57 protein-coding genes (1 of these 57 only partly in view) are annotated in these 54,531 nt (G+C 65.2%); 28 read left to right on the forward strand and 29 right to left on the reverse strand.

All coding sequences use genetic code 11. The features are described 5' to 3' along the window. Positions 1-111: 111 nt before the first annotated feature. Together BLV60_RS29655 and BLV60_RS29660 are read left to right on the forward strand one after the other, a co-directional pair. Positions 112-324 (forward strand): hypothetical protein, encoded by a 213-nt coding sequence (locus tag BLV60_RS29655; RefSeq protein ID WP_093058893.1) that lies wholly within the window; start codon positions 112-114, stop codon positions 322-324. A 70-nt stretch (positions 325-394) separates the two neighbouring features. Then, the gene (locus BLV60_RS29660) at positions 395-766 is read left to right on the forward strand and encodes a DUF6531 domain-containing protein (RefSeq protein ID WP_143042654.1); all 372 of its coding nucleotides are present in this window, start codon (positions 395-397) and stop codon (positions 764-766) included. A 48-nt stretch (positions 767-814) separates the two neighbouring features. Here BLV60_RS29660 and BLV60_RS29665 read toward each other — a convergent pair whose 3' ends face one another. After that, a complete protein-coding gene (locus BLV60_RS29665; protein WP_093058895.1) occupies positions 815-1,807 on the reverse strand; it encodes an acyltransferase family protein in 993 nt (330 codons plus the stop codon). A 184-nt stretch (positions 1,808-1,991) separates the two neighbouring features. On the opposite strand from BLV60_RS29665, the gene BLV60_RS29670 reads away from it, so the two are divergent. Further along, entirely contained in the window at positions 1,992-3,866 is a 1,875-nt protein-coding gene (locus tag BLV60_RS29670; protein WP_093058896.1) for a CocE/NonD family hydrolase, read from the forward strand. A gap of 2 nt (positions 3,867-3,868) precedes the next feature. Here BLV60_RS29670 and BLV60_RS29675 read toward each other — a convergent pair whose 3' ends face one another. Further along, positions 3,869-4,756, reverse strand: a complete 888-nt coding sequence (locus tag BLV60_RS29675; protein ID WP_093058897.1) for a LysR family transcriptional regulator — start codon at positions 4,754-4,756, stop codon at positions 3,869-3,871. A gap of 98 nt (positions 4,757-4,854) precedes the next feature. Between BLV60_RS29675 and BLV60_RS29680 the strand changes: the two genes are divergently transcribed. Then, positions 4,855-5,604, forward strand: coding sequence for an SDR family NAD(P)-dependent oxidoreductase (locus BLV60_RS29680; protein ID WP_093058962.1), 750 nt, complete (start codon positions 4,855-4,857; stop codon positions 5,602-5,604). A gap of 7 nt (positions 5,605-5,611) precedes the next feature. Here the strand turns inward: BLV60_RS29680 and BLV60_RS29685 are convergent, their stop codons facing one another. The 12 genes from BLV60_RS29685 to BLV60_RS29740 form a co-directional block, all read right to left on the reverse strand. Continuing rightward, on the reverse strand, positions 5,612-8,362 hold the full coding sequence (locus BLV60_RS29685) for an ATP-binding protein (RefSeq protein WP_093058898.1): 2,751 nt from the start codon (positions 8,360-8,362) through the stop codon (positions 5,612-5,614). Further along, positions 8,355-8,981 carry a LuxR C-terminal-related transcriptional regulator gene (locus tag BLV60_RS29690; RefSeq protein WP_093058899.1) on the reverse strand — a complete coding sequence of 209 codons (627 nt, stop codon included), beginning with the start codon at positions 8,979-8,981 and terminating at the stop codon, positions 8,355-8,357. The genes BLV60_RS29685 and BLV60_RS29690 overlap by 8 nt, the downstream gene beginning before the upstream one ends. 32 nt (positions 8,982-9,013) lie before the next feature. Beyond that, complete coding sequence (locus tag BLV60_RS29695) at positions 9,014-9,649, reverse strand: response regulator transcription factor (protein ID WP_093058900.1); 636 nt, start codon at positions 9,647-9,649, stop codon at positions 9,014-9,016. 96 nt (positions 9,650-9,745) lie between these two features. Beyond that, complete coding sequence (locus tag BLV60_RS29700) at positions 9,746-10,240, reverse strand: Ohr family peroxiredoxin (protein ID WP_093058901.1); 495 nt, start codon at positions 10,238-10,240, stop codon at positions 9,746-9,748. A gap of 50 nt (positions 10,241-10,290) precedes the next feature. Beyond that, positions 10,291-10,662 carry a c-type cytochrome gene (locus BLV60_RS29705; protein WP_256329630.1) on the reverse strand — a complete coding sequence of 124 codons (372 nt, stop codon included), beginning with the start codon at positions 10,660-10,662 and terminating at the stop codon, positions 10,291-10,293. A 10-nt stretch (positions 10,663-10,672) separates the two neighbouring features. Next, complete coding sequence (locus tag BLV60_RS29710; RefSeq protein ID WP_093058902.1) at positions 10,673-11,248, reverse strand: YceI family protein; 576 nt, start codon at positions 11,246-11,248, stop codon at positions 10,673-10,675. A 178-nt stretch (positions 11,249-11,426) separates the two neighbouring features. Beyond that, the gene (locus BLV60_RS29715; protein ID WP_093058903.1) at positions 11,427-12,182 is read right to left on the reverse strand and encodes an SDR family oxidoreductase; all 756 of its coding nucleotides are present in this window, start codon (positions 12,180-12,182) and stop codon (positions 11,427-11,429) included. A gap of 23 nt (positions 12,183-12,205) precedes the next feature. Then, complete coding sequence (locus BLV60_RS29720; protein WP_093058904.1) at positions 12,206-12,685, reverse strand: carboxymuconolactone decarboxylase family protein; 480 nt, start codon at positions 12,683-12,685, stop codon at positions 12,206-12,208. A 199-nt stretch (positions 12,686-12,884) separates the two neighbouring features. Further along, entirely contained in the window at positions 12,885-13,898 is a 1,014-nt protein-coding gene (locus tag BLV60_RS29725; RefSeq protein WP_093058905.1) for a bestrophin family protein, read from the reverse strand. A gap of 102 nt (positions 13,899-14,000) precedes the next feature. Further along, positions 14,001-14,600, reverse strand: a complete 600-nt coding sequence (locus BLV60_RS29730) for a peroxiredoxin-like family protein (RefSeq protein WP_093058906.1) — start codon at positions 14,598-14,600, stop codon at positions 14,001-14,003. After that, on the reverse strand, positions 14,597-14,803 hold the full coding sequence (locus BLV60_RS29735) for a hypothetical protein (protein WP_093058907.1): 207 nt from the start codon (positions 14,801-14,803) through the stop codon (positions 14,597-14,599). Before BLV60_RS29735 ends, BLV60_RS29730 begins: the two co-directional genes overlap by 4 nt. Positions 14,804-14,976: 173 nt before the next feature. Next, complete coding sequence (locus tag BLV60_RS29740; RefSeq protein ID WP_093058908.1) at positions 14,977-15,795, reverse strand: alpha/beta fold hydrolase; 819 nt, start codon at positions 15,793-15,795, stop codon at positions 14,977-14,979. Between the two features lie 105 nt (positions 15,796-15,900). On the opposite strand from BLV60_RS29740, the gene BLV60_RS34730 reads away from it, so the two are divergent. Further along, on the forward strand, positions 15,901-16,023 hold the full coding sequence (locus tag BLV60_RS34730) for a hypothetical protein (protein ID WP_256329631.1): 123 nt from the start codon (positions 15,901-15,903) through the stop codon (positions 16,021-16,023). Between the two features lie 364 nt (positions 16,024-16,387). On the opposite strand, the gene BLV60_RS29745 is transcribed toward BLV60_RS34730, so the two are convergent. The 8 genes from BLV60_RS29745 to BLV60_RS29780 form a co-directional block, all read right to left on the reverse strand. Beyond that, the gene (locus BLV60_RS29745) at positions 16,388-16,651 is read right to left on the reverse strand and encodes a ubiquitin carboxyl-terminal hydrolase 14 (RefSeq protein ID WP_093058909.1); all 264 of its coding nucleotides are present in this window, start codon (positions 16,649-16,651) and stop codon (positions 16,388-16,390) included. Positions 16,652-16,980: 329 nt separating this feature from the next. Next, positions 16,981-17,505 (reverse strand): Ohr family peroxiredoxin, encoded by a 525-nt coding sequence (locus BLV60_RS29750; RefSeq protein WP_093058910.1) that lies wholly within the window; start codon positions 17,503-17,505, stop codon positions 16,981-16,983. Next, positions 17,502-17,942 carry a carboxymuconolactone decarboxylase family protein gene (locus BLV60_RS29755; protein ID WP_093058911.1) on the reverse strand — a complete coding sequence of 147 codons (441 nt, stop codon included), beginning with the start codon at positions 17,940-17,942 and terminating at the stop codon, positions 17,502-17,504. Before BLV60_RS29755 ends, BLV60_RS29750 begins: the two co-directional genes overlap by 4 nt. Positions 17,943-17,948: 6 nt before the next feature. After that, complete coding sequence (locus BLV60_RS29760) at positions 17,949-19,142, reverse strand: bifunctional alpha/beta hydrolase/OsmC family protein (protein ID WP_093058912.1); 1,194 nt, start codon at positions 19,140-19,142, stop codon at positions 17,949-17,951. Positions 19,143-19,153: 11 nt separating this feature from the next. Further along, positions 19,154-19,540, reverse strand: coding sequence for an OsmC family protein (locus BLV60_RS29765; protein WP_093058913.1), 387 nt, complete (start codon positions 19,538-19,540; stop codon positions 19,154-19,156). 27 nt (positions 19,541-19,567) lie between these two features. Beyond that, positions 19,568-20,170: an NAD(P)H:quinone oxidoreductase gene (gene wrbA / locus BLV60_RS29770; protein WP_093058964.1), complete on the reverse strand. Its 603-nt coding sequence runs from the start codon at positions 20,168-20,170 to the stop codon at positions 19,568-19,570. A 130-nt stretch (positions 20,171-20,300) separates the two neighbouring features. Beyond that, positions 20,301-20,669, reverse strand: a complete 369-nt coding sequence (locus BLV60_RS29775) for a hypothetical protein (RefSeq protein WP_256329632.1) — start codon at positions 20,667-20,669, stop codon at positions 20,301-20,303. A 49-nt stretch (positions 20,670-20,718) separates the two neighbouring features. Next, on the reverse strand, positions 20,719-21,498 hold the full coding sequence (locus BLV60_RS29780) for a sensor histidine kinase (protein ID WP_176929002.1): 780 nt from the start codon (positions 21,496-21,498) through the stop codon (positions 20,719-20,721). A 558-nt stretch (positions 21,499-22,056) separates the two neighbouring features. Here BLV60_RS29780 and BLV60_RS29785 point away from each other — a divergent pair. The 6 genes from BLV60_RS29785 to BLV60_RS29810 all read left to right on the forward strand — a co-directional run bounded on the left by BLV60_RS29785 (position 22,057) and on the right by BLV60_RS29810 (position 28,967). Beyond that, positions 22,057-23,997, forward strand: coding sequence for an ATP-binding protein (locus tag BLV60_RS29785; RefSeq protein ID WP_093058966.1), 1,941 nt, complete (start codon positions 22,057-22,059; stop codon positions 23,995-23,997). Between the two features lie 168 nt (positions 23,998-24,165). Next, entirely contained in the window at positions 24,166-25,059 is an 894-nt protein-coding gene (locus BLV60_RS29790; protein WP_093058915.1) for an RNA polymerase sigma-70 factor, read from the forward strand. 157 nt (positions 25,060-25,216) lie between these two features. Then, positions 25,217-26,221 (forward strand): LysR family transcriptional regulator, encoded by a 1,005-nt coding sequence (locus BLV60_RS29795; protein ID WP_093058967.1) that lies wholly within the window; start codon positions 25,217-25,219, stop codon positions 26,219-26,221. Between the two features lie 177 nt (positions 26,222-26,398). Continuing rightward, positions 26,399-27,358: an alpha/beta fold hydrolase gene (locus BLV60_RS29800; RefSeq protein ID WP_093058916.1), complete on the forward strand. Its 960-nt coding sequence runs from the start codon at positions 26,399-26,401 to the stop codon at positions 27,356-27,358. 24 nt (positions 27,359-27,382) lie between these two features. Beyond that, positions 27,383-28,246: a hypothetical protein gene (locus tag BLV60_RS29805; RefSeq protein ID WP_093058917.1), complete on the forward strand. Its 864-nt coding sequence runs from the start codon at positions 27,383-27,385 to the stop codon at positions 28,244-28,246. Positions 28,247-28,253: 7 nt separating this feature from the next. Beyond that, positions 28,254-28,967 (forward strand): dienelactone hydrolase family protein, encoded by a 714-nt coding sequence (locus tag BLV60_RS29810; RefSeq protein WP_093058918.1) that lies wholly within the window; start codon positions 28,254-28,256, stop codon positions 28,965-28,967. Between the two features lie 111 nt (positions 28,968-29,078). Here the strand turns inward: BLV60_RS29810 and BLV60_RS29815 are convergent, their stop codons facing one another. Further along, complete coding sequence (locus tag BLV60_RS29815; protein WP_093058919.1) at positions 29,079-29,537, reverse strand: carboxymuconolactone decarboxylase family protein; 459 nt, start codon at positions 29,535-29,537, stop codon at positions 29,079-29,081. Between the two features lie 233 nt (positions 29,538-29,770). Here BLV60_RS29815 and BLV60_RS29820 point away from each other — a divergent pair, with 233 nt between their 5' ends. From BLV60_RS29820 to BLV60_RS29880, 13 genes are all read left to right on the forward strand, one after another. Further along, entirely contained in the window at positions 29,771-30,394 is a 624-nt protein-coding gene (locus BLV60_RS29820) for a glutathione S-transferase family protein (RefSeq protein WP_093058968.1), read from the forward strand. 164 nt (positions 30,395-30,558) lie between these two features. Next, positions 30,559-31,608, forward strand: a complete 1,050-nt coding sequence (locus BLV60_RS29825; RefSeq protein WP_093058920.1) for a glutathione S-transferase family protein — start codon at positions 30,559-30,561, stop codon at positions 31,606-31,608. A 143-nt stretch (positions 31,609-31,751) separates the two neighbouring features. After that, entirely contained in the window at positions 31,752-33,146 is a 1,395-nt protein-coding gene (locus BLV60_RS29830) for an amidase (RefSeq protein WP_093058921.1), read from the forward strand. Between the two features lie 28 nt (positions 33,147-33,174). Next, positions 33,175-34,071, forward strand: coding sequence for a tryptophan 2,3-dioxygenase (locus BLV60_RS29835; protein WP_093058922.1), 897 nt, complete (start codon positions 33,175-33,177; stop codon positions 34,069-34,071). 161 nt (positions 34,072-34,232) lie between these two features. Next, positions 34,233-34,916, forward strand: coding sequence for a nitroreductase (locus tag BLV60_RS29840; RefSeq protein WP_093058969.1), 684 nt, complete (start codon positions 34,233-34,235; stop codon positions 34,914-34,916). Positions 34,917-34,981: 65 nt separating this feature from the next. Continuing rightward, positions 34,982-35,932, forward strand: a complete 951-nt coding sequence (locus BLV60_RS29845; protein ID WP_093058923.1) for a ring-cleaving dioxygenase — start codon at positions 34,982-34,984, stop codon at positions 35,930-35,932. Positions 35,933-36,024: 92 nt separating this feature from the next. Then, positions 36,025-36,654: an NAD(P)H:quinone oxidoreductase gene (gene wrbA / locus BLV60_RS29850; RefSeq protein WP_093058924.1), complete on the forward strand. Its 630-nt coding sequence runs from the start codon at positions 36,025-36,027 to the stop codon at positions 36,652-36,654. 135 nt (positions 36,655-36,789) lie between these two features. Continuing rightward, the gene (locus BLV60_RS29855; RefSeq protein ID WP_093058925.1) at positions 36,790-37,713 is read left to right on the forward strand and encodes a LysR substrate-binding domain-containing protein; all 924 of its coding nucleotides are present in this window, start codon (positions 36,790-36,792) and stop codon (positions 37,711-37,713) included. Positions 37,714-37,833: 120 nt separating this feature from the next. Continuing rightward, positions 37,834-38,964, forward strand: coding sequence for an iron-containing alcohol dehydrogenase (locus tag BLV60_RS29860; RefSeq protein ID WP_093058926.1), 1,131 nt, complete (start codon positions 37,834-37,836; stop codon positions 38,962-38,964). A 116-nt stretch (positions 38,965-39,080) separates the two neighbouring features. After that, positions 39,081-40,316, forward strand: a complete 1,236-nt coding sequence (locus BLV60_RS29865; RefSeq protein ID WP_093058927.1) for a hypothetical protein — start codon at positions 39,081-39,083, stop codon at positions 40,314-40,316. 30 nt (positions 40,317-40,346) lie between these two features. Further along, a complete protein-coding gene (locus BLV60_RS29870; protein WP_093058928.1) occupies positions 40,347-41,153 on the forward strand; it encodes a hypothetical protein in 807 nt (268 codons plus the stop codon). A gap of 35 nt (positions 41,154-41,188) precedes the next feature. Beyond that, the gene (locus BLV60_RS29875; RefSeq protein ID WP_256329633.1) at positions 41,189-41,827 is read left to right on the forward strand and encodes an acyloxyacyl hydrolase; all 639 of its coding nucleotides are present in this window, start codon (positions 41,189-41,191) and stop codon (positions 41,825-41,827) included. Between the two features lie 157 nt (positions 41,828-41,984). Continuing rightward, entirely contained in the window at positions 41,985-42,392 is a 408-nt protein-coding gene (locus tag BLV60_RS29880) for a cupin domain-containing protein (protein WP_093058929.1), read from the forward strand. 14 nt (positions 42,393-42,406) lie between these two features. Here BLV60_RS29880 and BLV60_RS29885 read toward each other — a convergent pair whose 3' ends face one another. Continuing rightward, positions 42,407-43,216 (reverse strand): AraC family transcriptional regulator, encoded by an 810-nt coding sequence (locus BLV60_RS29885; protein WP_371127417.1) that lies wholly within the window; start codon positions 43,214-43,216, stop codon positions 42,407-42,409. 96 nt (positions 43,217-43,312) lie between these two features. Between BLV60_RS29885 and BLV60_RS29890 the strand changes: the two genes are divergently transcribed. Continuing rightward, a complete protein-coding gene (locus tag BLV60_RS29890) occupies positions 43,313-44,506 on the forward strand; it encodes an MFS transporter (RefSeq protein WP_093058930.1) in 1,194 nt (397 codons plus the stop codon). 16 nt (positions 44,507-44,522) lie between these two features. Here BLV60_RS29890 and BLV60_RS29895 read toward each other — a convergent pair whose 3' ends face one another. After that, positions 44,523-46,286, reverse strand: a complete 1,764-nt coding sequence (locus BLV60_RS29895; protein ID WP_093058931.1) for a GMC family oxidoreductase — start codon at positions 46,284-46,286, stop codon at positions 44,523-44,525. A gap of 11 nt (positions 46,287-46,297) precedes the next feature. Further along, positions 46,298-47,044, reverse strand: coding sequence for a gluconate 2-dehydrogenase subunit 3 family protein (locus tag BLV60_RS29900; RefSeq protein WP_093058932.1), 747 nt, complete (start codon positions 47,042-47,044; stop codon positions 46,298-46,300). Positions 47,045-47,374: 330 nt separating this feature from the next. On the opposite strand from BLV60_RS29900, the gene BLV60_RS29905 reads away from it, so the two are divergent. Beyond that, a complete protein-coding gene (locus BLV60_RS29905) occupies positions 47,375-47,710 on the forward strand; it encodes a hypothetical protein (RefSeq protein WP_093058933.1) in 336 nt (111 codons plus the stop codon). Here BLV60_RS29905 and BLV60_RS29910 read toward each other — a convergent pair. Then, on the reverse strand, positions 47,619-50,477 hold the full coding sequence (locus BLV60_RS29910) for an ATP-binding protein (protein ID WP_093058934.1): 2,859 nt from the start codon (positions 50,475-50,477) through the stop codon (positions 47,619-47,621). The two genes, BLV60_RS29905 and BLV60_RS29910, sit on opposite strands and share 92 nt — an antisense overlap. Positions 50,478-50,719: 242 nt before the next feature. Between BLV60_RS29910 and BLV60_RS29915 the strand changes: the two genes are divergently transcribed. Together BLV60_RS29915 and BLV60_RS29920 are read left to right on the forward strand one after the other, a co-directional pair. Next, positions 50,720-52,207, forward strand: a complete 1,488-nt coding sequence (locus BLV60_RS29915) for a catalase (protein ID WP_093058935.1) — start codon at positions 50,720-50,722, stop codon at positions 52,205-52,207. 203 nt (positions 52,208-52,410) lie between these two features. Beyond that, positions 52,411-53,328 (forward strand): MBL fold metallo-hydrolase, encoded by a 918-nt coding sequence (locus BLV60_RS29920; RefSeq protein WP_093058936.1) that lies wholly within the window; start codon positions 52,411-52,413, stop codon positions 53,326-53,328. A gap of 44 nt (positions 53,329-53,372) precedes the next feature. On the opposite strand, the gene BLV60_RS29925 is transcribed toward BLV60_RS29920, so the two are convergent. Continuing rightward, positions 53,373-54,260 carry a hypothetical protein gene (locus tag BLV60_RS29925; protein WP_143042655.1) on the reverse strand — a complete coding sequence of 296 codons (888 nt, stop codon included), beginning with the start codon at positions 54,258-54,260 and terminating at the stop codon, positions 53,373-53,375. Positions 54,261-54,335: 75 nt separating this feature from the next. Beyond that, positions 54,336-54,531, reverse strand: the 3' portion of a protein-coding gene (locus BLV60_RS29930) for a hypothetical protein (RefSeq protein ID WP_093058938.1). Its footprint extends 203 nt past the window's final position; only the last 196 of its 399 coding nucleotides appear in the window; the start codon falls outside the window, past its right edge; it ends in the stop codon at positions 54,336-54,338.

Below are 54,531 nucleotides of genomic sequence, written 5' to 3' on the forward strand. Positions count from 1 at the left end.
CGGCTCGAATCCGATCTTCGTAGGAATACACGAACTACCTCCTGGTAGTCCAAGTTTTCGTCCGCACCCCCCTAGGGTCAGAGATCGGCGGAATCCAACAGCCCAAGGGCCATGCCCGATGCCAATGCGCGCACCACCATGTGCGCCGAATGGAATGCGGAGATTCAAGCCGACCCGCAGTCCTTCTATGCCATCGGGGTGGAATACACCGGGTTTAGCGGCGCCTATCCCTACATCTGTTCTCACAACATCATTCGTCCCGATGGCAGCAAGGTTGCATCGAACGTCTGGCTTCAGCAGACAACGAACGTCTGTCCTGCATAGAGCACCCCTATCCCTCCTTGCGGGACGTGGTGCAACTGCAATGCAGGGTTCGTGGAGCAGGCAAGCACCTGTGTCAGGCTCGGCTTGCAGCCGAACTATTTGCCCAGCCGAGGACGGCCTCTACAAAGGCCAGCCCATCGCGCCGGCCACGGGCGAGAAGTTCAGCTTCCAAGCCGACTGGACCGACACGCGGCCGGCGCCTCTTTCTTTCTCTCGCACCTACCGCAGCGGATGGACCTCCGATCCAGGGCGGCCTCAGGCGGGCTTGGGACTTGTCTGGTCCCACCGTTACTACGCCCGCCTCGACGCTACGCCGACCGGCAGTCCCACTGATGTCGCGGTCATCAACCCCGACGGCAGCGTCCGCAAGTATTCCAAGGCTGCCGGCACCGGCCTCTGGACGGCCATCAACAGCAGCGCCTTCGAGCAGCTCTTCCGTTGATATGACGCAGACCGACGAATCGCCTGTTCGTGGCTGGAACAAGGGCTTCTACGAAAGTCGAAACGACTCACTCCGGTTGGCTCGCCACTTCCGAAGAGGCACATCAACTGCGTGAAAGCTGATCGCGGCCAAGGTAAGGGACAACGACAAAGTCACGCTCAGCTTGAGCCACGGGGACAGCGACTTGGCAAATAGCGAGACGATGGGAAAGTGCCAAAGGTAGATCCCGTACGACAGTCTGCCGATGTAGACCAATGGTGGCCAGGAAAGCAATCTGCTCCTCGCGTTCGCAGCCGCATGGCAGATCAGCACGAAGGCGGCGAGCTCCGCCAAGGTGATGCGAAGTGTCACCGCTTCGACCTGATCCGAGATCGGTAGCGACGGCAGTGCGGCATCAAACGCGAGTGCGCCAAGGGCAACCAACAACGCCCATCTTGAGACCCTGAACTGAGTCAGTGCTGCGATCGCACCAAGCACGATGCCGCTCGTGCGCGTATCGAAGCTGAAATAGGCCTGCTTCCATCCCCACGCCCACGCAACGCCATAGCGCCACGCGGTGATTGCGACAAATGCAGCCAGAAGCCATGTGACCGGGCGGCGCGTCCGCAGGAGCAGCGGCAGCAGAAACGGCCAAAGCAGGTAGAACTTCTCCTCGACCCCGAGCGACCACGTATGCCCAACGGTGTTCGTCGGATTCCAGAAGGCCAGCGCGTAGTCGGAGATGTAAAGCGCGGCGAGTGTGGCGGCGAGCCACTGGGTATCCGAAGGCCAAAGAAAGGGAGCAAGCGCCAGGTAGGCCGCAAGCAGGAGCAGCAGGGTCGGATAGAGCCTGATCGCACGGCGCACATAGAAGCGAGCAACATTGATGGCGCCGCTTCGGTACTCCGCCGCCAGCAAGGAGGTGATGAGGAACCCGGACAGCACGAAGAACACATCCAGCCCCACAAACCCGCCCCGGGCCCCCGGTATCCCGCAATGGAACAGGACGACGGCGAGCACCGAAATGGCACGGACACCGTCGAGCGCTGGGTTGTATTGCATGGATGGGTGGAGGCGCGCGCGGCAGCGGATCGAAGGCGCGGAATTATCACGCTCACGCGCCGGCCCTTCTCGTACTCGGGATCTCCGCGACGGTCCAGGCTCCACTGGCGGAAAGCGATACGCTTCGGGCGCGCCTGGATAGATAAGCGCCACCCGAGAAAACGACATCCCGACAAGACAGGACATGAAGAGAGTCATCACAGCCGCACTGGTGCTCGCGGCCGCCATGGTCGCGCCGCTGACGCACGGTCAGGAACCCCAGCTGGATCCCGACACCGGCTTGCCCGCATCACGCCTCTTCTCCTTCCCCGATCTGGGGGGCGTTTCGCCGTTCTGGTCCGACCGCCGCACCGGTTACATCACGACCTCGGACGGCACACAACTGCGCTACAGCGTTCTCCTGCCGAAGGGAAGCGGCAGGTTTCCGGTGATCCTGACCCTCAATGGCTACGACGCCGGCTCCATCGGCGGCGCGCCCTACCTCAGGCACAAGACATCCATGTCCGTCGAGCTCGACAAGAGGCTCGTGGAGGCAGGCTACGCAGTGATGGGCGTCAACGCGGCGGGCACGGGCTGCTCGAACGGCAGACTCGAATACATCCGCCCGCAGCTGGGCCTGCACGGCGCGCAAGCCGTCGAGTTCGCCGCGGCGCAGCCATGGTCCGACGGCCGCGTGGGCATGGTCGGTTCGTCGTACAGCGGCTCGTCCCAGGTCGCGACGGCGCAGAACCGGCCGCCGCATCTCCGCGCCATCGTCCCCGGCATGGTGCTGACGGACTACCGCGACGCCATCGCGCCGGGCGGCGTGCCGGCGCCGGGATTCCTGACTCCCATTCGGGTGCTCTTCCGTGCCTTCTGGAGCGAACTCGTCGCCGAGGTCGCCAAGGAAGAAGGCGACGCGGACTGTCTGAAGCAGGTCGAGAAAAACCTCGAGGCCGAAGAAACGAATTCGGGCATGCATCTCTCCGTGGCGCACCCCCTGCGCGACGAGTACATGAAAACCCTCGACCTGGCACGCCATGCGGATCGCATAGACGTGCCTGTCCTTTCACTGGAAGCCTTCCAGGACCAGGCCATCACGCCGCGCAGCAGCCACTACCAGAGGAAGCTGAACCCTGAAAGGCTGTGGCTCTTCCAGACGAACGGCCCGCACGACATGTACCTTGCCGAAGCATTCCAGGAGACGGCCATCCGCTTTCTGGACCGCTTCGTCAAAGGACAGAACAACGGCTTCGAGCGCGACACGCCCCGCACCACAGTGTGGATGGAGGCATCCCGCACCGGTGACAGCGTGCTGGAGCGACGCTCTTCACCCAAGCCGCGCTGGCTCGTACGCAAGGGGCCAATCAGGCCGGCCGACCTGTCGGTCAAGGAATTCCACCTGGGCGCCGGCAATGTTCTCGCCGAAACGCTAACGCCAGGCGCCGCCGACGCGTTCGACTATCCCGGCACCGGCGTCGTCGTCAACGACGTCGCCGGCACCACCTTCTGGGGCCCGCTGCCGGGCAACTGGAAGAAGGCCAGTGTGGCCTATACCTCGCCGGCCCTCGAGCAGGACATGATGGTCTACGGCCCCGGCAGCGCCGACCTCTGGATCATGGCCAACGCCGGGGACGCCGACATCCAGGTGACGGTCACCGAACTGCGACCCGACGGCCAGGAAACCTACGTCCAGCGCGGCTGGCTGCGGCTGACCAACCGCGCCCTCGACCCCACACGCTCTACACCGCTGTTGCCGATCCATCTTGAGGATCCGGGGCAGCTGATGCCACTGCTGCCCGGTCGCCCGGTCTTCGCGCGCGTCGAGATCAACAAGATGGGCCACTATTTCCGCAAGGGTTCCAGGCTGCGCATCTGGATCGATACGCCGGCCCAGACGGGCGGCCTCGTGTTCGACACCTTCACGCAGCAGCAGCGGGTGTACGTACTGCACAACGCACGATACGACTCTGTCGTGCGCCTGGGCATCCTTGCGGATGTCGAAGGCCCGCCGACCTACCCGGAGTGCGGCCAGACGCTGCTGCAGCCCTGCCGCCGCGATCCGCTGGCGGGCCCCTGAGCTCAGGACAGCCGCGAGATTTCCGACGCGACGAACTCGATGAAAAGACGCACGCGCGCCGGCGCCTGCCGGCCGAACGCGTGCAAGGCAGAGACAGCCACGGGCGGCAGCGGCCGGCGCGGCAGCAGGGGGACCAGCCGGCCCGCTTCGATGTCTTCCTGCACGAACAGGCGCAGAACCTGCGCGACGCCCAGATCGCCCAGCGCCGCGATGCGCAGCGCCACGCTGTTGTCGGCATCGAACACGCTGTCGGTATGCAGCACCGTACCGTCGGCGAATCGGATGGGAAACGCCTTGCCGCCCAGCATGTAGCGCACATGCGCGTGCTCGCGCAACGCCTCGACCGAGTCCGGCATGCCCCGGCGGGCGATGTAGCCGGGCGAAGCGACGAGCACGAACGGCATCTCGGCAAGACGGCGCACAGTCAGCTCGGAATCCGCGATCCGGCCGGCGCGAATGGCGATGTCGTAGCCCTCGCGGATCAGGTCGACCTGCCGATCGGCCAGGCTCAACTCCAACTTGACGCCCGGATGCCGGGGCAAGAATCTCGCGACCACCGGCCCGAGAAACATGCGCCCGAGATCTCCGGGGGCGGTGACGCGCAGCAATCCCCTGGCGCCGCTGACAGGCTTCACCACATCGCTCGCCTCGTCGAGCGCGCGCAGCAAGGGGGCAATCCGCTCGTAGTAGGCGCTGCCCTCCTGGGTAAGCGACAGCACGCGCGTCGAGCGCTGAAAGAGCCGCACGCCGAAATATTGCTCCAGGCGCGCCACGCCCTTGGAAACCGCCGACGGTGAGGTGCCGAGCACTCGTGCGGCCGCGCTGAACGAGCCGGCCTCCACCGTACTTGCAAAGGCGACCAGGCCGGGTGCGTGATCGAGGGGATTCATTTCGGACTCCTGGGCACAAGTGTTTCCATTTCTTCCCACTACTCCCGTGGCGAGGCAGAACCTAGATGGAAGTCTTCTGCATCAACCAAGGAAACTTCATGCAAAGACTCTCCGGCAAGGTCGCCCTCGTCACCGGCGGCAACAGCGGCATCGGCCTCGCGACGGCCCAGGCCTTCGCGGCCGAAGGCGCTCGTGTCGCCATCGTGGGAAGGCGCCAGGACGCCGTCGATGCCGCGCTGGCACATCTCGGACCGGATGCGATGGGCTTCGTCGGCGACGTCGCCGATCTCTCGATGCACGAACGGCTGATAGAGGCCGTCAAGAACCGCTTCGGTGCCATCGACATCTACATGGCGAACGCGGGCACGGCCATCCTCGAGCCCTCCTCGGCCGTCACAGTGGACAACTTCGACCTGCAGTTCGCGATCAACGCGCGCGCGGTGTTCTTCGGCGTGACCCGCGCATTGCCCGTCATGCGCGACAAGGGGTCGATCATTCTCACGAGCTCGATCGCCGGCACCAAGGTCATGGAGAACCATGCGGTGTATGCAGGCAGCAAGGCGGCCGTCGAAGCCTTCGCGCGCAGTTGGGCACTGGAACTCAAGGCGCGCGGCATCCGGGTGAATGTGCTGAGCCCTGGTCCGGTCGATACACCCATCCTGGCAAAGCTCGGCATCACCGACGACGTGCGTCCGGAGTTCGACAAGCAGATGGCCGCCGCGATCCCGTTGGGCCGCATGGGCCGGCCCGACGAACTCGCGAAAGCGGCACTCTTCCTGGCCAGTGACGACAGCATGTACGTCACCGGCGTCAACCTGAAGGTCGACGGCGGCATGTCGCTGACCTGAGACCGGCTCAGGTTGGAACGTTGCCGCGCTCATCTCCCATGAGGGCCAGATCGCGCGCGGCACGCATTTCCCAGGCGTTGGCGCCTTGCGCGCGCGCAAGCTCCAGGGCCTGCCGGCAAAACGACCCCGCCCTGTCGGCATTTCCCTGCAGTGCTTCACGCCGGGCCATGGCCCGATACACCTCGGCCGCGCTCCACTGCCCTCCTCCGAGCATCGCACGCGCCAGCAGATCGTCGTCCATCCATGCCGGACAGAAGGTCACGAGCATCTCCCGGCGTGGCATGTCCATGCCGAGGGCCTTGCTGGCCACCTGCTCGATGTGGGCCTTGCGCTCCTCGGCGGCATCAAATTCCTCGAGCCTGAGTGCGTCGTCGTAGCACGATGCCCATTCGTGCCAATAGTCGAGCCCCTTCGACCGGGTCTCGCGCAGCATCGCATCGACCCATGCGCGCGCCGTCGTCCGCTCACCGGCCCAGATCGCCACGGGACAGATCCAGAACAGCGCGACGCACAGCGACATCGCGTGACCCAGTGCCTCGGCCTCCTCCACACAGCGCCGCGCGGTGCTCATCGCCGACTGCATGTCGCCCTGGATCCACAGTGTCCTGGCCAGGATGGCCATGGCCGTGATGCGCGCATCTGGCTGGAAGGTATTGCCCTGGTTGTGCCGGATGGCAGCATCGACGTCCATCGCGGCTTCGGCGTGCGTCTGCGCCTCTGCCAGGGCACCGCAGAAGAAGCTTGCGAGCGCGAGCATGCGATGCGAAAGGTTCCGCGTCACCTCGCTCTCAGACTGGAGCGCATAGGCCCTCAGTGCCTCGGCATGCTGCAGCGCCGAGGGATAGTCCCCGCGCGTGACATTGAGCGCGCACAAGCCCCAGCGTGCCTGGAACTCGAGGGTTCTCACCTTGAACTCCAGCGCGGCATCCAGGGCGCGCTCGCAGGCCTGCGTCATGTCCGCCACGCTGCCGCCGGTGTGCCACAGCGCGTTGTAGAGCGCCAGTTGAAGCCAACCGGCAGCCAGGTGGTCAGGTCGCGGCAGCGTCTGCACATAGGTCAATACCGCCCGGACCCGGTCGCGGTACTCGCCGACCTCCGACAGGCGGAACCACAGCGGCGCCGAGCCGATGGTCAACGCCCCTGCGATGTCCGGATCCTCGTCCTGGGCCACGCAGGCGTCCAAGGCCGCGCGGACGTCGTCCAGCAGCGTGCCATAGCACTGCACCCACTCCCGGGCATCGAGCGAGGCCAGGTCGGCCGTGGCGCTGCCCATCAGTTCCAGCATCACCCGCGCGTGCCGCCTTGACACCAGTTTCTGCTCTCCCGCGCGCAGCATGAGTGCCTGGGCATAGCTTCGGGTGGTGTCGAGCAGCCGATAGGGGCGGTGCACTCCTTTCTCCTCGTCGTAGACCACGAGGGACTTGCTGGCCAGCGAGATCAATGCATCCGAAGCCACGTCGGGATCCAGATCGCTCGCCACGACGCTGAGCGCGGTCTCGGCATCGAAGTGCGCGCGGAAGATCGACAGCCTGCGAAACAGCATCAGCTCGGGCGCGCCGAGGAGGCCCACGCTCCAGTCGAGCGTCGCCGCGAGCGTGCGCTGCCGTGGCAGCACGGCCCGCCGGATCGTCGAATGAAGACGCATGTGGTCGTCGAGCCTGAGCGCGAGATCGCTGGCTGACTGCGCGCCAAGGCGTGCCGCCACCAGTTCGATGGCGAGTGGGATGCCGTCGACCTGCTGACAGATGCGTGCGAGCGGGGCTGCGCTCGCATCGTCGAATGCATCGGTGCCCGCCGCACGGGCGCGCTCGACGAGCAGTTGCACCGCCGGTGAGTCCAAGGCGCTGGCCAGCGAGACGGAGGCATTCTCGTGAACCGCCAGAGGCAGGAGCCTGGACACATGCTCACCCTCGATGCGCAAGACCTCTCGGCTGGTCGCGAAGATGTGCAGGTCCGGCAGCGCCGCGAGGAGCCTGTGCAGCAACGGCGCCAGCGTCTCGATGACGTGTTCGCAGTTGTCGACCAGCAGCAGGGTTTGCGTGCCTTCCAGGCGCTGGATGATGGCCTGCGCGACGTCCGGCACGTCGCCGCGCACTCCCAGGGCGCGCGCGACCGTACTCAGCACGTGCTCCTGCGAAGTCAATGGCGCCAGATCGATGAAGCAGACGCTGCCACCGTGAACCTCCCTGTATCGCTCCGCCACACGCACCGCGACGCTGGTCTTTCCCACGCCACCCGCCCCAACCAGCGTGACCAGTCGGCTCTCGGACAGCATGGAAAGAAGCCGCGCCATCTCGACGTCGCGCCCTATCAGCTTAGAGAAGCGCACGGGCAATGCCGCCAATACGGCTGCATCTTCCGCGATGGGGGCAGAAGCCTCCGCGAGTGCGACGACCTCGGACGGGCCGAATTCACGACGGACCCTGCCCAGGAAGATATAGCCGCGAAGCGGGATATTGGAAATCCACTCGACACAGCCATTCCCGTCGTCGGGCTCGCCTAGCGCCTTGCGCAGGATCGACATGTGCACGCGGACACTGGCTTCCTCGACCACGACGTCAGGCCACACCGCCGCAAGCAGTTCGTCCTTTCCGACGACTTCCCCCGCTCGCTTCAGCAGCTCGAGCAGGAGGCCGAAGGCCCTGGAGCCCAAGCGGATCGGCAGTCCATGGCGTTCAAGCCGCCTTTGCGCCTCCCACAGCGAGAACGATCCGAAGCGCCAGACGCGCGAGCCGGCTTCGGCCGACGCGTCAGGCACGAAGCAATCCACGTTGCGTGGCCTGGATCGCCACCTGCGCACGCGAGCGGACGTGCAGCTTCTCGCATATCCGGGCGACGTGCGCCTTCACGGTGTTGGCCGAGATGTCGAGCTTGCGCGCAATCCCCTTGTTGCAATCGCCCTTGACGAGGAAGCGCAGCACGTCCTCTTCCCGGGCGGTCAGCCAGGTGCGAGGGGGGCAGCTGTCGAACAGTACCGCCGCCCGGTTGCAGAGATAGTGCGAGCCGCCTCGCGCCACATGGCGGACGGCGTCCACCAGTTCGAGCGGATCGGCACTCTGGAGCAGATAGCCACGCACGCCGCTGTGCATGGCTTGCGCGATCTCGCCCTCCTTGTCCTGGCGTGTCATTACCACGATGCGAGGTCGAGGAATATCCCGCAGCGAAGCATCTGCACCGTTGCCAATCTCCGACGAGGCCGCCAGCAATCCCATTGCACTGCCGTAGTCCGTCACGACCACGTCGGCGCAGCCCCGGTGAATGTCCGAAGCGGCTTGAACGTCGAAGTCCGGCTCCCGGTCGAGGAGCGCGACCAGACCTGCCATGACAAGCGGGTCCGCGTGCCAGACCCGGACGGAGATGATGGGGTTTTGTGTCATGGCGGAGAAACTCGGAGACTTTGGAAAGGTGTTCAGGCTGACAACGGCACATCGGCGAGAGGGTGCCGGGCATCCAGCAACCCGCGGCGGATCGCTTCGGTGATCGCGCCCGTGCGCGTCTGCTCGCCGAGCTTGGCCAGGATCGTCTTCACGTGCGTCTTGACCGTGCCCTCGCTGATACCGAGCAGCCGCCCGATGTTCTTGTTGCCCAGGCCGCACGCCATGTGCTGCAGCACTTCGAACTCGCGGGCAGTCGGGACGGACTGGACCAGCGTGTCCAGCACGCGGTCTGCCGCCGACCGCGACAGGTAGCGGCGCCCGCCGGCCACACAACGCACCGCATCCGCGAGTTCGTTGGCCGAGCAGTCTTGCAGAAGGTAGCCACGCACGCCAGCGTCGACGGCGCGGCGGATCTGCCACCCACGGTCCTGCTCGCTGACGATGAGAAGCGATGCCGCCTTGGCTGCGCCGCGGCGCGGTGCCGTCGCCGTGGCCCGAAGCATTCCGGTCGAATAGTCCGTGACCACCACGTCGACCTCGTCGAGGCTTTCGGGTTGGACGGTGAAATCGGTGCTGGAGCGCAGCAGCGCGGCGATGCCCGTGGCGACGTACGGGTCGTGATGTGCGATCGACACCTTGATCCTGAGAGCATGGGCCGGTGCGGTCATGGGCTCGGTCCTTCTTGAAACCATGGATGGAGTCTGGGCAAAGGGCGTTCCGTACGCCAGTTAAAGCCTGTCAAACCTTGTTAAGGGCCGACACGGCTATGCGGCGAGCGCCACGATGCTGGTCATTCCGTTACGAGCCAGCTTCGCGTAGGGGCAGAACCGCTCGGTACGGCGCACCAGCTCTTCGGCAAGGCTCTTCTCGACACCCGGCAGGTGGATGGCGACGTCGGCCGTGAGCATGAAAAGACCGTCCATGGGATCGCGCCCGAATGCCACCGACACCTCGACCCGGGCGTCCACGAGAGGGATGCCCTTGCGAGTCGCCAGCAAGTTGAGCGCTCCATGGAAGCACGCTGCATAGGCTGCGGCAAACAGCTGCTCTGGATTGGTCCCGCCACCTCCGCCGCCGAGTTCGACGGGAAGCCGCAGCGCGATGTCGAGGCATCCATCGTTGGAGCGAGCAACGCCCGAGGCGCGTCCGTGTGCTGCCTCGCCCCCGCTCACGGTGACCTTGGTCGAATAAAGGGATTGGAACTCCGGCCCCCGGTACCTGTTCAGGAGGGAGACCGGCGGAGGTTGCAGCTTGGTCATGGTCGAGGTTGCACGAAAGGACGCGGTGCGCGGAGCGCCGCGCCTGCGGACTATTTCAGCGAAGCCAGGTAGGCGATGAGGTCGGCGCGCTGCCCGGCATCCGCCAAGCCGGCATAGGGCATGACGTTGCCCGGTACGGTGCCCTGGGGGTTCGCGATGTAGGCATCGAGCGTTTTCGCATCCCACGGATAGCCCGCACCCTTCATGGCGCGACTGAAACGAAAGCCCGGCGCGCTGCCGGCCTGACGCCCGATCACGCCCTGCAGGCTGGGACCGACGCCATGGCTTCCGTCGATCGAGTGGCAAGCCGCGCACTGGGCGTAGACCTGCTTTCCCGCAGCCACGTCCTGCGCGTTCGCGTCGAAGGCGACCAGCAGAATCCACAGGAAGCCGAAGAGCGGAATGATTCGACGCATGTTCATTGCCCGCCCCTCAAGGCGTCTCCAGTTCGAAAGCGGCGCCGATGACCAGTCCGACCTCTTCGCCGATCTGAGGCAGTGCAGCCATCACGCCGAAATCGCCGCGGCGAAGCCTGCCGCGGATATCGAAGCCGATCGTGTAGACCTGTTTTGTCGGATTGACGCCTGCGCCGACGAAGCTCGCATCCAGCACGATCTCGCGTGTCACGCCGTGCAATGACAGGTTGCCGGCCACCTGGAAGCTCCGGGCCGCCAGGGAGACCGGCGACGTCGACGTGAAGGTCATGGCCGGAAAGCGCTCGGCGTCGAGCCAGTCGCGACTGCGCAGTTCTTCGTCGAGCACGCGGCTCGAGGTCAGGACATTGGCGACGGGTACCGACACCGTCAGCGCTCCCGCGCCGGGTTGCGGCGAAGCGAGGTCGAGCACGCCCGAGGGATTCAGGAACTCGCCGTAGTAGGTGGAGATGCCGAAGTGCGACACGCTGAAAAGCACGCGCGTGTGCACCGGGTCCAGCTGGTAGTGGCCGCGGCGTACCGCATCCAGTTCCTGCGGCGGGGTCGTTGTGGGGGAAGTGACGGTATCGGTCATGTCTCTGGATAGAGCCGGGTGACGGTTTGCTGGCCGGAGCTCACGACCTCCGCCGCGAACGCCGAGGGGCAAGACTGCGCACACGTCAGGGGACGCCTGTCGTGTGTGCCTGCCTTGACGGCCTGTCGCGGCGGAGGCGCTCGCATCAAGGGAAGCCCGGCAGCGCTTCAACGAAGCGTCAGCGCGGAGCCTTGGGCAGTGCGAACCAGGCCTCGAAGTTCAGCGCACCGATGCGCGGATTCGGCCCTGGCACCAGGGTATCGTCCTTCAGCTCGGCGCCGAAGTAGCGCGCATGCACGTCGGGCACCACGGTGCGCTTGTCGTTGGTGGCCTTGAGGTAGCGCGCCACCAGATCCGACAGGCGAACGCGCTCGGGACCCGCGATCTCGACCACGCCGTTGCGCGGCTGGCCCAGGGTGTAGTCAGCGACTGCCGCCGCCACGTCGTCCGACGCGATGGGCTGAACGAAGGCCGGCGACAGGTGCACGGAGTCGCCGTCGGCGCCCGACTGCGCGATCGAGCCCAGGAACTCGAAGAACTGCGTCGAATGGACGATGGTGTACGGAATGCTGGAATCGCGGATGAGCGCCTCCTGCGCGATCTTGGCGCGGAAGTAGCCGCTCTCGCTCAGGCGGTCGGTACCGACCACCGACAGCGCCACATGGTGCTTGACGCCGGCCTTCGCCTCGGCCGCCAGCAGGTTGCGCCCCGAGGTCTGGAAGAACTCGAGCACGGCCTTGTCTTCGAACGACGGCGAGTTCGCCACGTCCAGCACCACCTGCGTGCCCGCCATGGCGGCATCCAGGCCTTCACCGGTGATGGTGTTCACGCCCGACGCGGGTGAAGCCGCGACGACTTCATGTCCGACCTCGCGCAGCTTGTTGACGACCTTCGAGCCGATGAGGCCAGAGCCGCCGATCACGACGATTTTCATGGGTTACTCCTTGTGCGATGGGTTCAGGAAAGCTTGGCCTTGTCCAGGCCGAAGACCTTGTCGGAAGAGCCGGGCACCGTCTTGAGGGCGATGTTCAGGCGGCTCCACGCGTTGGTGGACATCACCAGGAACGTGAGGTCGGAGATTTCCTCTTCCGACAGCTGCGTGCGCACGCGCTCGTAGATCTCGTCAGGCACGCCTTGCTCGGACAGCTTCGTCAGCGCCTCGGTCCAGGCCAGCGCGGCGCGCTCGCGCGGGATGAACAGCGTCGAATCGCGCCAAGCGGCCAGGTGCAGCAGGCGCAGTTCGCGCTCACCCTGGATCTTGGCCTGCTTGACATGCATGTCCAGGCAGAAGGTGCAGCCGTTGAGCTGCGAGGTACGGATCGCGACCAGGTTGCGGATCGGCTCCTCGATTGAGCCTTCCTTGATGGCGTTGAGGAACTCGACGAACTTCTTGAAAATCTCGGGGGACTTTTCGGCGTACTTGATGCGTTGAGTCATGGTTGGGTCCTTGAAGAATCGGCAGATGCCTGGGCTCAGGGCGACTGAGCCACCGTTCACGAGGGTTCGCAAAAGGGAGACTTGATGCTAGGTTTCGTCGCGTCCGGCCGGTAGCCATGCAAGGGGCCTCACCGTGTTGACCGATGCGCACCAATGCGCACCGATGCGCGCGACCAGGCCTCGCGCGAGGCGCGAGGCCTCAAAGAATGATTTCGTGGACCGGTACCGGCAGCACGGGCAGATCGGTCTCGCCGATGAACTCCTTCATCTCGCGCTCGATAGTCCTGGCGATGAGCGTGATGGGTACGTCATTGGCACTTCCCTCGAACGGGTTCTCGGTGCTTTCGCCCACCTGTTCGAGCGAGGTATACATCCACGAGATCGTGGCGCTGAAAGGAATCACGAGCCACACCATGCAACCCTGCATCAGGCCGCTGATGCCGTCGTTGAGCTTGTCGAACTCTTTCAGGAGCCCGAACGGCAGGAGAACACAGAACGCCCAGACGAAGAGCGTATTGATGATCGCGTACTGCCGCGGGTAGGGATAGTTCTTCAGGCGCTCCGCGCGCCCCTGCTGGTCGATGAACTCCTTCTGCAGCTTGTTCAGTTCGATGTACGTGGTCAGAGACAGGTCGCCCTGATCGTGAAGCCGCCTCAATGCCCGGCTTTGTAGCCAGAGCACCTGCGTCGCCTTGAGGCTGAGCTTGGCGTCGCGGATCTGCACTTGCTCGGAGTTCGAGAGATGTCTGCGCAGCTCGTCATCGATGGGTGTCTCGCGCTCTGGGATCCGGTAGACATCGCGGTACTCCACATTCGACGCCTTCTCCATCGTCTCCCAAGGCCTCGCGCCTCGCAGCTCGTAGCGCAGGCAGGTCAGCCATGCAATGTGGCGATCGATGAGCTCGCGCGCCTCGATGGGGTTGCGCACGAAGCCACCGACGCTCGCGGCCCAGAACCGGCTGCTGTTGAGGATCGAAGTCCAGAGCTGCTGGGCCTCGACCGTGCGGTTGTAGGTCTGCACGTTCTTGAAGCCGACGATGAAAGAGGTCGCGGTGCCCAGCAAGCCCACCACGGTCAGGGGGATGGTGAGCCACCGCAGGCCGAGCACCTGGTAGAGCAGCACGGGCACGGTGCCGACGACCAGCAGCAGATAGATCTGCCGCCGTGTCCAGGCGATGAACTCGGAAACTTTGTAGGTCTTGCCTAGGTGCATGGTGGACTTTCGGAGATGCGAAAGAGCGAGCGGCCGCCCGTTCGGCGGATGCGCGCTCGCTCTGGATGGATTTCTGAGGGTGGGCGGCAGCCCGTGCGGTCGTCAGGGCCGCTGTCGCAGGACCTCGATCGCGGCGACGACCTCGCGCGGACGCGTGCGTTCACGCACGTCTTCGTCGATCGAGGCAAAACAGATCTCGCCAGTGCTGTCGATCACATAGGTGGCGGGAACCGGCAGCACCCACTGCCCGTTGCCGTTCAGCACGGGGATGTCGGTGCCGACGCTGCCGTAGTAGTCCACCACATCGGGATGCAGCGTGTAGGCGAGCCCGAAGCCGTTGGCAGCCTCGAGGGCGCAGTCGCTCAGCACGGTGAATCCGAGTCCGTTGTCCTGGGCCGTGCGCATCGAGTGTTCGGGCAACTGCGGCGAGATGGCCAGCAAGCTCGCGTCGAGCCGGGCCAACGCGTCAGTGTACTTTCGCCATTCGCGAAGCTGGAGGTTGCAGTAGGTACACCATCCGCCACGGTAGAAGACGACGACCAGCGGGCCGCGCCGCCAGACATCCGAGAGACGCACGGGCTTGCCCGAGGCATCCGGCAGCGTCACGTCGGGTGCCCGGGTTCCGGTGCGCAGAGCCCGGGCCGCGATGCCGGTAGCATCGAACACGGCATCGGCTTCGCTGAGCGCGTCCTCGCGGCTCATTGCGGGTGCTCCAGTGCCGAACCGGGGCCCGCGGCCCGATGCGCGGCAATGGCGACATCACCGGAAGTGTCCTGCAATGCCTCGTAGGCAGCGAGGACGGAGCCGGCGACGACCGCCGTAGTCAGTACCGCGATGCCCACGGCGTCTTGCAGGCGGCGCGACAGGCCGCCAATGTCAGGGAGAGAGCGTCGCAATGGGTTCATGAAAAATCTCCAGGGCGGTAGAGCGTCGTCACCGGCGCTCATGCGCCTTTCAACGAGGCCGACCAAGCGTAGTGCTCGCCAAGGAGTGCCGGTAGGCCGGCACAGGGGACCACGGTGTTGCACGACGGGCAACAATGACTTGTGCGATGCCCTGCCCGTGCGTCGCGGCGGTATCAGGGCTGCTGTGCATCCGATCCGGCGGCTTCGACGATCAGGCGGGTCACCGGGCCCGGCCTGGAGATCATGACCACGTGCGACGCCCCCTTGACCACGACGGTCTTCATCGACTTCGCGCGCTCGGCCATGAAGGACAGCGCAGCCGGAGGAATGTTCTTGTCCCTGTCGCCGTAGATGAACCAGGACGGCACGTTCTTCCATGCGGCGGCGGGTGCCGGTTCGGCCAGTGCCGACTGCGTGATCGGACGCTGCGATACGGCCATGAGATGCGTCGTGTTCGGCGCCACATCGGCGGCGAACTGGCTGCCGAACTTGTCCTGCAGGATGTAGAGATCCTTGTTGCCGTCGGGCAGCGCGATCGGCGGTGCCAGCGCGGGCCCCAGCGTGCTGCCTGGGAACTTGCCAGACAGGTCCGCCGCGGACTCTCCGACCTCAGGCGCGAACGCGGCTACGAAAACCAGCGCCTTGACGTTGGGTTTTCCCTGCGCAGCGGCGGAGATCACTGAGCCGCCGTAGGAATGACCGACTAGCACGACAGGGCCTTTCACGGAGTCGACGACTGCGCCGACATAGTCCGCGTCGAGTTTCACGCCCCGCAGCGGATTCGCAGCGGCGATCACATGGAAGCTGCGCGCCCGCAGATCGCGCGCCACGTCGTTCCAGCTCGCGGACTCGGCGAAGGCGCCGTGCACAAGCACGATGGTGGGCCGTTCCGACGGTACGGCCGCACTCGCCGTGCTGGCTGGTGCCGTCAAATGGATTGCCGCAATGCAGGCGATCGCGAAAGCGCGAGCGAGGGTGAAGAGTCGAGTCATGGTGTTTCCTTCGAAGATGAGTTGCTCGGTGAGTGAACGGGTCGCCCTGGGAAAATCTGTTGAGTGGCGGGGTAGTACTCAGCACGCCTGGAGTCCGCGGTGCAGATGTCCGGCACCAGCACGGGACTTGCTACCGCTCCCGTGGCGAACTTCAACTCCGCGCTGGCTGCTTCGCCACTGGCCACCGCCGCGGCGCTCGCCATCGTCAGCAGGCAAACGGCCATGTAGCCCCAACGCCAGGCGAAGTCCATCGGACCTTCCGGCGCAGTGCGCGCAGCAGGCCGCGACGCACACGGCATCGCGTCGAGCCGTGTCCTCTGCCCGTTGCGCGGCGCGCGTGCACGACGCGCGGCGCACGGTACAGGAGACGAAGCCAAAGTGGAAATACGCAGCATCATGTGATTTCCCAGAGGGCACCAGCCCTGACCCCAGGACGGCTGGAGCGCCGGTCCGCGAACATCGCGGGACGATCTGGATGCTAGGTTTCGGTCTCTTCGGGCGGTAGCCTTGCGAGAGGTACTTCCATGTTGCATGCGGGGCATCAATTCGACACGACGGACACGCGAACGGCAGGTGCGCGCGAGGCTACGAATCAGCCCCGGACGTGGACTTCATCCACGTAGCACCAGCGCCAGTCCTCGCCGGGTTCGATCGACTGGACCAGAGGATGGCCCGTCATGTGGAAATGCTGGGTGGCGTGTTTGTGTTCCGACGAGTCGCAACAGCCGACGTGTCCGCATGTGAGGCACATGCGCAGATGCACCCAGCGACCGCCGATGCGCAGGCAGTCTTCGCATCCCTGGCTGGAAGGGGTGACGGGGTGGATCTGGTCGAGGTGCGTACAGGTCGTGGTCATGCGGTGGTCCTTGAAAGGCGCCCTCCACCCGTCGCGTCGCCGTGTTGCTGATCGGATTTACGCGGGAGTTTCCGCGCCGACGTGAGTTCGTCCCGTGCACGAACGGATGGAAAGTGCACGCCTCATTACAGCCGCCTCGGCAATCTGACACCCGTCATCTTCGTTGCGACGGGCGGAAGGCAAATCGTCAGGCCGCGTGACTCGCGGCCCATGAAGAAAATCGTAGTTTTGAACGCTGCGCCTCGGTAGGCATGTGGCGCGGACGACGGTGTTGCCCTCGATTCACCAATGCGCGCTGCATTGCCCGGCACAAATCTATCGAAGCGGACTCAGACAAAGCGGATCGTCGAGCGCATGCCTACGCGCGACATCTTCATGTAGGGGCAGATGCGCTCGGCTTGCGCGACGAGTTCGGCGGCTTCGCGGGCGTCCATCTGCGGCAGGCTGACTTCAAGCTCGGCGGTAATGAGGAAGAGTCCGTCGATCGGATCGCGCCCGAACGAAACCGTGGCCGCAATATCGATGTGCGGCGGAAGACGCGTGCGCATGGACGCCGCAGCAATCGCCATGGCACCGTGGAAGCATGCCGCGAATCCGGCTGCGAACAGCTGCTGTGAATTGGTTCCACCACCGTCGCCGCCCAACTCCGTTGGCTGCCGCAGAACCAGGTCGAGGTTGCCATCATCGGATACGGCTCTCCCCGACACGCGCGTATGCCGAGCCTCTCCGCCGGAAACGGCAACGGTCGTGGTGTAGAGCGGAAGGATATCGTCGCCGGTGTAGGGCGCCAGGAAACCGGGATGCCCGCCGGGATGGCCTTCTGCATCACCAGGCTCGTCGGCGAGCACGATCATTGCAACGGCCCTCGCGTCGGCGTGCAGGCCCTCCGGCTGCGAGCGTTCTCCAGTGCGATAGCCAGGCTGAGCGCCACGAGTTCGTTGTGCTCGAAAACGGCAGCCACCTGCAGGCATCGCGCTCGCCCCACGCCGGCTTCGCCCGCTGTGACCAAGGCCTCGGCCCAGGAGAGTGCGGCCTTCTCGCGCGGCGTGAGGCCTGTCCCGGCATCGAACCAGTCCGAGACCAGCATGAGTTTCCTGACCGGGTAGCCCGCACCGAGCAGTGCCAGGAAGTGAGCATCCGTCCGCACGTCGTTGCAATTGAGCTGCGACACCCTGAGATGCGCAAGATCGACGAGCGTCTGGGGAAGCCTCGACGCCGCGATGCAACGGTTGACGATTTCTGCGACGCGCTCGTGGGCTTCGCCACGCATGGCAAGTGTCTTCACTTTCATCACCGCTCAGGACTGCGGGTCGAAAGCGATGGCGTCGAAGCCCGAGCCCTGCTCGAGCGTCCGATGGACTGGACACTTCTGCGCGACCTCCAGCAAGTGGGCGCGCTGTTCGTCGTCCAAGGCCCCCTCGATGGCAACCTCCCGACTGAAGACATCCGGGGACGAGCGGTCCTTGTCGCGACGATGGTTCACCGCCGTGCGGATGCGGGTCACCGGCCATCCTCTGCCATCGGCGTAATGGCGCAGCGTCATCGTGGTGCATGCGGCAAGCGCCGACGACAGCAGGTCATAGGGCGTCGGCCCGGAGCCGAGCCCGCCGGCGGTCTCGGGCTCGTCGGCCAGCCAGCGGGAGCCGCCCGAGCGCAGCGCCAGCTGGAACTTGCCCAGGCCGGTCTCCTCGGCCACAGCATCCGCCGGCTCGGCTGGTGAAATGGCCGGCTCCGGCAGATAGCGCAGGGCCCAGGCAGCTATGAGGCTTGCCGCATATTCGGCATCCTCGCGTCTGGACAGCAGATGGTCCGCATCGCCGAGCGATACGTAGCTCTTCGGGTGCCGGGCCGCAAGGAAGATGTGCGTCGCGTTCTCGATGTCGACCGTCTGGTCGCGCGGCGCGTGCAGCACCAGCAACGCCCGGCGAAGCGCACCGATGCGCGCGCCCTGGTCATGCCCTCGCAGATCATCGACGAAGGCCTTGCTTACAGACATCGGTCGCCCAACGACCTTCAGGGGCGCTTCCGGCTCTCCATCGAGTCGCGCCAGTCCCTCGGGGTCGAGCAGGTGCAGCACATGCCCGACATCGAACGGTGCGGCGATCGTCGCCACGGCGCGCGTACTGTCGATGCTGCCCGCCGCCGCGAGAATGGCCGCGCCGCCCAGGCTGTGTCCGATCAGCAGGTCGGGCGGCATGCCCGCGTCCTTCATCGCTTGGGCGGCCGACACCAGGTCCTGCACGTTGAGGCTGAAACTCGAATCCGCAAAACTGCCTTCGCTGTCGCCGAGGCCAGTGAAGTCGAAGCGCAGCACGCCGATACCGGCGCTGGCCAGAGCGCGGGCCACGCGCACCGCGGCCAGGTTCTTCTTGCCGCAGGTGAAGCAGTGCGCGAAGAGCGCCCAGCCGCGCTGGATGCCTTCCGGCATCTCCAGCGTGCCCGACAGGCGCTGGCCCTCGCGGTTGAGGAAATCGAATGGACGAGTAGGCATTGCGTCTTCCTTCAGGCCACTGTCGTACGAATCCGCACGCCCGACTTCAGCGTCAGCGTGACCGGCGTGCGCTCGGCGATCTCGGCCAGTCTCGCTTTCTGCGCCTCGTCCAACCCAACGATGCGCAGCGACCGCTCCACAGCCATGGCATCGCCATCGCGCAACAGATGCAGCTTCACCTCCACGGATTCGAGCGGCCACTTCTTGAGGTTGGCATACATGCGCAGCGTGATCGCCGTGCATGCACCCAGGGCCGCGATCAGCAGGTCATAGGGCGCGGGGCCGGTGTCTGCGCCGCCCAGCGAGGATGGCTCGTCCGCGACGAGCCTGTGGCGGCTGCCCACCTCTATCTGCGTGCGGTAGCCATCGCGACCGATTGCTGCAATGCCATGTGTCATCAGCGAACCTCGTTCTCGAACGGCGTGTCAGGCTACAAGGCGATTGGCCAGCCGCGCCACGTGCGTGCCTTGGAAGCGCGCGATGGAAAGCTCGTTGACGGACGGCATGCGCTGGCCGTCGGCTCCGGCGAGCGTGCCCGCGCCGTAAGGCGAGCCTCCGGTGATCTCGGCCATGTTCGTCAGCCCCGTGCACGAGTACGGCACGCCGACGACCAGCATGCCGTGGTGCAGCAGCGCCGTATGGAACGAGGCGATGGTGGTCTCATGGCCGCCGTGTTGCGTGGCTGTCGACGTGAACACGCCGCCGAGCTTTCCGATGAGCGCGCCCGTGGCCCAGAGGCTGCCGGTCTGATCGAGGAAAGTTCGCATCTGGCCCGCCATGCCGCCGAAACGCGTGGGCGTACCGAACAGGATGGCGTCGTAGCCCGGAAGCTCCGCCACCGTGGCGATTTCAGCGTCCTGTTCGACCTTGGCGCCCGCCTGGCGCAATGCCTCGGCGGACATCGTCTCCGGCACACGCTTGACGGTGGCCTCGCTGCCGGGAACCGACCGCACGCCTTCGGCGACCGCTTTCGCCATCTGCTCGAGATGGCCATACATGCTGTAGTAAAGAACGAGGATCTTGCTCACGATGAGGGACTTGAAAGAAGGATGGGATACGGCAATGGCGCCGGGCGAATCGTAGAAAGGCAGGCCGATGGGCACTAGGCGTTTGCCAATGACTACGGTGTTGACGCCTTCGCACCAATCGAGGTGCGGCTCAGTCCTGCAGCAACGTCGCGTCGCGCCAGCACAGCAGGGACAGCACTACGCCTTCGCCGTCGATCTCGAATTCGTCCGGCAGCGGGCCGTCGATCCATTCGAGCTGCACGGCACCTGCCAGTTGCTGCCGAAGCTCTTGCTCCCAACCCGGACCGCGTGCCATCCAGGTCAGATTCGCATCGTCCCCGTCGGGTGATGGCGCAATCATCACGACGACACGCATCGCCGGCGAGCCTTCGCCCCCTGTGGGCTGGATGGCCCAGAGGCGCTGGATGGCAGCGTTGGCGTCATACCAGCTCGAAAGGACGGTGGACGAAGGCACGTCCTGACGACGTGCATCGAGAGAAGGGTCGAGGGATATTTTCATGAAATGCAATCAATCAAGCGCCGGGGCGCGGGTCGGAAATTCGGGTCGTTCAGGAACGGGAGCGGCGATGAAGGGGAATCCACACGTTGAATTCGGCGCCATGGCCGAGGCCCGCCGACGTCGCCTTGACGAAGCCGCCATGCGCGACTGTCAAGCCGTGAACCAGTGCGAGGCCGATGCCGAAACCGCCATGAGAACCATCGGCGGCGGAACCACCTTGGCTGAACAGGCCGAAGACGTGCGGCAGGAATTCGGGCGCGATGCCGCAGCCGCGGTCCTCGACGCAGATGCGGGCGAAGCCGTCCTCTGCGCGGAGACGTACGACGATCTCGGCCCCTTCGGGCGAGAACTTCATGGCGTTGTCCAGCAGGTTGCCGACGATCTGCTCAAGCCGTACCGCGTCGGCATGGCAATGGATCGGATCGCTGGCCTGCACCTCCGTGCGGATACGGCCACCGCGCCAGCTGGCGTCCAGCGCAGCAACTAGGCGCGGCACCAACTCGCCGAGGTCCACCTTCGCGCAGTGCAGTGCGAGCTTGCCGGTACGCACCCGTGAGAAATCGAGCAAGTCATTGATGATCCGGGTTTGGCTCTCGATGGCGCGCTGGATCGATTCGGCGATACCGCGGATGTGCCCCGACACGGTCGACGCGGGCAATCGTTGCAGGAGCCCTGCGTTCATCTGAATGATGTTCAGGGGCTGCTTGAGTTCGTGCGACACCACGGCCAGGGCCCGGTCCCGGGTCGCGCAGCGCAAGTGCAGGGCCGCGCGAGGATCGAGGATCGCTGCCGAGGCGCCTTGGTGATCGGGTTTGGTCAGGGCACTCATGTTCGCTGCGGACGTGCGAGGAAGCAGGCAGCGGCAAGCGGGTGCACGCTGGGCATGGAAGAAGGAGTCATGGGTCATCCGTTCGGAAGTCGACTGAAGGCGTTGCGAGCGGCGCGATCGTAGGAGCCCAACGCCGCCGCTGGAAGGCATGTGCCGCGGCCCACGATGTTGTCGGGCAGACACCAATGCCGACCCACCACGAACACGGGGTCGGCATCGTTAGCCGTTTCTGGATGCATCGTCCGACACAGGGCCGATCGAACATGGCCCGGCCAGACCTACGATGACTAGCCGGATCGCTCCGGCGAAGCAGCCACGCAAGGGCCGGGAAAAAAACCTGTCACAAAACACCCGGCTCGAACGTCTTTGGTATGGAGGCGCGAACGCGTGTCCGGCCGACATGCAGCCCTCCAGCGACCTGGCCTGGACAAGGGGAAATGGCAGCGGACCCCTCGATGGATCCGATTTGCAGAACAAGACCCCTACCGAATTGACCATGAACGCACGCCGAGCCATCGCATGCGGCCTTGCCCGCCACCCTTGCTGACGGAGATCCGCATGTCATCACTGCCTGCCTGCCCGCCACAGGCGACCGCCGAAGTCCTATGGCGCTTCGGTCCGTTCGTCGTGTACGAAACACAGCGCCGGCTCGAACGTGCCGGCGAGGCCGTTCGGCTGGGCTTCCGCTCCTTCGAACTGCTGCTCCAGCTGGTCAAGCACGCCGGCAAGGTGCTCGGCAAGGATGAGCTGCTCGCTACCGTCTGGGCTGGCGTGGTTGTCGAGGATGCCAGTGTTCGCGTGCAGATGTCCATGCTTCGCAAGGCCCTGGGCCGACCGGGCGCCGGCGACGACTGCGTCGAATGGATCTCGAACATTCCGCTGCAGGGCTATCGGCTCAACGGCAAGGTCCTGCGCGAATGCACCGACACCACCCGCCCCGGAACGCTCTCGATGGCGATCGCGGCGTCCTTTGCATCCCAGTCCGCCGCCCCCGCGTTCACGAAGCTGCCGACGCGGCTGACCCGACTGATCGGCCGGGAAGCCGAACTGAAGCGCCTGCTGACGGCCATGGACACCAGCCGCATCGTCACCCTCGCGGGCCCTGGCGGCATCGGCAAGACGCGTCTCGCCATCCGCGCTGCGGAATGCCATCAGGCCCGAACGGGCATGCAGATCGCCTTCGTCGACCTTTCGCCCCTGATCGGTGAGGACCACGTGGCGGGAGCCTTGGCGCGGGCGCTGGGTGTGCCGTCCGACGCACCCGACACAATGCGTGCAATTCACCGGCAGCTCGAAGGGCGCGATGTGCTGCTGCTGATCGACAACTGCGAGCACGTGGTGGACGCACTCGCGCCCCTGATCGCCGGACTGCTCGCTGCGCTGCCTAAGCTGCGCATCCTCGCTACGAGCCGGGAGGCTTTCCGCATGGAAGGCGAACGCGTGCTGCGACTGGCGCCGCTCGTCGTGCCCGAGACGGACCGGTTGACGTTGGCCCAGGCAATGCGCTCTGCGGCGGTCGAACTGCTGGTGGAGCGGGCGCAGGCCGCCGGCGCGCGCCAGTTCGGCGATTCGGACGGCGCGCTTCTTGCGCGGATTGCACGGCAGGTCGATGGCATCCCGCTGGCCATCGAACTGGTGGCGGCAAGGCTGGGCGTGCAATCGATCAACGACCTCGCGTCGCGGCTGAACGACCACATGCGGCTCTACTCCGCCGGCAACGCGACGGTGCTCGCACGGCATCGAACGCTTGCCGCGGCCCTCGACTGGAGCATCGCGCTGCTGAACCCGCAGGAGCTCAGGCTCTTTCGCATCCTGTCGGTCTTTCGAGGCCGGTTCGACCTGAATTCCGCGCTGAGCCTCGCCGAGAGCGACATGGACACCGAATCCGCCTTCGATGCCTTGATCTCGCTGGCCAACAAGTCGCTGGTCTCCTTCGACAACAGCGATGCGATTGCGCCCTATCGCCTGCTCGGCACGACGAGGAGCTACGCGGCCAATCTGCTATCACGGACCGGCGAATCGCCCGCACTGGGGCGACGGCACGCCGAGCTCATGCGCAGCCTCATGGACGAAGCCACGGCGCAGCTGTCCAGGCTCGACATCGATGCGTGGATCGAGCGATACGCCCATCACCTGGACGACGTGCGGACCGCCCTCGACGCCTGGCTTGAGCAGCCTGGCGGCACCGAGGCTGACGCGGCGACCGATACGGAGGTCGGCGTGGCGCTCGCCGTCGCGTCCGCCCCGCTGTGGTTTCAGGCTTCGCAGGCCGAGGAGTATCGAGACCGTGTGCTCACCACCATCGACCGCGTCGAGCGGCTGCCGGGTGCCGATGCGAAGACGGTCGCCGGGCTGCGCCTCGCGCTGACCGCTCGCCGCACTTTGCGCGCCGAGCCACGCAGCGAGCGCCTTGGCATGGACAGCGAGGCGAAGGCGCTCTACTTGAGCGCCGCTCGCTCCGGGTCGGGCTCCGCCTTGAACCGCACCCCCCAAAAGTAGCAGAAGAAGCTCTCGCCAACACAGGCTGGCCGCATCGGCACTGGGCTCCTACGCTTGCAGCATCTGTGGAGTCCCTACGAAGTGACAAGCGGGCCGTCACAGGCGCAGGGCTCGGCACGTCTTCTGTGGCACGGGGCTTCCCCGCAAGAACCAACCAGACACAAGGTCATGAACAACACAGAAGGCACCAACGAGATCAGCAACGTCTTCGACAGCCTGCGGCCACGGCTGCATGGCATCGCCTACCGGATGCTCGGTTCGACCGAGGAAGCCGAAGACGTTGTGCAGGACGCCTGGCTGCGCAGGCGTCAGGCGAACGGTGCCATCGACAACGAGGAAGCGTGGCTGGTGTCGACCGTCACCCATCTGGCGATCGACCGGCTGCGCAGCGCGAAGGTGGAGCGCGAGCACTACATTGGCATGTGGCTGCCCGAACCGGTGATGTCCGACAACTCGCCCTCGCCGGAGCAGATGCTGGAGAAGGCGGAGAACATCTCGATCGCCTTTCTCACCGTGCTGGAGCGGCTCTCGCCGGAGAGTCGCGCGGCATTCCTGATGCGCGAGGTCTTCGGCGCCAGCTACGGCGACATTGCCCACATCCTGGGCAAGACCGAAGCCGCCAGCCGCCAGCTCGTGCACCGGGCGAAGCTCCAGATCCTCGAGAAGCGCAAGCGTTTCCGGGTCGCGCCGGAGGAGCACATCCGCCTGCTGAAGGAATTTTCCGAGGCGGCGCAGCGCGGGGACTTCGCCGCGTTGCGCTCCCTGCTGTCGGACGACGCAGAGTTCATCGGCGACGGGGGCGGCAAAGTGCCGAGCTTCGACGCTCCGCTCAAGGGCCGCGACCGCATCGCGCAGCTCTATTTCGCGACCAGCAGGCGGTACGGCGACAAGGTGCGCATGCGGATCGCACCGATCAACGGCGAATGGGGGTTCCTGCGCTTCATCGACGGCGTGCTCGAGTCCGTGCAGTCGGTGGAGACCGACGGCGCGGGAATCACCCGGATCCAGGCCCAGAGAAACCCGGAAAAGCTGGCCGCGCTGGCCTCATTGCTGAAGTTCTAGAGGCTCGCCCGCCCTGCCGAGCGGCTCGGGAGGTGATGCACGGACCGGTCATAACAAACATTGACAGGCATTAACTAGTCCTTGTTTGCTGTCGCGCGCAGAGTGCTCGTTGTGAGAAGGCCGTCCCCACGGCCTTCATGCCACCGAGATGCTGCAAATGACGAATTCTTCCCTGCCCTGCCCCACTTCCATCCCCCTCACGCCGCGTGCGGACCCGCTGGCTTCGAGCTTCGCGACCAGCTATGCGGGTGTCGTGGCCTTCATCGCCGTCGTGACTGAAGGCAGTTTTGCCCGCGCAGCGGACCGGCTGGGCATCGGGCGTTCCGCGGTGAGCCGCAGCGTTCAGAAGCTGGAGGATCAGCTCAATGTCAGGCTCTTTACCCGGACCACGCGAAGCACCTCGCTGACGCGGGAAGGCGATCTCTTCTATGCCAACTGCCACACTGGAGTCGACCGGATCGTGCAGGCCGTCGAAGAGATGCGCGACCTGCGCGAGGGCCCGCCCCGCGGGCACTTGCGCATCAGCTCGTCCGTCGGCTTCGGCCGGCGCGTGGTCGCCCCTTTGCTTGGCGATTTCCTTGCCGCGTACCCGGAGGTATCGATCGACTTGCTGCTCAACGACAAGCCGACCGACTTCACATCGGACCGCGTGGACATCGCATTCCGCAACGGCCGCATGGAAGACGCACAGATCATCGCCAAGCAGATCATCCCCATGCAACTGCTGGTCTGCGCCTCGCCGGGCTACCGGGATGCGCATGGCCTGCCGACCTCACTGGACGAGCTGATGGGCCACCAGTGCATCAACTTTCGCACCGCCTCGGGTCGCGTTTCCGAGTGGGAGTTCAAGGCAGACGGAGTGCTCCGCAGGTTCGCGCCGACGTCGAAGCTCACCTACAACGATGCAGACCTGGTGCTCCAGGCCGTGCTCGATGGACACGGCATTGCGCAGATGGCGGGATACCTGATCTGCGAGCCGCTGCGCAAGGGCTCGCTGGTGACCTGCCTGACGCAGCATGTCCCCGACGATCACGGACACTACATCTGCTACCTGAGCCGGCAGCATCTTCCCTCACGCATGCGCGTCTTCATCGACTTCATGACGACACGCATCCGCGCGGCGGACCTCCAATGCCTCACGGACCTCGACGCACCGGCCTGAGCGTGCACCGCCGTCTCCGAACGCATATTGGTGCGCGCCCAGCAACAGCGTGCATCCCTTCGCGAATCTACCGCCGCGTGAATGCCGAACCTACGATGACTTCCGTCTCACGGCACTCGCGCGACACAGGTGCGCCGTGTTCGTAATCCGAATCTCCACCCCGTCTCAAAGGAAATCATGACCACACCTCAGAACCCCTCGCGCAGAAACCTGATCGCATCCAGTGCGGCCGTTGCCACCGGCACGCTCGCGATAGGCGTGCACGGCGCCGCCTCGGGCGGCCCCAGTTCCGGCAACCGCAGCCCGAGGATGAGCAGCGACACCGTCACGATGAAGGACGGCACGCGCATCTACTACAAGGACTGGGGCAGCGGCCCGGTGGTCACGTTCTCGCATGGCTGGCCCCTCAATGCCGACGCGTGGGACGGGCAGATGCACTTCCTGGCGCGCAACGGCTTTCGCGTCATCGCGCACGACCGCCGCGGCCACGGCCGCTCGACGCAATCGTCGTCGGGCAATGACATGAACGGCTATGCCGACGACCTGGCCGAAGTGTTCAACGCGCTCGACCTGAAGAACGTCTCGATGGTCGGCCACTCCACCGGCGGCGGCGAGGTGGCCCGCTACATCGGCCGCCACGGTTCGAAGCGCGTGGCCAAAGCGGTGCTCATCGGCGCGGTACCGCCGGTCATGGTGAAGTCGGCGTCGAATCCGGAGGGTCTGTCGATCGAGGTATTCGACGGCATCCGAGCGGGCGTGGCGGGAGACCGTTCCCAGTACTACAAGGACCTGGCTGTGGCCTTCTACGGCGCCAACCGCAGCGGCGCCAAAGTGTCGCAGGGTGTGCTCGACCAGTTCTGGCTCTGGAGCATGCAAAGCGGCCAGAAGAACGCCTACGAGTGCGTGAAAGCCTTCTCGGAAACCGACTTCACCGAGGATCTGAAGAAGTTCGACATCCCCACCCTGATCATGCACGGCGAGGACGACCAGATCGTTCCGGTGCACGACTCCGCCAGGAAGTCCGCAAAGCTCATCAAGGGCGCCAGGGAAATCTACTATCCCGGCGCACCGCACGGACTCACCGCGACGATGCAGGACAAGGTCAACGCGGACCTTCTTGCCTTCCTGCGCAGCTGAACACTGTCATCCAACCCCTTCGCCATGCTGAACCTCCTACTGCAGACCACGATCGAAGAACAGCCCGATGACTGGGACATCTCGCGCTTCAGCCGGCTGGCTTCATTCCTCGCCGCACTGAGAGACAAAGACGGCGGCCTTGCCTTCCGGGTGACCGCCCGCAACCGCACCCAACGCGGCACGCCGGACCCGGTGCTGTCGACCCTGGACGAATCGGACGTGGACCAACTCTGGCTTTTTGCGGTAGATGGGGGCGACGGGTTGACCGACGCAGACTGCATGGGAATCAGCCGGTTTCGCCGCCTTGGTGGCGCGCTCATGGTGACCCGGGACCACATGGACGTGGGAAGCTCCATCTGCAATCTGGGCGGCATCGGGGCCGCCCACTACTTCCACAGCCACAATCGAGAACCCGACGAGAGCCGGCACTGCGTCGACGACACCTACGCCACGAACATCTCCTGGCCCAACTACCACTCGGGCGCCAACGGCGATTTCCAGCGTGTTCGCTCGGTCGGCAGCATTCACCCCGTCATGCGCGACCGGCAGTCCTCGACCGGCGTCATCCAATACCTTCCCTCGCACCCGCACGAAGGGGTGGTCGGAGTGCCGGCGGATGATTCGACGGGTCGGGTGGTCGTCGAAGGACAGAGCCTCGTCTCGGGCCGACGCTTCAACATCGCCGTGGCGTTCGAGCGCTCGGAACATGGCGGTCGCGCCATCGCGCAGTCGACCTTCCATCATTTCGCCGACTACAACTGGGATCCCGCCTGCGGCTGCCCGACCTTCGTGGCCGAGTCGCCCGGCGACGGCATGGCGCTGTTCCCCGAGGCATTGCGCTCGACCAAGCAGTACGCCAGCAACCTCGCCTTCTGGCTCAGCGCCTGAACCGATCATGCAAGAAACACTCCGCATCGTTACCGGCGAGGGCTCCTTCTCGGCGTATGTCGCCCGTCCCGCAAGCGCGGGCACAGGCGCAACCGCGCCGGCCATCGTCGTGATCCATGAAGTCTTCGGCGTCAACGCCGACATGCGGCAGTCGTGCGACGAACTCGCCGCGCAGGGCTACCTGGCGATCTGTCCCGACCTGTTCTGGCGCATCGAGCCGGGCATCGACATGACCGACCGCACGGAAGCCGAGCTGGCGAAAGCCATGGCGCTCTACAACGCCTTTGACCTCGATGCCGGCGTGCGCGACATTGCCGCCGCCATCGCAACCGCCCGCGCGCTGCCTGAGTCGAACCACCGGGTCGGTCTCGTCGGCTACTGCCTCGGCGGCCTCATGAGCTACCTGACCACTGCTCGCGCAGCCGCCGATGTCGCGGTGGCCTACTATCCCGGCAACGCCGACAAGCACCTCGAGGAGGCAGGCGGCATCGGCAGCCCGCTGATGGTGCATCTCGCGGAAGAAGACGAGTACATCCCGCCCGACGCACGCAGGCAGATCGTCGCAGCCCTGGGAAAGAGTCCGCAGGTGCAGCTCCACAGCTATCCGGGATGCCGTCACGCCTTCGCGCGACACTGCGGCACCGCCTATGACGCGCGGGCTGCAGGCCTCGCGAACGGCAGGACCCAGGCGTTCCTGGCCCAACACCTGAAGAGCGGCTGAGATTCACCGCGCACGGCGGTACGTGGCTGCGATGGCCCTGGTCCTCTCCCACTTCTTTTCCTGAATAAAAAAGCCGCTGGCGTGTGCACGACACGCCGGCGGCTTTTTCGCTTATTCGAGCGGCTGTGTCGACGGAGGCGTGCGCATGCCGACGGCCATGCGGTTCCACGCATTGATCGCGGCGATCGTCCAGCTCAACTCGACGATCTCCTGGTCGCTGAACTGCTTCTTGAGCGCTTCGAAGGCCGTGTCCTGGTCACCGTGCTGGTCGGCAAGGCGCGTCAGTTCCTCGGCCCAGGCCAGTGCCGCGCGCTCGCGCTCGTTGTAGAAGCTGGTCTCGCGCCAGGTCGACAGGCTGTTCAGGCGCTGCCAGGTTTCGCCGTGCTTGCGCAGGTCGCGCGCGTGCATGTCGAGGCAGAAGGCGCAGCCGTTGATCTGGGAGACGCGCGTCTGCACGAGTTCCATGAGCGAATGACCGAGCGAGGACTTCGCGATCGAGACGTTGACGCCCGCCATCGCTTGATAGGACTTGGCAGAGATCTCGGTCCAGGGTAGTCGGGGTTGGTTCATATTGGATATTCCTTTTGGGACGGGCAATGAAAAACGGGGCGCCTTGATGAGTGGCAAGCCCTTTGCTTGGCAGACGGACACATGCAGTGCGTCGTCTGGAAACACATTAAGGACTCGCTACCGCTCGCACTTCAGCCGTTGGTATGGCAACCGCCTCCCCCTTTTTGCAGGGGCTGCACATTGGAGGGAGAATCGAGTGCAATTCATCGTGCGCCCATCCGTTGGAGTCCACCATGCTGCGTCTCTATGACAGTCGCCTGTCCGGCAACTCATGGAAGGTCCGCATCCTCCTGAGCCAGCTTGGACTGCCCTACGAGCGTGTCACGCTCGACATCCGCAAAGGCGAAACGCGCGATCCTTCGTTTCGACGGATCAGCCGTTTTGCTCGAGTGCCCGTGCTCTTGCTGGAGGATGGCCGCCCCATCGTGGAATCAGGCGCCATCCTGGTGCATCTCGCCAACGGCACGCCCTATCTGCCAGATGATCCACACCTCCGAACGGAAGTGATGAGCTGGCTCTTCTTCGAGCAGGCCGATCTTCAGAAAAGTATTGCTACAGCACGCGTGCTCCACTTGCACGGACTCGCGAACGACCGGATGCAGGACATCGTGCGCTATCACGCCGATGGATACCCCGCACTGGAGAAGCTGGACGAATGGCTTCTCGATCACACCTGGCTTGCTGGTGACAGCTACACCATCGCCGACCTCGCGGCTTCGGCCTATGTGTCGCTCGCCGAGCAAGGAGGCTACGCGATGGCGCGATTCTCCGGCATCGAGGCATGGGTGGCACGCGTGCAGGCCCAACCTGGATGGGTACCTCTGCTTCACGGGGAGAGCACCTCGTCCAGCGCCTGAGCGCCGCCATCGTTCGGATTTCAGGGACCGAGCGTGCAAGCTTTGCCGCCTTCTCACCTCTGACCAAGCTGCCTACGATTTGATTGCGTTCAACGCGTTGTTGAACGCAACCCCGCCGATCGATAGTTGCTGCGCCTGCCTCACAGGCCGCCAAGAGGAACGTGATGACGAACACCGAACCGCTGATGGAAATGGCCGCCGCCGCACGCGCTGCCGTGCTCGACCCGAACCGAATCACTGTCGTGGGCGACAGCCCGGATCCACGGTTCGAACTGTTCCATGCGGCAAGCTCCCTGTGCTCGCAGAAGGTCCGCACGGTACTCAACGAGAAGGCGCTTTCCTACCGTTCCAACGACATGCGCATCCTGGGTTCGATGGAGCCCACCGGACTGGTGCCGGCCGAGCACTACAGCCCCGCCTACATCCGACTGCGGCTGATCGCAGCAAGGGAGTTGGGCCGAAGTTTCGTCTCCGGGTATAGCGGGCGCACCTCCGTGGAGTCGGAAGGCTTCGATCCCTGCGTCGTGCCGCTGCTGGTCGACCATCAAGAGGGCCGGGTGGTCGCCGATTCGCAGCGCATCTGCTGCTACCTCGATGCTGTGGACCGCCAGCCGGTGCAACTGATTCCCGATGAGCCCGCTTCGCGCGAGGAGGTGATGCGTCAGGTCGGCATCGTCGACCGGATCCCCAACGGGGCGCTGCTCTACGGCTTCCATCCCGACGCCGACCTCCGGCCCGAAGCGCTCAAGACCTCGATGCGGACGGTCTATCACTACAAGGTCATCGCGCTCGAGCGGCTGATCGCCGACAACGCCGGCGATCCCGAGTTGGTGGCCGCCTATCGCGCCAAGATCGCGAAGGAAATCGGCGGCAAGCAGGTGTGCCACGATCCGGAGTTCCAGCGTGCCGCGCGCCATCGCGTCAGCCAGTTGCTGGAGAACCTCGAGCTCGACCTGGGCAAGGGCTCTTTCGGCTGCATCAACGGCCACCCCTTCTCGCTCGCGGACGTACTGTGGGGCGTCAACCTCGTACGCATCAACTACCTGGGACTCTCCTCGCTGTGGGACGCCCTGCCCGGCGTCGCTCGCTACTTCGAAGTGCTTTGCAAGCGGCGCTCGCTGTGCGAGGAAGCGATCGGGGCCTCGATCGCCTCGATGCCGCACTCGCGCTTCATGGATTCGGTGGCCAGCTGCCTGGCTGAAGCCACGGCCTGAGCTTCACGGCGGCGCACGCCTCGCCCCGCCGCGTCCGCTGTATTTCCCGCCCCATCGATCGTCACGTCTTTCATGACGGAGATTGACACGCACGTGCCTTGCAAACCGTTGGACCACTCATTCCGCCTGTGCCCCTGACTGCCATGACAAACAAGAGCGATCACCGTCCTGTAGGCGCCATCCCCCGCGCCCCTGGCCTTCGCCGCGCGTTGCAGGCGCTGGCCGAGCGGCACATCACGGTGTCGGGCCTGGTCGAGCAGGCGCTCGACGCGGCGGAGTCTTCTAAGCGCATCCTTCGTGCATTCGCCGCCATCGACGAGGAGGGGGCTCTGCGGGCCGCGCGGGAGAGCGAGCGGCGCTACGCGGAAGGACGCACGCGCCCTCTCGAAGGACTGATCGTCGGCGTCAAGGACCTGATCGACACACAGGGCCTCGAAACCAGCTACGGCTCGGCGGCCTGGCGTGGCCACGTCCCCACCGCCGATGCGGACCTGGTGACTTCGCTTCGCGAGCGCGGCGCGATCGTTCTCGGCAAGACCACCACGCACGAGTTCGCGTGGGGCGTCACTACATCCAGCACGGTTTTCGGCGATACGCTGAATCCGCTGGACCCGACGCGCATTCCCGGCGGATCCAGTGGTGGCGCGGCCGCGGCCATCGCCTATGGTGCCGTAGCGGCGGGACTGGGCACCGACACCGGTGGATCGGTGCGGATTCCGGCGGCGCTTTGCGGCGTCGCAGGCTTCAAGCCCACGTACGGCCTGCTCCCGACGCAAGGGATATTTCCGCTGGCCCCCTCGCTGGACCACCCGGGACTTCTGGGCGAGACGGTCGACGACATCGCCATCCTGGCCGGCGCCTTTTCCATCGATGCGCTCGCAGACCGGGGCTTTGCCCGAGCCCGCCTGGGCGTGCTCCGGGAGGTGCCGCCCGTGCCGGCGAGCGCGGAGGTGGCATCGGCCTTCGATGCGGCCGTCGCGACACTCGGCGAGTTCTTCGCCTGCGTGAACGTCGAAGCCGAAGGGCTGTTTGACGGCACCTACGAAGCCTTCGCGCACATCGTGCTGACCGAAGGCGGTGCCGGACACTTCAGGCACAGCGACGCGGACCGGATTGCCGCGCACTACAGCCACGAAACCGCGGAGCGCCTCGACCGCGCCAAGGCGATGACGCTCGGCGAATATGCCATCGCCCATCAGACCCGGAGAGACTTCACGGCCAGGCTGCACCGAGTCATGGCTCGCGTCGACTTCATCGTGCTCCCGACATGCCCCTGCACTGCGCCGGCCCTGCATGAAAGCACGATTCGCATCGGCGCGTGGACCGGCACCGTGCGCGAGGCGCTGATGGCCTACACCGCGCCTTTCAACGTCGCGGGGTTTCCGGCGATCTCGATACCCCTCGCACCGCGCGACGGCCAGCTGCCTTCCGCGCTGCAGATCGTCGCCAGGCCGGGCCATGACGGCGCGCTGCTGCGGGTGGCGCGGCAGATGGAACAGCGGCTTCGCACCCAAGCCCCCGCATCCCCGATGCGCTGACAGATCCCCACGGAAACAGGAGCACAAGATGAGCAACACCACGCAATCCACGGACCGACCCACGCCGGGCACCACGCCCGCGGGGCAGACACCCTACAGCGCATGGATACAGACCGACACGCTGCATTCGCTGCAGCGCACTGTCAGCGACCATCCCGGCGAGCATGCATGGATCACCCATGTACAGGTGTCGGAACTCTACTGGATGCTCATCATCAAGGAGATGCAATCGGCGCAGCGCTTCCTGCGTGCTGACGATCTGCCGCAGGCCTACAGGACACTGCAACGCATCTCGGCCCACCATGCACCACTGGACGCGATCTGGCGCTCGATCGACTGGATGACGCCCAACGACCTGCTGGCCATACTTTCACGCGCCGTCGGCACCTATGGCCAGGACACCGCCCTGCAAGGCTGGACTTACCGGCAGATGGTCTATCTGTTCGGCATCAAGCAGGCCGTGCACCTGCAGCACTTCGAGCCGCAGCCGCAGCGCTTGGCGCAGCTGCGCCAGACGCTGTCCGAGCCCAGCCTCTACGACGACGTGCTCGCCTACTTGCAGCGGCGCGGAATGAACGTGCCCCGCGCGTTGCTCGAACGCGATGTGAGCGAACCCTATGCCCCGAGCAAGGAAGTCGAGCAGGTGTGGCGCGACATCTACGCGGCGCCGGACAAGCACTCCGAGCTTCAGCAACTCGGCGAAGTGCTGGCCGACATCGCGCAGGGCTTCTGTAACTGGAAGTTCAGGCACCTGATGGCCACGCGCCGCACCTTCGGTGCGCGGCCGGCCTACTTCGGCACCGAAGGCGTCGCGTGGCTCGTGCCCACGCTCGAGGAGATTCCGTTTCCCGAGCTCTGGTCGTCGCGCACCTTCATCGGCGACCCGCCGCCCGTGTGTCCGCACATGGCCGGACAACGCCGCTGAATGCGTTCGCGGGCTCCCGATCGTTCGCGATTCCGGGACCCAATGTGCAAGCAATGGGGTCTTCCCGGGCAGCCGGGGCGTACCTACGATTTCCAACCATCCACCAGCGAAAGCAAGAAAGACGAGCCATGTCAGCCAACCTCTTGATGGAGCCCACGCCCATGCACACGACGCCGTTCATCGACGACCTGATCCGGGAGCGACGCAGCAAGCGCGGCTTCGTGGACCGCGCCGTTCCGCTCGATGTGGTGAAGGACATTCTCTCGGTGGCCAAGTACGCGCCGAGCTCGAGCAACACGCAGCCCTGGCGGTGCTACGTCGTTACCGGCGAGGCCCGCGAGCGCGTCACCAAGGCCGCGGTGGCGGAGTTCCGCGCCAACCACGACAAGCTGGCGCCGGAGTACCCGTTCTTTCCCCAGCCGTTGCACGAGCCTTACTCCACACGATTCAACACCTTCCGCGGCCAGCTCGGCGATGCGCAAGGCGTGCACCGCAGTGACAAGGTCGGACGGATGCGCGACGTGGAGCGCCAGTTTCTCTTCTTCGACGCTCCGGTGGGCATCATCTTCACCATGGACCGGCGCCTGGAGTGGGCCAGCTTCCTGTGCTACGGCTGCTTCCTGCAGAACGTCATGCTGGCCGCCAAGGGCCGAGGCCTCGACACCTGCCCGCAGCAGATCTGGTCGCTGCAGCACCACGTGCTGCGCGCCGAGCTCGGCATCCCCGCCGACGAAATGGTGATCGCCGGCATGTCGATGGGCTGGGCCGACAACGACCTTCCCGAGAACCGCATGACCCTGCAGAAGCACGAGGTCGAGAGTTTCGCGTCATTCATCGAGCAGTGACGAGCCACCCTGCCGCCACCGCGGCAGTCGCATTCATCCGCATCCAACAAGAGAGGATTCATCTCATGTCGATCATCAAAGGCTTCCACCACCTGACGGCCTGCGTCAGCGGCGCTCAGGAAGACGTGGACTTCTACGTCAAGCTGCTCGGCCAGAGCCTGGTCAAGAAAACGGTTCTGCTGGACGGCGAAGACCCCGTCTACCACCTCTATTACGGCAACGCCCAGGGCGATGCTGGCACGCTGGTGACCTCGTTCCCCTTCCGGCAGAAGGGCGTGAAAGGCCGTCGCGGCTCGGGTCAGATCAAGGTGATCAACTACTCGGTGCCGGCAGGCTCGCTTCACTTCTGGCGCGATCGCTTTCGCGCCCACGGCGTGACCTTCGATGCCGACGTGGTCGAGCGCTTCGGCGAGCAGCGACAGCGCTTCCAGCACCCGTGTGGCATCGAGTTCGACCTGGTGGCGTCCGACCGCGACACGCGCGCTCCGTGCACGGCCGAGGACATTCCCGCCCAGTACGCGATCCGCGGCGTGCACAGCATCACGCTGTCGCTGCGCGAGGTGGCCGAATCGATCATCTTCATGCAGGACGCCCTGGCGTTTCGCTATGCGGGCGAGTCGGGCCCGCACCACCGCTTCGAGACCGCCGACGGCGCGCCTGGCACAGTCGTTGAGTTCCTGCACGAGCCGGACCGGCTGCAGGGCTCGTCGATCTACGGCGAGGGCACCATCCACCACGTCGCCTTCGCGGTGGACAACGTGGAGCAGCAGATGCAGATCAAGGAAAAGCTGATGTCGATGGGTCACATCGACACGTCCGAGTCGGTCAACCGCAACTACTTCCGCTCGATGTATTTCAAGATGCCCGGCGGCGTGATGTTCGAGGCCGCCACCACCGACATCGGCTTCGCGATCGACGAGGAGCCCGGCCACTTCGGTTCGGAATTCCAGCTTCCTCCATGGCTGCGCGCCCGCAGGGACGAACTGCTGGGCCGCCTGGAACCCATCACGGTCTGAACGCGCACCGCCCTTCTCCGACGCCACCCGGAGCAGCAGCTCCGGGGAAGCGCTTGCCTTTTTCTTCTTGTCACTCGCCCACTCGCCAAGCCATGTCCAAACCCAAAGTCCTCATTGCCTTCTATTCGCGCAACAGTTCCACCGAACGCCTCGCCAACGCCATCGCGCAGGGCGCGGCGGCCGAAGGGGCCGAAGTGCGACTGCGCCGCGCCCGGGAGTTCGTCGCTCCGGAAATCATGCGCGATGTGCCCGAGTGGTCCGAGCGCGCCGGCGCGATGAACGCGAAGTACGAGGCGCCGACCGAAGCCGACGCCGACTGGGCAGACGCTATCGTATTCGGCACGCCGACGCGCTTTGGCTCCATTGCATCGGAGCTCAAGGCCTACATCGATTCTCTGGGCGGCCTCTGGTTCCAGGGCAAGCTCAACGGAAAGGTCGGCTCGGTGTTCGGCTCGACCTCCTCCAGGCACGGTGGCAACGAGGCGACGCTGCTCTCTCTGTACGGCCCCATGGCGCACCTCGGACTCATCATCGTCCCGCTCGGATACGCCGACCCGGCGATGTTCGCCGCGGGCACGCCCTACGGCGCGACGCACGTCTCCCACAAGGACTCAGTGATGCCCGCGGCCGAAGACCTCGCGGTGGCCGCCTACCAGGGGCGTCGCGTGGCGCTCACCGCACGGGCGCTGCGCCTGCCGAAAGCCGTTGCCGAAGCGGCCTGACGGAACCGGGAAGCGGGCTGCAGTAGTGGTGATGGCACCCGTTGCGCGGATTGCCCCTGGCGCTATGCTTGGGTCGTACGGCCGCCTCGCGCGGCGTACCACCGCCCGCTTTCCAGCGCTCTTTGCAGGCCGCCGATGTTGGATCTGAAGGATGTCTTCTACTTCGTGCAGGTCGTCGACCGTGGCGGCTTCACGGCCGCCGGCACGGCGCTGCGCCTTCCGAAGTCGACATTGAGCCATCGCGTCCAGGAACTCGAAAGCTACCTGGGCGTGCGGCTTCTCAACAGGACCTCGCGCCAGTTCGGCATGACCGACATCGGCAAGGAGTTCTACGAGTACGCCGTGGCGATGCTGCACAGCTCCGAGGTCGCCGAAGAGGCCGTACGCCAGCGCCTGACCGAACCCAGCGGCGTGATCCGCCTGACCACGGCGGTGGAGATCGCGCAGTTCGCGCTGCGCGAGATTCTTCCTGTCTTTCTCAACCAGTATCCGAAGGTGCGCGTGATCGAGATCGCGACCGACCGGTACGTGGACATCGTTGGCGAAGGCTTCGACCTAGCGATACGCGGACACACAGCCCCGCTGCAAAACTCCACGCTGGTGCAGCGCGCGCTCGCGGACGTACCGTGGTACCTGTTCGCGAGTCCAGCCTATCTCAAGAAGAATGGCGTTCCTGAAAGCCCAGCCGATCTCGCGCAGCACGCAACCGTCGCGATGGTGCGCAACGGCCCGCTCCAATGGCAGTTGCATGGGCCGCACCGCGAGGAGATCGTGATGCCCATCGATCCGCGCTTCCAGAGCAACAACATGGTCGCGCTGAAGGAAGCCGCGTGCGCCAGCCTGGGCATTGCCGCGCTACCGGGCTATATCTGTCGCTCGGAACTGCGCTCCGGCGCCCTTCAGCAGCTACTGCCCGACTGGTCGGCGGCGGATGCGCGCATTTCCGCACTCATTCCCTTTCGCACCGGACTACTGCCCGCGGTGCGTTCGCTGGTGGACTTCCTGGCGGTGGAAATCCCGGTCATCACGGCCTTCGACCACCCTTCGCACTTCGCCTGAGGCCCTTCGACGCCGCGCGCCGTCGTCCACATGCATGGACGCTGCGTCTGGCAATCAGCGGCTTGTGACCCGGAGGTGGCCGGCCTATCTTGTCGGTCCGACATACAACGCGCGACCGACATGAATCACTTGAACTGCTTGCCGCAAGAAGGCATCTACTGGGGCCAACACATCCTGCAGGGCGTCGTCGCACGGCTCGGCGACCATGGCATCCATAGACCGATCACTTTCACGGTGACGCCTCTGGAAGGCCTCTACCGCAGCTGCGTCCAGCCCAACCTGAAGGAACAGGCGGGCAGCTTCACGGAACTGCCCGCGCACGTGCCAGACGTCGCGGTGCAGGAAGGCCTCGACGCCTGCCTGCAAGCCGGTGCCGGATCGATCGTCGCGCTCGGCGGCGGATCGGTGCTCGACGCGGCCAAGGCGGTATCGCATCTGCATCACGAGAAGACCGGACGCTACCTGCCCATAGCCGCCCTGCCCACCACGCTGTCGGGCTCCGAGTTCTCGCACTACTTCGGCATCACCGAGACGGACGGCCCTCAGAAATTCAAGCGCAGCTATGCGGTGCGCGAGACGGTGCCCAAGGTGGTCGTGATCGATCCGGTGCTCGTGTCCGACACTCCGCGGGCGCTGCTGCTCGCATCAGCCGTCAAGGGCATGGACCATGCGGTGGAGGGCATGCGCAAGGTCACGAAGGAGCATCCTCACGCGATCATGGCGGCCAGCGGCCTGGCGCGGTTTCTCCGCATTCTGCAGAAATGGCCACAAGCTGGGGAAACACGCGCGGCGCTTGAGCAAGGGCTGGTGACGGCCGACGACCTGCTGCAATTGCAGCTCGCGGCGTGGCAGTGCTACTTCTCGCCGGCCTCGGTCATCTATGGCCTCAGCCACCGCATCGGCCACATCCTGGGCGGCACCTTTGGCCTGCCGCACAGCGTGACCTCTTGCATCACGCTGGCACCGGTGATCCGTGCCTGCGCGGACTTCTACGGGGACAAGCTCGGCGTCTTCGCCACGACGCCCTCCAGTGCTTCGCAGAATGCAGATGTGGCAGCCCACCTGGCCGACCAGATCTCGCAGGTGGTGAAGTCGCTCGGCCTGCCCGACCGCATCAGCGCGTTCGATCTCGATCCGGCCAAGCTCCCCGAGGTCGCCCGGCTGCTGAAGAAAAACTATCCCAATGAAGTGGCCGATCTCGGCGATAACGCGAGCGTCAAGCTCGACGAGTTGCTGCAGAGGCTGTGGTGAATCGACGGCGGCATTGGTGCCTTGCGGACAACGCCGTGGTCCCCTGCCTATGCCTACCGCCGAGACGAGAGCGTTCCTAGCATCGATGGGGTCCATTTTCCTTCCAGGAGCCCTCCATGCGTCTCAGCATCATCACCGCCGTCCTTGCCTGCGGCCTTTGCACAGCCCTCAGCGCCGCCGCGGCGGACGTGAAATCCGTCTCCCGCCTTGCCGCAGGTCCCGGCAACACCCTGTTCATCGCCGACTGGAAAGCCGCCCGCGTCCACGCGATCTCGTTGCCAGCGGCGCAGCAGCAGCCCGCGGGCTCCGCTTTCAACATCCTCGACCTCGAGTCGCTGCTCTCCGCCCAGGTCGGCGGCGCCAAGGTCACGGTGGAGGACATGGTCGTGCGGCCCGGCACCGCGCAGGTGTACGTCGCCGTAAGCTACGGCAGCGCGAAGACGCCGGCGCTCATCATGGTCACCAGCGACAAGAAGGCGCGCCGCATCGACCTGAAGGCAGCGGCCTCGACCTCCGTCGCCCTGCGCGATGCCCCCACCACGGACTACAGTTTCTGGAAGGAAACGCCGGAGCGCAGCTTCACCGTCACCGACATGAAGTGGCGCGACGGCGAGCTCTTCGTGGCCGGCCTTTCGAACCAGGACTTCGCCTCGACGCTGCGCCGAGTCAGATACCCGTTCGATTCGAAGCAGTCGATCACCTCGGTGGAGATCTACCACGCGGGCCACAACCTGATCGAGACGCGCGCCCCCATCCGCGCGATGAGCTTCGCGAGCTGGGGCGGCAAGCCGTACCTGGTCGCCGCCTACACCTGCACCCCGCTGGTGACGATTCCGCTCGACGACCTCAAGGACGGCGCGCACATCCGTGGCAAGACCGTAGCCGAGCTCGGCTATGGCAACACGCCGGCCGACATGATTTCCTACTCGCGCACCGAGCAGGGCAAGACCGAGGACTTCCTGCTGCTGGCAAATTTCGATCGTGTGTCGAACATCATCCCCGTATCGCAGCTGGAGGCGATGGGCTCCGGGCCCGGCATCGAAAAACAGGTGCCCTTCGGGCAGCTCGCGGGCGTCGAGGTGATGCAAGCGCCCCTGGCCGGTACGCTGCGGCTGGACAACCTCGACGAGAAATCGTTCGTGGTGGTACGCCGCCGGCTCGAGAAGGATGCGCTGCAGCTCGTCTCCATCGGCAAGGAGCTGAGCTTCCGGCTGACCGACCATGTCTCCGAATACGCCTTCGCCGAGTACAGCTTCAAGGGCAACGACTTCCAGTTGCAGAACATTAAGCCTCGGCAGGACATGCTGCTGAAGGACGAAGGCTTCCCGGACCTGATCAAGGCATCGGAGTAAGCGGTGCCTCTTCGTCGACTGTGCGGCGCCATGGCGCTCGCCGCGGCCCTGCACGTCTCGCACGCTGCTTCCCTCGCGCCACCAGCACCAGCCGCACCATCTGCGGCAGCCGCGCAGGTGGTGCGCGTGCAACCGTCCGCGAGCCAGATACCGGCCAACCTTCTGCGCCTTTCCGTCGAGTTCGCGACGCGAACCGAAGGCCCAGTGCTTCCAAGGATCGCGCTGCTGCGCCCTGACGGGAAGCCGCTCGCGCAACCGTTTCTCGAGCAGGAACTCTGGTCGCCGAGCGGACGGATCCTGACGGTGCTGATGCATCCGGGTCGCGTCAAGACCGGCCTGAATGCGCGCGATGCACTGGGACCGATCCTGGTTGACGGCGACGAAGTGACATTGACGCTCGATGGGCGACCCATCCAGCACTGGCGCGTCGGCCCCGTGGACACGAACGGTCCCGTGGCTTCGGCGTGGCGCCTGTCGCCGGTTCGCGCCGCGTCGAGGCAGCCGCTCGTCGTGACCTTGGACGACCCCATCGACGGCCGGGACGCCGATTACCTCGCGATCGCCGACCCGCGCGGCCGACGCGTGAACGGCCGCGCGCTGTTGAAAGACGGCGAGAGCATCTGGACATTCACCCCGCACATGCCTTGGCGCGCGGGCGAGTACAGGCTCGTTGCGCGCGGCACCCTTGAGGATTCGGCCGGCAATCGCCTGAACGGGCGCTTCGAGACGCCCGCCGACGCGCCAGCGATCGCAGCGGCCGACGCCGCGCTGGCGTTCACCGTGGCTCCCGAGCCCCCATCGACCGATATGCACAGACACGCCATGCGCCTGCCCTGACTATCTGAATCTCTGACGCCTTCGACGACACGGTAATGACCGTGCAGTTCGATACCACCGCAACGCAAATGTCCGATCCAACTCTCTCTATGGCCTTCCAGTGGCCAGAACTTCGTCTCAAGCGCCAGGCTGTGGCAGCGGTCCTGCTCGGCTTAGGTGCGTGCCTTTCACAGGCGGCGAGCGCCGAAACCTCATTGCTCCAACCCTCTTCCTTCTTCACGCAATTCGGCTCCGCGCACAGCACCCGCGCCCTGACGGCAGGGCTTACCTGGGACATGCCTTACCGGTGGCAACTCGGTGCCGGTGAGGTGAGCAGCCATCTCGAAGCCTCGTACTCGTACTGGCACATCCAGTCGCGGGACCGGGCCGGGCTTTCACAGCTGTCGCAGTTCGCGCTGGTGCCCGTGCAGCGCTACCGGCCAGACAACGGTGCGTCCCCGTGGTTCGTCGAGGCGGGGGTCGGCTTGACGGCGACCTCATCCGTCTATCGAACGAAGCAGAAGAGTTTCTCGACCAGCTTCAACTTCGGAACGCACCTGGCAGTCGGCCGAAGCTTCGGCGAGCACGGCCAGCACGAAATCTCGTTGCGGCTGGAGCACTTCTCGAACGCCGGCATCAAGCATCCGAACCCTGGAGAGAACTTCATCCAGGTCCGCTACGCGCGGCGCTTCTAGCGCGTCGCACTATCTCAAAGGGATAGACCGGCCTGCCCCGTCGAGGGCATGGCCTCCCGGCGCTCACCCGGCAAAGTGAGCCTTCAGGAAGATCGACGCTTCGCGTCGATCGTTTGCAACCCGGCCCGACATGACGGGCCATCGAAAGGAAGAACCAATGTCTTTGATCAGGAAAACCGGAAGCCGAATCCTGCTGGCGTGCAGCGTCTTGCTCGCACAGCACGCAATGGCTGCACCTGCGGCCATCGTGACGCCGCTGCTGACGCACGACCTGCCCAACATTCCCGGCAAGGAAGTGCTGATGATCAGCGTCGAGTACCCCCCGGGCGCGGTCGATCCCGTCCACAAGCACGATGCGCACGCGTTCGTGTACGTGCTAGAGGGCTCGATCGTCATGGGCGTCAAGGGCGGCAAGGAAGTCACTCTCACCAAGGGCCAGACCTTTTACGAGGGGCCGAATGACATCCACACCGTCGGACGCAACGCTAGCAGCACGCAGCCGGCCCGTTTCACTGTGACACTGATCAAGGACAAGGGCGTCGACTTCTTCATTCCTGTGAAATAAGCAATGGGGCAAGTTCACCGGTCGTGCGCGAGGCGCTGTTCGGCGAGGTAGCGCGCCGGCGGCTTGCCCATCGCCTTCTTGAACATCGCGATGAACGCACCCACCGAGTCGTAGCCCAGGTCGACGGCCACCTGCTGCACCGACTGCCCCGAAGACAGCCACTGCAACGCCACGATCAGCTGCAGCCGCTGGCGCCATCGGCCGAAGGACATGCCCGTCTCGTGCCGGACCAGCCGTGCGAAGGTGCGCTCGCTCATCGCAAGGCGCGATGCCCACTGCGTGGCGGTGGTGCGGTCGGCGGGGTCGGCCATCAACCCCGTGACGAGCCTGCGCAGGCGCGGCTCGTCGGACACCGGCAGGTGCATCGGCTCCGCGGGCATGCGCACGAGCTGGTCGAGCACCACGGCATGCAGGCGCCCGATCTCGCCGTCAGGCACATCGCCCCCGGGCCGCGTGGCCAGATGAAGGATGAGTTCTCGCAGCAGGGGCGAGATGCCCACTGCGCAGCAGTCCCGCGGCATGTCTGCGGCGTCACTCGCCACGAACAGAAAGCACACATCCGCATCGGTCGTCACGCGGTTTCCATGTGGCACGTTGCCTGGAATCCAGAGCCCGCCGTGGACGGGCGCCATCCACATCGCGCCAGGTACCTCGCAGGTCATGGCGCCACGCAGCACCATCACCAGCTGCCCCTGCGCATGCGTGTGCGTCGCGAGCGCTTCGGCGTGTCCATGGGTACGGATCCGCCAAGCCGCCACGTCGGCATCCATCTTGTCGAACTCGAAGTTCCAGGGGCCTGTTCGGTGGGGACTCACGTTTTTCATTTTGACCGGATTCGCGAATTTTTTGTCGGTCCGCAGTCATCTCGAAAGGGGCGTCGTCGCTAGATTCAAAAGCGACACAGCATCACTTCCAACGCCATGCATTCCTCGACATCACAGGTGCACTACTCGCAACACTCTGCGGTGCTGCTCATCGGCATCCTGTGCACCGCCGCCAGCCTGCGCGCACCGATCACCGCGCTGGGCCCGCTGCTCGAACCTGTCCGCGCGAGCTTCGCGCTCAGCGCCTCCGCGGCCGGCCTGCTGACCACGCTGCCGCTGTTCGCGTTCGCCGTGGTCTCGCCCTTCGCGGCCGGCGTTGCGCATCGCTTCGGCCTGGAGCGCGTGCTGTTCGCGGCCCTTGTCCTGCTGATCGCCGGCATCGCCGTGCGGTCGGCGGGTACCACGCCGGCGCTGTACGCTGGCACCTGCGTCATCGGCAGCGCCATCGCCGTCGCCAACGTGCTGCTGCCCAGCCTGCTGAAGCGCGACTTTCCCACTCACGTGGCCAGGCTCACGGCCTGCTATGCGCTGGCGATGATCACCGCCGCCGGCCTGGCGTCCGCCGTCGCCGTCCCACTCGACCAGGCGCTCGGTGCCGGATGGCCAGCCTCGCTGGGCAGCGTCGCCTTGCTTCCGCTGGCCGCCGCCATCTTGTGGCTTCCGCAACTGCGTCTTCGCACGACCTCGGCGCCCGGCCTCGCGACGGAGGCACCGGGTGCGTCGGTATGGAAGGCTCCGCTGGCCTGGCAGGTCGCCGCCTACCTCGGGCTGACCTGCTTCATCCATTTCGCCGCCATCGCGTGGCTGCCGTCGATCCTTCAGGAGGCCGGAGATTCGAGTGCACGTGCCGGCGCGCTGCACGGATGGATGCAGCTGGCGGGCGCCATTCCCGCGCTGCTGCTGATGCCGCTGCTGCAACGCATGCCCGACCAGCGCTGGATCTCCTTCGCCTCTCCGGCGCTGAGCGCACTCGGCCTGGTCGGCCTGCTCGCGATGCCTTCACTGGCACCCCTCTGGGTCTTCGCGTTCGGCATGGGAATGGGCGCCGCGCTGATCCTGAGCCTCGCCTTCGTAGGGCTGCGTGCAGCCAACCAGAAGACCGCGGCGTCGCTCTCGGGCATGTCGCAATGCATCGGCTACCTGCTCGCGGCCGTCGGTCCGACATTCATCGGTTTCCTTCACGAGTCGTCGGGGAGCTGGACTACGCCGCTCGTGGTCTGCGCGGTGCTTTGCATCGCGATGTGCGCGCTGGGCCTCTCGGTAGGCCGGGCCAGGCACATCGGGGCCTGAGCCATGCGGCCGCCGCTCACAACATCCGCGGCTGGCGGGCATAGCGCACGAGGTCGTCGCCCAGGCGCAGCGCCAGCGCCGCGAGCGGCCCCGTGGGGTTGTAGCCGGCGTTGTGCACGTAGACCGAAGCGCCGACCACGAAGAGATTCTGCGCATCCCAGTGCTGCAGCCGGGGAGACACCACGCTCGTCGCGGGATCGACGCCCATGATGGTTCCGCCGGTGGTGTGCGTGGTCTGGTATTGCCTCGCGTCGAAGTCGCCGCGCCGCGGTTGAGGCGCGCCGACGATGGTGGCGCCCATGGCGCGCGCGATGCCCGCAGCCTTGCCTGTCACGTACTCGCTCATCCGGTGGTCGTTGTCGTGGAAATTGAAGGTCATTCGCAGCAAGGGTTGGCCGTAGGCGTCGCGGTAGACCGGATCGAGGTCGAGGTAGTTCTCGCGGTGCGGGTAGTTGCTTCCGTGCACGGCCACGTTGAAGGCGTGCGCGTACCAGTCCGCGTTGGCCTGCTTCCAGGCGGTGCCCCAGCGCGGCGTTCCGGCCGGCAACAGGCGCGAATTGATCGGGCGGCCGTTGGTCACGTTCGCGTAGATGTAGCCGCCACCGAAGAAGCCCAGGCCGGTGTGGTCGAAGTTGTCGCCGTTGAACTCATCCACCACCATCTGCGAGGCGCCCGTGGCCATGAAGGGGTTGATCCAGCGGTCCTTGAAGAAAACGGGCACGGACGACATCACCTGGTAGCAGAAGTTCTTGCCCACCGCGCCCTTGCCGGTCTTCGGGTCGTAGGGCTTGCCGATGCCGCTCGCGAGGAGCAGCCTGGTGTTCGTCATCGTGAAGCCGGAGAGCACGACGACGTCGGCCGGCTGTTCATACTCCTGCGCAGTCTCGAGGTCGATGAACCGCACGCCGGTTACACGCCTGGCCGTGCGGTCGTAGTCGATGCCGGTCACCTGTGCGTGTAGCCGGATCTCGAAGTCGCGGTGCTTCTGCAGCATTGGATAGAGCAAGACCGCGGGGCTGGCCTTGGCGTTGGCCTCGCAGAAGAAGCGCTCGCAATGTCCGCAGTACTGGCACGGAGCCAGGTTCACTCCATCCGGATTGGTGTAGGCGCGCGGCGAGTTGGCCGCCGGCAGCGGGAACGGCTTGTACCCCAGGCCCTGCGCGGCGGCCTGGAAGATCCGGCCCGATTCCAGGATCTCCAGCGGTGGCTGGGGAAAATCCTGCCGTCGCGGTGCTTCGAACGGATTGCCGCCATCGATGAGCCGTCCGCCAATGTTGCCCGCCTGCCCCGCGATGCCGAAGAGGCGCTCGAAGAGGTCGTGATACGGCTCCATCTCCGCGTAGCTGACACCCCAGTCCTGGACCGTCATCTCGCGAGGTATGGCCGCCTTGCCATAGCGGCTCTCGAGGTGGGTGCGCAGCGCGGGGTCGTATTCCGCCCAGCGCCAGGTCTGCCCGTTCCAGTGATTGGCTGCGCCACCCATGCCGTCCCCAGGCAGGAACGCCTCCATGCGTCGGATGGGCAGCGCCTGCTCGGAGGCAGCGTGGCGCAGCGTGTAAGTCTCGGTGGCCCAGTTCTGCATCAGGCCGTTGCGCACGCCCCAGCGCAACTCGTCGCGCTGGTTGGGCAAGGTCGCGGCGGCGCTGCCGGCGAGATCGCCGCCGCGTTCGAGCACGAGCACGTCGATGCCGGTGTTCATCAGTTGCCGCGCGGCAAGGCCTGCGGTGAGGCCGCCGCCGACGAAAACGACGGCGCGCCTAGGTAGTTTCTTGAGCGTCATGGCATCCGCTTTCAGCTGAAGTCCTCGATCGACTGCGGCGCCGCTGCGCCTGGATAGGATCGGCCGCGGTACTCCACGACATTGCGTGCGTGCAAGGCCGGTAGTCCGGGATAGCCGACTGCGCGCCAGAAAACCTTGTCGCGGTTGCCGCCGTAGAGCGGGTCCGCGAAACAGGCCTGCACGAACAGCGGATAGAAGCAGTTGTCGAACCACTCGCCAAGCGCGAAACGTTCGTCATCCCATCGGCCGGCCGCAACATCCTGGAGCAGCCCGTCGAGCTCGGCGGGGGTGAGTTGTTCGATGGCCTTGCCCATGCGCCGACGGATCTCCCGGTTCAATGCGGCGACGCCGGCCTTGAACTGCTCCTCCGGCGTCAATGGCGACTGCGAGCCGTGCTGCGGCTTGCCGGGTCGCCACGGGCCTTGCCGGTAGAGCCTGTCGCCGCGCCCCCAGGCACCGGCCAGTTGCCGGTCGATGTAGATGTGCAGGCCGCAATCGACGCCGTTCGGCGTGAGCGAGTCGGCTGGACACATCATGTTGACCAGGGCTTCGACACAGGCTGCCTCCCGGGGTCCTAGCGACAGGTAGCCTGACTCCCGGGACTTCTCAGCGTCGCGGGCTGCGGCGTCTCGCGCCGGAGTAGGTGGAGTGCCGGCGCCGCCGAGCAGCATGGGCGCCGCAAGCGCCGCACCGGACGCGCCGCCGAGCCGGCGCAGGAAAAGACGCCGCGCGGGCGGCTCTCGGTCATCGATGGGCATGAGATTCTTTCTTGAACGAGGGTGCGACCGAGTGCGCGCAATGCAGGCAGTCATCGCCGTATCGCGGCCCCGGCCTGCGGTACTGTTGGGCGCTCATGCTATGGAGCCGGCACGTTGACCGGTAGGCCGGTTTAGGGAACCAGCGGGTTGCGCAGCCAGCATCAATGGCACGCGGGCAGGTGCGCGCTCACCAGGGTGCTCGCGCCCTCGCAGTTGCCTGGCTGGAAACACCGCGATGCGGCAGAGCAGCCTTCCGCACCATGCATCGCCTGCCTAGCATCGATTCCCGCGTGTCACGACATTCCGCAACATCGATCACGGGCGGAGCACATGAATCCATCGATCCTCGAACAGGAAGCCCGCCAGGACAGCGGCGGTGTCAGCTCCGAACATCGCTCGTTCGGATTCCGGCCTGCCTTCCGCAACACGGAAACGGGTCGTGTCTACGCCGCGCGCTTTGCCGATGGGCGGCTCGCGCCTGTCCACACGATCGACGGCCTGCCCGACGAGGTGGTCGTCGCGAGGTCGGTCTGCGGCAAGGCGCTGTCGTTGAAGTCGTCGGTGCAGTCCGGGTTCACCCGGAACGGCCGCTTCTACGACCACGACCAGGCTGCGGCGTATCTGGCGCGTCGCCTGGCCGATTCGCGCCCTCGTGCATGGGCATAGGGCGACCATCCGTCCCGTCGCGCCCTCGCTCGGCCTGCTGCTCGGGGTTCAGGCCGGCCCGCATGCTGGCCAAGCTCCGCGCGGCGCGCAATTCCCAGCCCTTCGCGCCCTGCTGCCTGGCCGTCTCGATGGCGCGCAGGTAGAAGCCCTCGGCCTCGTCCGTCATGCCACGGCGCTCGCTGCGCCAGCCCGCGGCGCGCCAGACCTCCGCGGCGCACCACAGGCCCTCGCCTTGGGCGAGCCGCTCGATCAACTGGTCGTCGAACCAATCGGGGCAGAACGTCACGAGCATTTCCCTGCGCGGTGCGTCATAGGCGGCGAACCGTGCAGACACTTCGCGCACGAGCGGATGCCGGTCTTCGGCCGTCGCAATTTGCAGTCCCTGCTGGAACCACTCGGCGTACCGGAGCCAGCCCAGCAAGCCGCGGCGCTGCGCCTCCTCCATCATCAATGCGACCCAGCGGCGAGCCAGCTCCGTCTCGCCAGACCAAAGCGCGACAGGACAGGCGCCGTACAGCGCGGAGCACACCGAGAGGGAATTGGCCAGCGACTCGGCCCTGGAAACGGCGGCTTGGGCAACCTCGAGCGCGTTGGCCGTATCGCCTTGCACCCACAATGTGCGGCACAGCACCGCCATCGCCGCCACGCTCGCATCCGGCCCGAGCATGTTGGCATGCGTGCGCCCGGCGCCGGCGGAGATGGCGATCGACGCCTCGCTGTGCTCTCGGGACACATCGAACTTGCCGCAGAAATGATTGGCCATCGCGCTCACGCGGTGGGAAAGGATGAGCGCCGCCGGGTCCTCCCCCGACTGGGCAAGCGCGAGAACAGGCTGCGAGTGCCGCAGGGCCGCGGCGTACTCCCCGCGAAACATGTCGTGCGTGCAGCGGCCCCAGCGTGCGCGCAGCTCCAGCACCGGCATCTTGAGCGCCAGCGCACCCGCCAGCGCCTGATCACAGACGGCATTCAGGTCGTCGTTCGAGCCCCGGGTGTTCAGCAGTGCCGTGATCAAGGCGGTTCTCAACCAGGTAGCACTCTCCAGATCGGGCTCAGGTTGCTGCTCCACCAGCGTGAGCGCCGCAGCGACCCTGTCGCGGTATTCGGCCACCTGCGAGAGGTGGAACCACAGGGGCATCGACGCGATGACCAGCGCCGCGCCCAATCCGGCGTCGGGCTGCCGCACCAGGCTGACCTCCAGCGCGAAGCGAACGTCGTCGAGGCTGTACGCGTAGCGCTCGCCCCAGGCCTGCTCGGCCAGTTGCGCCAGTTCCGCCGTGGCGGTCTTCATCACGTCGAGCATGTACGACGCATGATGCCGAAGCATGGCCGCGTGCTCGTCGCTGCGTTCGAGTAGTGCGCTCGCGTAGCTGCGCGTGGTGTCCAGCAGGCGATAGGGCGAGACGCTGTCGCTGGTGTCGAAGAAGATCAGCGACTTGTTGGTCAGCGAGATCAGCGCGTCGAACGCGACATCGCTATCCATGTCGGCATTGACGCCGAGTGCGGCGGCCACGTCGAAGCGCCCCCGGAACACCGACAGCCGACGGAAGAACCGCAGTTCCGTCTCGTCAAGCAGCGCGATGCTCCAGTCGAGCGCGGCGGCAAGCGTGCGGTGGCGCGCCGAGATGGCCCGATTGGCGATGGCATACAGCCGCATGTGATCGTCCAGCGTGCGCGTCAGATCGCCGACCGACTGCACTCCAAGACGGGCAGCCACCAGTTCGATGGCCAGCGGGATGCCATCGACCTGCCGCGAGATCCGGGCCAGCAAAGGGGCATGCGCTTCATTGAACATGCCTGCGCCCGCGGCCTTGGCGCGCTCGACCAGCAGCCGGACCGACGACCATTTCAAGGCCTTGGCGAGAGGCACGGCTTCCGCATCAGGAACCGCCAGCGGCGGCAGTCGCACGACGTACTCGGCCGTCACGCGGATTGACTCGCGGCTGGTCGCCAGGATGCGCAGTTCTGGCAAGGCGATCAGCAGCTCGTTGATCAGTGGCGCGAGCACTTCGATGACGTGCTCGCAGTTGTCGATCAGCAAGAGTACCTTCTGTCCGGCAAGGCTCTGGACGATGGCCTGCAAGGTGTCGGGCATGTCGGCGGCCGCCCCCACCGATCGCGCCAGCGTGCCGGGGACGTGGTCTTGCGAAATCAATGACGAGAGATCGACGAACGCCGTCGACGCAGCACGCTGCAGCTGATAGCGCTCCGCAGCATGGATCGCGACGCTGGTTTTTCCGATGCCTCCCGTGCCGACGATGGTGACCAATCGGTTGGCCTCGAGCGATGAAAGGATGCTCTGCACATCGGCTTCACGACCGACCAGTTCAGTCAGCCGGGCCGGCGGCTTGGCAAAAGAAGAAGGAGCCGAGAAAGGCGGCGGCGCTTCAACGGCATCGAGCGACTGGCGATGCACCCTGGCGTTGAATCGATAGCCCCGCTGGGGCACGTTGGAAATCCACTCCTCGCAACCGTCCCCTTCGCCCGGCCGCCCCAGCGACTTTCGAAGCATCGACATGTGAACGCGCACGCTGGACTCCTCGACCACCACACCCGCCCAGACTGCCGAGAGCAGCTCATCCTTGCCGATGAATTCGCCGGGCCGCTTGATGAGCTGAAGCAGCAGGTCGAAAGCACGGGGGCCGAGCCGCACCGCTTCACCCGAGCGCTCGAGCCGGCGCTGCATTTCCTTGAGGATGAAGGGGCCGAAACGCCAGCGAACCTCCGCCAGATCAGTCCGTTCGGGCGACTCAGCGGCGCGTTCTTGCATGGGTGGTTCGCGGTGCGACGGAGGGATTCGAGCGGCTCATCTGCTGCCTTCATGTTAGACGAAAACATTCACTGGACGAACCGTCCTGGAGATGCAGGGCGAGTGCCCTCCGCCTAGCTCATCAGAGGTTTAGACGCACCATCCCATCGTGTGCCGCGACCTCTACCCAACGGCAGATGCAGGCATGCGCGGAAGATCCTTAGAGTGGAAAGACAGTGAACACCAACGACAAGAGTCTTTCCATGAATACCCCACCCGAGCAGTCGAACAAGACTCCTCTGACTACCGCCTTCGGCGCGCCAGTGGCCGACAACCAGAACAGCCTGTCGGCCGGACCGCGCGGCCCGCTGCTCATGCAGGATGTCTGGCTCATCGAGAAGCTCGCCAACCTGAACCGCGAGGTAATTCCAGAGCGCCGTATGCATGCCAAGGGCTCCGGCGCATTCGGCACCTTCACCGTCACTCACGACATTACCCAATACACCCGCGCCAAGCTGTTTGGCGCCGTCGGCAAGAAGACCGAAATGTTCGCACGCTTCACCACCGTTGCCGGTGAACGCGGCGCAGCCGATGCCGAGCGCGACATCCGTGGGTTCGCCCTCAAGTTCTACACCGAGGAGGGCAACTGGGACTTGGTGGGCAACAACACACCAGTATTCTTCCTGCGCGATCCACGCAAATTTCCCGACCTCAACAAAGCCGTGAAGCGCGACCCGCGCACGAACATGCGCAGTGCCACCAACAACTGGGACTTCTGGACGCTGCTGCCCGAAGCGCTGCATCAGGTCACTATCGTGATGAGCGACCGCGGGATCCCGGCAAGCTATCGGCACATGCACGGCTTCGGCTCGCACACCTACAGCTTCGTCAACGCACGTGACGAGCGCTTCTGGGTCAAGTTCCATTTCAAGACGCAACAGGGCATCAGGAATCTCACCGACGCCGAGGCCGCGATTCTCGTAGGGGCGGACCGCGAGAGCCACCAGCGCGACTTGTTCGATGCAATCGCGCGCGGAGACTTCCCCAAATGGACGCTGTATGTCCAGGTCATGCCTGAGGCCGATGCCGAGAGCGTGCCCTACCACCCCTTCGACCTCACCAAGGTCTGGCCGAAGAAGGATTACCCTTTGGTAGAGGTGGGCGTCATGGAGCTCAACCGCAATCCCGATAACTTCTTCGCGGAAGTCGAGCAAAGCGCCTTCGCGCCCAACAACCTTGTCCCGGGTATCGGCGTGTCGCCTGACAAGATGTTGCAGGCGCGCCTGTTTGCCTACTCCGATGCGCAGCGCTACCGCCTGGGCGTGAACCACCACCAGATACCGGTGAACGCCGCGCGGTGCCCTGTGCACAGCAATCACCGGGACGGCGCGATACGCATCGATGGCAACTACGCCGGCCTGCCTCACTACGAGCCCAACAGCTTCGGCCAGTGGCAGGAACAGCCCGGCTACCGCGAGCCTCCCCTCAGGCTGCGCGGCGACGCCGACTTCTGGAACTTCCGCGAGGATGACGCCGACTACTTCAAGCAGCCCGGTGACCTGTTCCGTCTGATGACGCCTGCGCAGCAATTGGTGCTGTTCGAGAACACCGCAAGGGCCATGGGTGATGCACCGGAGTTCATCAAGCGCAGGCACGTCGACAACTGCGCCAAAGCGGATGCGGCCTACGGCGCGGGCGTTGCGAACGCGCTGGGACTGGCTACGCGTTCGGCGCAAGGAGCCACAACTTGAGGATGACATGTTTGGTGCGTTTCAGTCACCACCGTGTGCCCTTCTGCATGCCTACCGCCTCGGTCCTGTCCTGCCTACTCTTGGCGGCATGCGGCCTCGTGTCGTGATCCGCGCCCGACAACCCCACTGTTGAACGGCACCTCCTGCCAGCCTCGGGCTGGCTCAGCTCGAGTGATCGAGCTACCTCTTTTGGAGATTCCGCCATGTTTTCCCTAGATGAAACCCAGCAATCGGGTACCAAGAAGTTCGAAGAGCTTGTGCCGTCCCGTTATGCCTTGAAGGTCGGCGAAATCGATGCACTGGTGGTCAGCGATGGCGTGCTGCCGCTACCCACTTCGACGATGGCCACCAATGCAGAACCGGCCGACCTCGCAAACTGGTTGAGCGACATGTTCATGCCTCCCGACAAGTACGACTGGCCGCTGAACGTGATGGTGGCCCGCAGCGGCGCACAGACCATCCTCATCGACGCTGGTCTGGGCGGCCAGTTCTCGGGCTTCCCGCGTGCCGGTCAGTTCCCCCAGCGACTCGAAGCCGCCGGCATCGCGCTCGAGTCCGTCACCGATGTGATCCTGACTCACATGCACATGGACCACGTAGGCGGGCTGCTGGTCCCGGGCGTCAAAGAACGCCTGCGCCCGGATGTGCGCATTCATGTCTCCGCGGCCGAGGTCAAGTTCTGGACCTCGCCCGACTTCACTCGCACCGTCATGCCGAACCCGGTGCCTGAGGTGCTGCGGTCGACTGCCAAGAGCTTCTACGAGGAATACCGCGACAAACTGCAGACCTTCGAAGACACGCGTGAAGTTGCGCCGGGTGTCATCGTTCGCCATACCGGCGGCCACACTCCTGGGCACAGCGTGGTCGACCTGGTATCAGGTGGTGAACGGCTGACTTTCGCCGGCGACGCTGTGTTTCCGGTCGGATTCGACCACCCCGACTGGCAAAACGGTTTCGAGCACGACCCCGAGGAGGCTGCTCGCGTCCGTATGCGCCTTTTCCAAGAACTGGCACAAACCGGCGGGCTGCTGGTTGCCGCCCACCTGCCGTTCCCATCGCTAGGCCACGTCGCGGTTGATGGCGAGGCGTTTCGCTGGGTACCGATCATCTGGGACTATTGACGCTCCCGCATTATGAGCAGCACCCGACACCGTCACGCCCTCACTCAAACCATTCTGCTGATGTGAGCAGCGAACTGCTCAGAGGTGAAGAGGACTTTGCCTTGAGGCAGCCAGATCTGACCGAAAGCGTGTTTCAGAAAGCCGGTCTCGTTTGAGACCAACACATTCGCGCGCAGGAGGTGAGTCATCAGGTCTAGGTCTGCCTGCGCGTTGAGGTCGATCTTCTCGTTCGTTCGATTTACAGCGTGATCCATCATGCAGATCATGTTGATCACGAACGTAGTGAAGTAGGGGTAGTCCATCTTCGCGCGAGCCCACCTCCTCCAAACCTCTCGCGGGTTAAAGCAGGGGACGTTCGCTTCTATGTATGCCCGCCCCTCTTCCGCGATGTACTGCTCGGCTTCGCTGTTGCTGAGCCTAGGGACGTTGTCCCGTCTGCGGACTCCCCCCGGCTTGGTTTTTCGGAGGGCGACAACTTCGTTTCGCATCTCGATAGAAATTTTCCGCTGCTCGGCTCGCTTCTGATCCTCGTCGCGCCGCTCAAGCTGCGTGCCGACTAGGCCACGCCAGGTCCCGTCCGGAGGGATCGCGCGCAATGCGTTCAGAAGCCGGTGCTGCTTATTGGTCGACATAAAAATGTTGGTCCTGCGACCGCGTCCTTGGACCAACTCGCGATGCCAGATCGTCACGAAATCTTCGCAGAATCGGTTTGCTGTTTCCGCAATGAACGGGAGCCATTCCTCAAGAAGCGCTTTGCGCGCTGTAGCCACACCGTAGGCACGAAGCGTCTCCTCTATAAAGACGTGCCCGTAGACCGGTTGAATTCGACCTGCGCTGCACAGCGCCTTCATCGGGCTTTTTTCTAACGTTTCGAAATGCGTGGCAGAGAAGACGTTGGTGTCGAACACGACGCGCAATGCGGGCTTGCTCATGAGAAGCTCTGGGAGAGTCGCCCCCATCTCGACGAGATGGAATCAGGCCACGAAGGCAATCCTACACATCGAGATCTACCTTCTCCCCAAGCCTTCACTTAAAGCATTAATCCACCATCGCACGTGGCTGCCATTGTTGAAACGGTCCGTCAGCAAGATCCGCAACTCGTCATTGACTTCGCCCCAACGCTCGTCCATCTCTCGCAGATCGCGCTCGACGAGACCAGGGTCCGCGTAGCGCGAATCGGAGTTGGCGACCCACCGCAGGTAT

It is taken from the genome of Variovorax sp. YR634, assembly GCF_900106655.1.
Classification (GTDB): domain Bacteria; phylum Pseudomonadota; class Gammaproteobacteria; order Burkholderiales; family Burkholderiaceae_C; genus Variovorax.

What these genes read in the sequence shown, in the direction of transcription:
- BLV60_RS29655 (WP_093058893.1), top strand. Translation starts at nt 112, where the DNA reads ATGCCCGATGCCAATGCGCGCACCACCATGTGCGCCGAATGGAATGCG.
- BLV60_RS29665 (WP_093058895.1), bottom strand. Translation starts at nt 1,807, where the DNA reads ATGCAATACAACCCAGCGCTCGACGGTGTCCGTGCCATTTCGGTGCTC.
- BLV60_RS29670 (WP_093058896.1), top strand. Translation starts at nt 1,992, where the DNA reads ATGAAGAGAGTCATCACAGCCGCACTGGTGCTCGCGGCCGCCATGGTC.
- BLV60_RS29675 (WP_093058897.1), bottom strand. Translation starts at nt 4,756, where the DNA reads ATGAATCCCCTCGATCACGCACCCGGCCTGGTCGCCTTTGCAAGTACG.
- BLV60_RS29680 (WP_093058962.1), top strand. Translation starts at nt 4,855, where the DNA reads ATGCAAAGACTCTCCGGCAAGGTCGCCCTCGTCACCGGCGGCAACAGC.
- BLV60_RS29690 (WP_093058899.1), bottom strand. Translation starts at nt 8,981, where the DNA reads ATGACACAAAACCCCATCATCTCCGTCCGGGTCTGGCACGCGGACCCG.
- BLV60_RS29695 (WP_093058900.1), bottom strand. Translation starts at nt 9,649, where the DNA reads ATGACCGCACCGGCCCATGCTCTCAGGATCAAGGTGTCGATCGCACAT.
- BLV60_RS29700 (WP_093058901.1), bottom strand. Translation starts at nt 10,240, where the DNA reads ATGACCAAGCTGCAACCTCCGCCGGTCTCCCTCCTGAACAGGTACCGG.
- BLV60_RS29705 (WP_256329630.1), bottom strand. Translation starts at nt 10,662, where the DNA reads ATGAACATGCGTCGAATCATTCCGCTCTTCGGCTTCCTGTGGATTCTG.
- BLV60_RS29710 (WP_093058902.1), bottom strand. Translation starts at nt 11,248, where the DNA reads ATGACCGATACCGTCACTTCCCCCACAACGACCCCGCCGCAGGAACTG.
- BLV60_RS29715 (WP_093058903.1), bottom strand. Translation starts at nt 12,182, where the DNA reads ATGAAAATCGTCGTGATCGGCGGCTCTGGCCTCATCGGCTCGAAGGTC.
- BLV60_RS29720 (WP_093058904.1), bottom strand. Translation starts at nt 12,685, where the DNA reads ATGACTCAACGCATCAAGTACGCCGAAAAGTCCCCCGAGATTTTCAAG.
- BLV60_RS29725 (WP_093058905.1), bottom strand. Translation starts at nt 13,898, where the DNA reads ATGCACCTAGGCAAGACCTACAAAGTTTCCGAGTTCATCGCCTGGACA.
- BLV60_RS29730 (WP_093058906.1), bottom strand. Translation starts at nt 14,600, where the DNA reads ATGAGCCGCGAGGACGCGCTCAGCGAAGCCGATGCCGTGTTCGATGCT.
- BLV60_RS29735 (WP_093058907.1), bottom strand. Translation starts at nt 14,803, where the DNA reads ATGAACCCATTGCGACGCTCTCTCCCTGACATTGGCGGCCTGTCGCGC.
- BLV60_RS29740 (WP_093058908.1), bottom strand. Translation starts at nt 15,795, where the DNA reads ATGACTCGACTCTTCACCCTCGCTCGCGCTTTCGCGATCGCCTGCATT.
- BLV60_RS34730 (WP_256329631.1), top strand. Translation starts at nt 15,901, where the DNA reads ATGTCCGGCACCAGCACGGGACTTGCTACCGCTCCCGTGGCGAACTTC.
- BLV60_RS29745 (WP_093058909.1), bottom strand. Translation starts at nt 16,651, where the DNA reads ATGACCACGACCTGTACGCACCTCGACCAGATCCACCCCGTCACCCCT.
- BLV60_RS29750 (WP_093058910.1), bottom strand. Translation starts at nt 17,505, where the DNA reads ATGATCGTGCTCGCCGACGAGCCTGGTGATGCAGAAGGCCATCCCGGC.
- BLV60_RS29755 (WP_093058911.1), bottom strand. Translation starts at nt 17,942, where the DNA reads ATGAAAGTGAAGACACTTGCCATGCGTGGCGAAGCCCACGAGCGCGTC.
- BLV60_RS29760 (WP_093058912.1), bottom strand. Translation starts at nt 19,142, where the DNA reads ATGCCTACTCGTCCATTCGATTTCCTCAACCGCGAGGGCCAGCGCCTG.
- BLV60_RS29765 (WP_093058913.1), bottom strand. Translation starts at nt 19,540, where the DNA reads ATGACACATGGCATTGCAGCAATCGGTCGCGATGGCTACCGCACGCAG.
- BLV60_RS29775 (WP_256329632.1), bottom strand. Translation starts at nt 20,669, where the DNA reads ATGAAAATATCCCTCGACCCTTCTCTCGATGCACGTCGTCAGGACGTG.
- BLV60_RS29780 (WP_176929002.1), bottom strand. Translation starts at nt 21,498, where the DNA reads ATGAGTGCCCTGACCAAACCCGATCACCAAGGCGCCTCGGCAGCGATC.
- BLV60_RS29785 (WP_093058966.1), top strand. Translation starts at nt 22,057, where the DNA reads ATGTCATCACTGCCTGCCTGCCCGCCACAGGCGACCGCCGAAGTCCTA.
- BLV60_RS29790 (WP_093058915.1), top strand. Translation starts at nt 24,166, where the DNA reads ATGAACAACACAGAAGGCACCAACGAGATCAGCAACGTCTTCGACAGC.
- BLV60_RS29795 (WP_093058967.1), top strand. Translation starts at nt 25,217, where the DNA reads ATGACGAATTCTTCCCTGCCCTGCCCCACTTCCATCCCCCTCACGCCG.
- BLV60_RS29800 (WP_093058916.1), top strand. Translation starts at nt 26,399, where the DNA reads ATGACCACACCTCAGAACCCCTCGCGCAGAAACCTGATCGCATCCAGT.
- BLV60_RS29805 (WP_093058917.1), top strand. Translation starts at nt 27,383, where the DNA reads ATGCTGAACCTCCTACTGCAGACCACGATCGAAGAACAGCCCGATGAC.
- BLV60_RS29810 (WP_093058918.1), top strand. Translation starts at nt 28,254, where the DNA reads ATGCAAGAAACACTCCGCATCGTTACCGGCGAGGGCTCCTTCTCGGCG.
- BLV60_RS29815 (WP_093058919.1), bottom strand. Translation starts at nt 29,537, where the DNA reads ATGAACCAACCCCGACTACCCTGGACCGAGATCTCTGCCAAGTCCTAT.
- BLV60_RS29820 (WP_093058968.1), top strand. Translation starts at nt 29,771, where the DNA reads ATGCTGCGTCTCTATGACAGTCGCCTGTCCGGCAACTCATGGAAGGTC.
- BLV60_RS29825 (WP_093058920.1), top strand. Translation starts at nt 30,559, where the DNA reads ATGACGAACACCGAACCGCTGATGGAAATGGCCGCCGCCGCACGCGCT.
- BLV60_RS29830 (WP_093058921.1), top strand. Translation starts at nt 31,752, where the DNA reads ATGACAAACAAGAGCGATCACCGTCCTGTAGGCGCCATCCCCCGCGCC.
- BLV60_RS29835 (WP_093058922.1), top strand. Translation starts at nt 33,175, where the DNA reads ATGAGCAACACCACGCAATCCACGGACCGACCCACGCCGGGCACCACG.
- BLV60_RS29840 (WP_093058969.1), top strand. Translation starts at nt 34,233, where the DNA reads ATGCACACGACGCCGTTCATCGACGACCTGATCCGGGAGCGACGCAGC.
- BLV60_RS29845 (WP_093058923.1), top strand. Translation starts at nt 34,982, where the DNA reads ATGTCGATCATCAAAGGCTTCCACCACCTGACGGCCTGCGTCAGCGGC.
- wrbA (WP_093058924.1), top strand. Translation starts at nt 36,025, where the DNA reads ATGTCCAAACCCAAAGTCCTCATTGCCTTCTATTCGCGCAACAGTTCC.
- BLV60_RS29855 (WP_093058925.1), top strand. Translation starts at nt 36,790, where the DNA reads ATGTTGGATCTGAAGGATGTCTTCTACTTCGTGCAGGTCGTCGACCGT.
- BLV60_RS29860 (WP_093058926.1), top strand. Translation starts at nt 37,834, where the DNA reads ATGAATCACTTGAACTGCTTGCCGCAAGAAGGCATCTACTGGGGCCAA.
- BLV60_RS29865 (WP_093058927.1), top strand. Translation starts at nt 39,081, where the DNA reads ATGCGTCTCAGCATCATCACCGCCGTCCTTGCCTGCGGCCTTTGCACA.
- BLV60_RS29870 (WP_093058928.1), top strand. Translation starts at nt 40,347, where the DNA reads ATGGCGCTCGCCGCGGCCCTGCACGTCTCGCACGCTGCTTCCCTCGCG.
- BLV60_RS29875 (WP_256329633.1), top strand. Translation starts at nt 41,189, where the DNA reads ATGACCGTGCAGTTCGATACCACCGCAACGCAAATGTCCGATCCAACT.
- BLV60_RS29880 (WP_093058929.1), top strand. Translation starts at nt 41,985, where the DNA reads ATGTCTTTGATCAGGAAAACCGGAAGCCGAATCCTGCTGGCGTGCAGC.
- BLV60_RS29885 (WP_371127417.1), bottom strand. Translation starts at nt 43,216, where the DNA reads ATGAAAAACGTGAGTCCCCACCGAACAGGCCCCTGGAACTTCGAGTTC.
- BLV60_RS29890 (WP_093058930.1), top strand. Translation starts at nt 43,313, where the DNA reads ATGCATTCCTCGACATCACAGGTGCACTACTCGCAACACTCTGCGGTG.
- BLV60_RS29895 (WP_093058931.1), bottom strand. Translation starts at nt 46,286, where the DNA reads ATGACGCTCAAGAAACTACCTAGGCGCGCCGTCGTTTTCGTCGGCGGC.
- BLV60_RS29900 (WP_093058932.1), bottom strand. Translation starts at nt 47,044, where the DNA reads ATGCCCATCGATGACCGAGAGCCGCCCGCGCGGCGTCTTTTCCTGCGC.
- BLV60_RS29905 (WP_093058933.1), top strand. Translation starts at nt 47,375, where the DNA reads ATGAATCCATCGATCCTCGAACAGGAAGCCCGCCAGGACAGCGGCGGT.
- BLV60_RS29910 (WP_093058934.1), bottom strand. Translation starts at nt 50,477, where the DNA reads ATGCAAGAACGCGCCGCTGAGTCGCCCGAACGGACTGATCTGGCGGAG.
- BLV60_RS29915 (WP_093058935.1), top strand. Translation starts at nt 50,720, where the DNA reads ATGAATACCCCACCCGAGCAGTCGAACAAGACTCCTCTGACTACCGCC.
- BLV60_RS29920 (WP_093058936.1), top strand. Translation starts at nt 52,411, where the DNA reads ATGTTTTCCCTAGATGAAACCCAGCAATCGGGTACCAAGAAGTTCGAA.
- BLV60_RS29925 (WP_143042655.1), bottom strand. Translation starts at nt 54,260, where the DNA reads ATGAGCAAGCCCGCATTGCGCGTCGTGTTCGACACCAACGTCTTCTCT.